Here is a 57,532-nt window from a genome sequence, read left to right as displayed (position 1 = left end):
CAACACGGCCTTCACCGTGACCTACAGCGACTACCTCGCCCAGGTCGGCGTGGGCTCCAAGCCCACCGACTTCCGCAAGAACTGCCAGCTCAGCCTGAACGTGCACGTCCCCCAGGGCTTCACCTACGCCATCGCCAGCGCCGACTACCGCGGCTACGCCCAGCTCCAGGGCGGCGCCTACGGCGTGGAGAAGGCCTCGTACTACTTCCAGGGGTCGCCCGTGACGACCCCGAGCAGCCACACCTTCCGCGGCGCGTACGCCGACAACTGGCAGGCCACCGACGCCGTGCCCATCGCCTCGCTGGTCTGGGCGCCCTGCGGCGAACTGCGCAACTTCAACATCAACACCGAGCTGCGGGTCAACGCCGGCACCTCCGACCCCTCGAAGACCACCAGCTTCATGACCATGGACTCCACCGACGGCAGCATCAACACGATCTACCACCTGGCCTGGAAGGAATGCCCCAGATCCTCCTGAGGGCCCGCCCGGGCGCGGGTCCGACCCCCGCGCCCGGGCACGTGTCCTCGCTCACAGCGACTTTGCGGCGAAAACCACCCGCCCCACCTGCCCCTATCGCTCTGCGTCACCACAAGGTCACCCGTAGGGTATAGACCTGTGGCGGAAACCGAGCGACTGTTGGGGGATTCCGCCCCTCGACCGCCCCAGAGCCCGATGCCTGCTTTCAGCCGCGACACCGTGAGTCCCGAGCCGGTGACCGCCCCTCGGGGACTCGTCGGCCGGCCGGACCGCGCAGCCCCCTGGTGCCTGCACGACCCCGCCGCCTCCTGGCCCGTCCACCGCACCCCGCCCTCCGCGGCCCTCGCCCTGCCCCCCGTCCCCGGCTCCGTGGCGGCCGCCCGCCGCTTCAGCAACCGCCTGCTGGCCGAATGGGGCCTGACCGAGCTGGCCGCCGACGCCGCCCTGCTGCTGTCCGAGCTGGTCACCAACGCCATCGTGCACGTGCCCCCCGGCTGCGGCGACGTCCGGCTGGTCATCGGCCGCACCCCCCGCCACCTGCTCACCCAGGTCACCGACGCCGGCGGCTGCCTGCCGCTGTGCTCCGAGGCCGGCCCCGACAGCGAGGGCGGGCGCGGCATGTGGCTCGTCGAGCAGATCGCCGCCGCGTGGGGCCACCACGCCAGCGCCGGCGGCAAGACCGTGTGGTTCACCCTTCCCCTCCCGGGCGCCGCACCCACCGGCTAGCCGCCCGCGGGCTGCGCGCCGGGCGGTTTCGGAGAGAACATGGAAGGCGTTGCGGCACGACGGCGAGGAAGGAATCCGAAGAGCCGGCCGGGCGCACCGGCACGAGGCCGCCGCACCACCCCGAGCGGGCGGAAGGAAGACCTCGCATGGGCACCACCGACGCATTCCGGCGGGATACGGACCGGGCGGCCAGCCCGTACGAGCCCGGCGGCCTGCTCGACGTGCTCGGCGTGGCCGCGGTCGTCCTCGACCGGGACGGCCGGATCACCCTGTGGAGCCCCCAGGCGGAGGACCTCTTCGGCTGGACGCCGGCCGAGGCGCTGGGGCAGTACGCGGCCCGGCTCATGGTCGACGAGGAGCACGTCGCCGAGGTGCTCGACCTCTTCGTGAAGGTGATGAGCGGCGGCGGCATCTGGGCCGGCACCTTCCCCGTGCGGTGCAAGGACGGCAGCAGACGCCTGCTGGAGTTCCGCAACATGCGCCTGGAGGACAAGGACGGCGGCGTCTACGCCCTGGGCATCGCCACCGACCGGGCCGTCCTGCGCGACGTCGAGCGCGACCTGGCCCTGTCGCTGCGGCTGGTGGACCAGTCCCCGATCGGCCTGGCCGTCCTCGACACCGAGCTGCGCTTCGTCCTGGTCAACCCGGCCCTCGAACAGATGCAGGGCCTGCCCGCCCGGTCGCACATCGGCCGCACCGTGACCGAGGCCATGCCCTTCCTCGACACCAAGGAGGTCGAGGCGAACATGCGCAGGGTCCTGGCGACGGGCACCCCGATGCTCGACATGTTCCACCAGGGGCCCGTGGCCGACCCCGCCCTCGGCATCCGCACCCGCCTGGTCTCCTTCTACCGCCTGGACGACCCCGCGGGCCGCCCGCTGGGCCTCGCGGCCTCCGTCGTCGACGTCACCGACCGCCAGCGGGCGGCCGACGAGGCACGGCGCCGGCTCGCCCTGATCGCCGACGCCTCCGTCCTGATCGGCACCACCTTGGACCTCGACCAGACCGCCCGCGAACTGGCCGAGGTCGTCGTGCCGAGCCTGGCCGACGTGGCCGCCGTCGACGTCCTCGACACCGCCCTGCAGCCGGGCACCGCACACGCCGACGACCCCGGCACGGCCGTCTTCCGGGCCCTGGCCGTCGCCGCCTCCGACGCCGAGGACGCCGTCCGCGCCGCCGACCCGCCGGGGGAGATCGCCCAGTACGACGCCGACCGGCTGGTCACCCGGTGCGTGCGCACCGCCCGGCCCGTGCACCTGCCCCGCGTCACCGCCGAGGACCTGCCCCGCATCGCCCGCGACGAGCAGGCCGCCGAGCTGCTGGGCCGCGCCGGGCTGCACTCGTACATGGCCGTGCCGCTCATCGCCCGCGGCGAGGTGCTCGGCGCCCTGGACCTCAAGCGCACCCGCAACCCCGAGCCCTTCGACGAGGACGACGTGGTGCTCGCCGGCGAGCTCGCCGCCCGGGCGGCGGTGTGCATCGACAACGCCCGCTGGTACCAGCGCGAGCGCGCCACCGCCCTGACCCTCCAGCGCAGCCTGCTGCCCCAGCGGCCGACGGACCTGGTCGGCCTGGAGGTCGCCTACCGCTACCAGCCCGCCGGATCGGCCGGCCAGGTCGGCGGCGACTGGTTCGACGTGATCGCCCAGGGCGGCACCGAGAGCGCCCTGGTCGTCGGCGACGTCATGGGCAGCGGCATCACCGCCGCCGCGGCCATGGGACAGCTGCGCACGGCCGCCCGCACCCTCACCGGGCTGGGCCTGGACCCCGCCCAGGTGCTGCACCACCTCGACCGCACCGCCAGTGGTCTGGACCAGACGATCGCCACCTGCGTCTACGCGGTCTTCAACCTCGGCCGCTCCTGCTTCCGCGTCGCCAACGCCGGCCACCTGCCCCCGGTGATCGTCCACCCCGGCCGGCACCCCGAGCTGCTGGAGCTGCCCACCGGCGCCCCGCTGGGCGTGGGCGGCGTGCCCTTCGAGACCGTCGAGGTCCCCCTCGCCCCCGGCGACCGCCTGGTGCTCTACACCGACGGCCTGGTGGAGACCCGCGACGAGGCCATCGACGACCGCCTGCACGTCCTGGCCGACCTCCTCGCCGACGCCCCCGAGGACCTGGAGGCCACCTGCGACCTGCTGCTCGCCGAGCTCCGCGAGGACGACGCCCAGGACGACGTCGCCCTCCTCGTCGCCCGGGTACGCCCGGCGCAGGGCTGAGCCGCAGGTCCGGGCCGTATAGTGGGAAGCGCCCTTGACCTGCACCAACGCAGGCAGGGAGCCGAGAATCCCGGAGTGCCGATGTACCGCACCATGATGAAGTCCAAGATCCACCGCGCCACGGTGACGCAGGCCGACCTGCACTACGTGGGATCGGTGACCGTCGACGCCGACCTGATGGACGCCGCCGACCTGCTGCCCGGCGAGAAGGTCGACATCGTCGACATCAACAACGGGGCGCGGCTGTCGACCTACGTCATCGCCGGTCCCCGCGGCTCGGGCGTCATCGGCATCAACGGCGCCGCCGCCCGCCTGATCAGCCCCGGCGACCTGGTCATCCTCATCGCCTACGGCACCATGGACGACGCCGAGGCCCGCACCTTCACCCCCCGGGTCGTCTTCGTCGACGAGCACAACGCCGTCGCCGACCTCGGCGGCGACCCCGCCGCCGTGCCCGAGGGCTCCGGGCTGCTGCGCGGCGACCGCGTGGCGGGCTGACCGCCCGCCCCGCCGCCGCGGCCGCCCGTCAGACGGCCACACCCGCCGCCCGGGCGATCGCCCGGGCGGTCAGCGCGCCGGCCGCCAGCACCCGCGGGTCCGTGCTCGGCAGGCAGCGGTCCGTCGCCGGGTCGTACGCGGCCATGACCGGACCGGCGTGGTCGGCGTCCACCTCCTCCAGCGAGGCCGGCCAGCGGCCCGCCGACAGCGCGTCGCGCAGTCGCCGGGAGCAGGCCACGTCCATCAGCGGGTCCGCGGTGCCGTGCACCAGGCTCACCGGCACCGGCAGCGGCAGGCCGGGGCCCTGGCCCGCGAGGTCCGTCAGCGGCGCGACCCCCGTCGTGCGGGCGGGCAGGTCGTAGCGGGAGGCGATGCCCACCACGGCGACCGGCCGCCAGCCGCCGGTCACCTCCGGGCGCAGGGCCAGGCCCAGCGCCGCGGGGGCGCCCGCCGACCAGCCGGCCACCACCATCCGCTCCGGATCCCCGCCGAGCGCCGCCGCGCGGGTCCGGGCGAACTCCAGCGAACCCAGCAGGTGCGCCCGGCCGCCGTCCGGCTCGTCCGAACGCCAGTCGGGCACCAGGACCAGCAGCCCCAGGGCCGCCACCGCCTCGGCCAACGGCCGCAGCAGGTGGCGTTCGTCGGGGGTTATGCCGTGCCAGAGCAGGGCGGTGGGCAGCTTCTCGCCGCCCACCGCGGGCCGGAGGATGTCGACGAGCTTGCCGTTGTCTGCGGTGGCGAACTCGTAGTGCACATCGGAACGTACGGTCACGGCGGCCCTTCCTGCTGATCTGATGGTCGTGAAGGACCGTATCAACCGTCCCCGCTCACACCCTTTGCGCAGGTACGCCCTCGCCGGCCGGCTGCGGCGGGACGCGCGGCAGCGCGGCGAACGCGGTGGCCACCCGCACCAGCCACTCCGTCTCCGCCGCCAGGTCGGTGCGCGCCGCGCGCCCCGCGTCCTCCTCCGCCCGGACGACCCCGGCCGCCCGGCCCTGTGCCCGGCGTTCCAGCGCGCTGCGGGTGCGCACCGCCTCGATGTGGGCGCGCAGCGCCTCACCGCTCAGCCCGGCGGCCCGGCCCTCGCGGTCGGCCCGCTCCTCCTCGTCCGGGCCGGCGAACGCCCGCAGGGCCAGCTGCCCGTCGCGGATCTCGATGACCCGCCGGTAGAGCCGGAACTCCAGCTGCCCGAACGCCAGCCGGTCGGCCAGGGCGCCGCGCGGCGGCGTGAGGGCGATCGTGGGCACGGCCCCGTGGAGCGCGGCCCACAGCGGGTACAGCCGCCGGTGGCGGCGGTAGGCGCGCAGCCAGTTGCCCACCGCGGCCACCCGCGGCCCCCACCCCGGCAGCGTCCAGCCCACCAGGGTCAGCGCCGAACCCACGTCGCCGCACAGCCAGGCGAAGTCCTCCCAGGCACGCAGGTCGAAATGGAAGACCGTGCCCAGGACGTTCCCGGCCCGCACGGCGCCGTAGCCCAGGCAGATGAACGCCCCGGCCGCCGTCACCCGCAGTCCGCGCCGCAGCCAGGTGCGCCCGGCGACCTTCGCGTACCGCCAACAGACCCGGCATACGTTCGCCTCGCCCACCAGATAGACGGCGATGTACAAGGAGAGGTACGCGACGTAATAGGGGTCGTGCACGTAATAGAGCGTGAAGTCCTTCACCCTCTGGTCGGTGGGCGTCAGCAGACAGAACAACGTGATCAGCGCCGCCACCGCGGCCGCGCACGTGCCCAGTTGCCACCGCGCCACCCGCCGCGCCTCCTGCGGCGGACGGGCCCAGTACGTCAGGACCACCTGCTGGCCGAAGACGAGCGAGAGCACACAGGACTGCGCCAGCACGGCCGCCATGTTCGGCACGCCCGTGATCCGGTCGACCTGGACCCACACCGGGGGCAGCGAGACGAAGAAACTCATACCGGACAGCGCGAAAACCGCGCACAGGGCGAGCAGTGCCGGATCCCGCGGATCCTTTCGCAGGGCACGTACTTTATAGAAAAGGCCGCACCAGGCGGCCAGGGCTCCGAGGGAGTGCAGGACGGTGACCATACCGCTCACCCCTCGTCCTGGTGCGTGCCGCGCAGCGAGCGGTCGAGCCGCTCGACGGTGGCGGCCGCCTCGCTGGGCACGCTCCAGTTGCGTTCCAGGGGCTTGCGGTTGGCCTCCTGGAGGATCAGCGACGCGACCATCTCGGCCTCCTGTTCCTCGGCCGAGGTGTAGTACGTGCGCTGCAGGACGCCCTGGACCATGCGGGGATCCAGGTTGGGCAGCAGGAGCCGGGCGGTCTCCGCGCCCATGACGGCGTTCTCCTTGTGCCCGCAGACGACGTGGCCCAGTTCATGGGCGATGATGTGTTCCTGGTGCAGCGGACTGGTATCGCGTTCGTAGAAGATGTAGTCGACATCCGGTGCGGATATCCACAATCCGCAGGGCCCGTCGGCGGGGAGCCGGACGGCCTCCAGGTGAATGGGACGACCATGCCGGTCGGCAACCCGGCGGCACAGTTCCCAGACGTCGAACGGCGATGGAATGTCCAGGCCGCGAACCAGCTCCAGACTTCGCTGGTGCAACCTCTTGAAATTCACGGGATTCCCGTAACTAGGCGCTTCTTTCCGGGGGACTCGTCCGGTTCGTCGGAAGGCCTTCCAACTCGCGGACACGCTCGATCACTTCATTGATCGAGTGCAGGCTCTCGGGGGACAGCCCGGCCGCGCGGAGTGCGACGCGCTGCACCTGGGTGTCCCGCAGAGCCACCAGCAGCCGGAGGTCGGCGTTGACGGCCTCCGTCACCTGGTCGTCGAAGAAATAGGCCGGAGGTACGCCGAAGAATTTCGCCAGTGCCTCGACGTGACGAAGTGTCGGATTGTTGCGCTGCCCCTTGCGCAGCAGCCAGATGTAACTGCCGGAAATGGGCACGCCTCCAGCGGTGATCTCGCGTGCCACTTCTTCCGTGGTGTACGGCTCCCGGCCGGCCGGTACCACCGTCCTGAAGAGGTGGTTGAGCTTGTCGGCCAGGGTGTTCTCCGCGGACTCGGCCGTGGCGTCGGAGTCGTTCATGATCGCACCTCCCTCCCGCGGTCAATCTAGCTTACGGGTGCCGGGAGAGGTCCATACGGCCGTGCGTACCCGTCGCGACGACCCGGTGGGCGCCGCCCGCGCCGGCCCCGTGGAGCCGGCGCCGCCGGTCCGCCGAACAATCCCGGTTGACAGGCCGTGGGCTCGCTGCCTAGCGTCCTGGGTGTCGACGGATCGACTGGTGTTGGACGCGGCTCCCAGGAGCGATCCACGTCAGTTGGACGGAGCGGGCTTCCAGACACCCGCGCCGTCCGAGTGCGCGATCCGCCGGCGGCCGGAGGTCCTGCTGGAGGGGGTGTGCTCATGACGGTCGTGCAGCCGTGGGAGCACCGTGCCACCAGGCGGGCCACCGGCCCCACCGGCCGGCCGCGAGCCGCTCGTCTACGGGGGGATGAGCGGAACGCGGTCAGGCCGGGAGAAGTCGCGGGTCAGCCGTGCCCGCCCCGGCGGCCGGGGCGGACATCCGGCCGGGCGGCCTGCCGCTCACACAGGCGGCCCGGCCACCCGCGGCCACTCGCCGCCGGGAGGCGGCCATGACCGCCGCCGTACGTGCCGCAGCCGTCGACTTCGCCCTGCTGGGCCCGGTCGCCGCCCGCGTCGGCGGACGACCCGTCACCGTCACCGGGCGCAGGCAGCGCGTCGTTTTGGCCCTGCTCGTCCTCGCCCGCGGACGCGTCGTCCCGGTGCGCACCCTGATCGACGCCGTGTGGGGCGACCGGCCGCCGCTGGCCGCGCGCGCCGCCCTCACCCGCTCGGTCCTGGCCCTGCGCAAGGCCTTCCGCGACGCCGGCCACACCGGCCCGCTCATCGTCGCCACCCGGCCCGGCTACCGGCTGCTCCCCGGGCGCAGCGGCATCCACGACGACGTCTGCGCCTTCGAGGCCCTGGTCGCCGCCGCCGAAGAGGCCGCGGCACAGGAGGAGTTCGAGGAGGCCGCCACCTTGTACATCCGCGCGCTCGCCCTGTGGCGCGGACCGGCCCTGGACGGCGTCGGCGGCCCCGCCACGGAGACGGCGGCCGCCGACCTCGCCGCCCGGCGCACCGAGACCTGCCGGGCCCTGCTGGGCGTGGGGGAGAGCCAGTTCGAGGCCGGCTTCGTCGACGAGGCCGAGACCACGTTCCAGGCCGCCCTGTGCGCGGCCGAAGCACTCGAGGACCCGCTGCCGGCGGCCGAGGCCAACCTGGCGCTGGGCCGCCTGTGCGAGACCTTCCACCGCACGGTCCGGGCCGGCCGCCACCTGGCCGCCGCCCAGCGCGCCTTCCGCCGGGCCGGCCTGGAGGCCGCCCTGCCGGCACCGCCGCCCGGCACGCCGCCCCTGCTCGACCTGATCCCCCGCCAGCCCGGCCGCATCCGCGGCTCGGCCCCCGACCGCGGCCGCTAGGCCGTGCCCGGCGGGTCTCCGCCACGCGCCACCACGGCGCCCCGCTAGGGGCGCGGGGAACTGCGCGACAAGCCACGACGTGCCCGCTGACGGGGTGCTTCGGTCGCATGCCGGCTGCAGGCCGCCTGGGGCTGATCGCGCAGTTCCCCGCGCCCCTGGCGGGGCGCCCCGCTCCGGCCCGGTCGGACGACGCGACGCCGCGGCCACCGCTCAGCCCGCCGGGGGCTGCCGATCCAGCTCCCGCGCCGTCGGGTACGACGGCTGCGCACCCGGCCGGGTCACGGCCACCGCCCCCACCCGTACCGCGAACCGGGCCGCCTCCTGCAGCGACGCACCGCCCGCCAGCCGTACCGCGAGCGCCCCGGTGAACGCGTCCCCCGCCCCCGTCGTGTCGACCACCTCGGCCGGTACGCCCGGCACCCGCAGCGTGCGGCCGTCGGACCCCAGCACCAGCGCGCCCTCGGCGCCCAGCGTCACGACCACCGACCGGGCCCCGCGATGCCGCAGCGCCGCGGCCCACTCCTCGGCCGTCTTCCCCGCGCCCTGCGCCAGTTGCCGCGCCTCGTGCTCGTTGACGACCAGCGGATCGGCCACCGCCAGCACCTGCTCGTCGACGGATGCCGGCGCCGGCGAGGGGTTGAACACCACCCGCGCACCTTCCTGCGCCGCCAGCGCGGCCGCGGCCCGCACCGTCCGCTCCGGCACCTCCAGTTGCAGCGAGACCACGGCCGACGCGGCCACCAGGGCGCGGGCCGCCGTCACGTCGGCGGGGGACAGGCGGGCGTTGGCGCCCGGGGAGACCACGATGGCGTTGTCGCCGTCCGGCCCGACGACGATCGTCGCGGTGCCGGTGCGCGCCCCGCGCTCGACCAGGACGTGCTGCACGTCCGTACCGGCCCGGCGCTGGGCGTCCAGCAGCAGCTGCCCGTAGGCGTCGTCGCCGACCCGGGCCAGCAGGGCCGTGCGGGCGCCCAGCCGGGCCGCCGCGGCCGCCTGGTTGGCGCCCTTGCCGCCCGCCGACTCGACGAGGTCGCCGCCGGTGACGGTCTCGCCGGGCCCGGGCCGCCGGTCCACCCGCACCGTCAGGTCGGCGTTGGCGGAGCCCACCACCAGTACGTCGTAACCAGGCACTGTTCCTCCATCCTGCCGCTCCCGGCCGGCCCGATCGACCGGGCCATCGCCAGCCTGCCCGCATCGCCGATGTGGCATTCAGGTGACGGCCGTCACGCACAGGCGTCGGCGTTCCCAGGAGCGTAGCTGTGCGTGAGGAAAACGCAGCTCCGAGTCGCGAACGTGTCCGACCGGGGTCATGCTGAGACGACCGTGGCCGACACCGGCCGGCCCGGCCCCGCCGCCACCCGCCACCGGGCGAAGGGCGAGGGCGAACCGCACCCCGAGACGGGGTCCCGGCCGGCAGGCACTCCTTGACGCACGAGCGAGGGGACGAGTGTGACCATGGCTGACACACCACTGCGACCGCGCGGGCGCCACCGCGACGCCCCCGACACCGACGGTGTCTTCCTGCGCCTGATCACCATGCCTCCCGGTCCCGAACGCGACCGGCTGCGGCACGAGGTGATCGCCGCCTGGCTGCCCATGGCCGAACGCGTCAGCCTGCGCTTCCGCAAGTGCGGCGAGAGCCCCGCGGACCTGCGGCAGGTGGCCGCCCTCGCCCTCGTCCACGCCGTCGACCGCTTCGACCCCCGGCTCGGCTACGCCTTCGAATCCTTCGCCATCCCCACCATCAGCGGCGAGCTCAAACGCCACGTCCGCGACCACGTGTGGGCCCTGCACATCCCGCGCCGCGACCAGGAGCTGCGGGCCGCCGTACGGGCCGCGCGCACCCGTCTCGAACAGGACGGCACCGGCACCGAGATCACCACGGCCCGCCTCGTGACGGAGACCGGCCTCACCGAGGACGAGGTGCGGCGCGGCCTGGACGCCGACGGCGTCCACCACACCCTCTCGCTCGACCACCCCGTCGCCGGCACCGACGAGCTGCCGCTCGCCGACACCCTCGGCCGCGCCGACCGGGCACTGGAACTGGTCATCGACCGCCAGGCCCTCAAACCGCTGCTGGACACGCTCTCCGAGCGCGAGCGCTACGTCCTGTACTGGCGGTTCTTCGGCAACCTCACCCAGAAACAGATCGGCGCCCGCCTGGGCGTCTCCCAGATGCAGATCTCCCGCATTCTCAGCCGCACCTGCGCACGCCTGCGCCGCCAGCTGCTGGCGGCGGCCTGAGCAGCGGACCGTCACGGAAGAGCAGGCACACGATGACCACCTCCCACCACACCCACCTCACCCCCGACCTGCCACCGCTCGTCGACGTCCCCGACCTGCCCGGCGCCTCGTGCGGCGACCGCCGGGGCCCCGGTGACGACGAGGACGGCGAGGGCGGAAACGGCAGTGGCGCCCATCAGGAGGGGGATGGGCGCCACAAGCGCGCGAAGGAGGGGTCCGGCGGCTGACTGCGACCCCGCCCCCGCGCGGTACGCGTCCGGCTGTGACGCGCGCTGGGGGTGTTGCGTCGGCCGACGGTCAGCCGGCGATGCAGGTGTTGCCGAAGGTCGGGTTCAGCAGGCCGATGATGATGTCGATCGAGTTCCCGCAGAGGTTGATGGGAACGTGGACCGGGACCTGGATGACGTTGCCCGAGACGACGCCTGGGGAGCCCACAGCCGCACCCTGCGCGCCGGAGTCGGCGGAGGCGACGCCGGCCACGCCGGTCACGGCGGTGCCGACGGCGGCGGTCAGGACGGCTGCCTTGGCGATACGCGACATGGCTAAACCTTTCTAAGGGGTGTTGAGAGGCAATTGTGGCCGCCGTTTCAGTAGGAGTTGGACGAAAAAGGGACCGACTGCATGCAATTAACCCGGAAAGATCAATAAGTCCGATGTAATGGTCCGGAATCGGGTTTGGACTTGCCGGGCCCTCCTGCGTACAGTTTCCTGGGAGATTTTTCGGACAAGCGGACTGGGAAACGACAGCGGTCATGACCGTCACTGAAGAGAAGAACGACGGTGCGGGCCACCTGTCGGACACGGAACACCCCACCACCCCGGGCATAGACCCCCAGCGCATGGCCGTCTGCCTCGCCGTGCTGGAGGAGCTCGACGCGCTGCCGGTGGACCACCCCGACGCGATCACCGTCCGGCGCGCCACCTCCGGCATCTACCGCACGGTCAAGCAGCGCCGCCGCCAGGAGCGCCGCGCCGCCAAGACCGCCAACGACCGCAAGGTCACCGAGGCCACCGCCACCGGCTCCGCCGCCCGGATCGACGACGAGACCGAGGGCATCCTGCCGTCCTCGATCACCGAGGCCGGCCGGATCGCCGGGATCCTCCAGCGCCCGCGCTCCTGCTACGTCTGCAAGACGCGGTACGTCGAGGTCGACTACTTCTACCACCAGCTCTGCCCGAGCTGCGCGACCGAGAACCGGGCCAAGCGCGACGCCCGCGCCGACCTCGCGGGCAAGCGCGCGCTGCTCACCGGCGGCCGGGCCAAGATCGGCATGTACATCGCCCTGCGGCTGCTGCGTGACGGTGCCCACACCACGATCACCACCCGCTTCCCCAAGGACGCCATCCGCCGCTTCAAGGCGATGGAGGACTCGGCGGACTGGATGCACCGCCTGGAGATCGTCGGCATCGACCTGCGCGACCCGGCCCAGGCCGTCGCGCTCGCCGAGCAGGTCGCCGAGGCCGGCCCGCTGGACATCCTGATCAACAACGCCACCCAGACCGTGCGCCGGCTGCCCAGCGCCTACGCCGCACTGGTCGAGGGCGAGGGCGCCCCGCTGCCCGCCGGCGAGCTGCCCGCCCACCACGTCATCGGCGCGTTCAACTCCGGCGCGGTCGACGGCCTGGCGGCGCTGCCGCTGGGCGCGAGCGGCCTGGACGCCCAGAAGGTCGCCGACCTCGCCCTGGTCGCGGGCAACGCCAGCCTCGAACGCCACCTCGACGGCACCGCCATCGACGCCGGCGGCCTGCTGCCGGACGTCGTCGAGACCAACACCTGGGTGCAGACCATCGACCAGATCTCCCCGGTGGAGCTGCTCGAAACCCAGCTGTGCAACTACACCTCGCCGTTCATCCTGATCAGCGCGCTGCGCCCGGCGATGGCCGAGGCGGCCCGGCGGGCGGCCAGCGGTCGCGCGTACGTCGTCAACGTCTCCGCCATGGAGGGCGTCTTCAGCCGCGGTTACAAGGGCGCGGGGCATCCGAACACCAACGCCGCCAAGGCCGCGATGAACATGGTGACCCGGACCAGCGGCCAGGAGATGTTCGAGACCGACAAGATCCTCATGACCTCGGTCGACACCGGCTGGATCACCGACGAGCGCCCCCACTACGACAAGCTCCGCCTGGCCGCCGAGGGCTTCCACGCCCCCCTCGACCTCATCGACGGCGCGGCCCGCGTCTACGACCCGATCGTGCGCGGCGAGGAGGGCGAGGACCTGTACCGGTGCTTCCTGAAGGACTACCGCAAGTCCAACTGGTAGACCTCACCCCAGGGTTTCGCGCACCCACTCCACCGCCCCCGCCGGGTCGCGGCTGACCGGGATGCCCTCCGGCACCGGCGGGCGGCGGACCATGACGACCGGGATGCCCGCCTCGCGGGCCGCCGTCAGTTTCGGGGCCGTCGCCGTCGCGCCGCTGTCCTTCGTCACCAGGACGTCGATCGCGTGGCGGGCGAGGAGTTCGCGTTCTCCATCGAGGGTGAAGGGGCCCCGGTCCAGGAGGATCTCGGTGCGTGGCGGCATCGGGGGCCCGGGGGCGTCCACGGAGCGGAGGAGGAACCACTTATCCTCAAGGTGCGCGAAGGCGCCCAGGCCCATCCGGCCCGTGGTCAGGAACACCCGCTCGCCCATGGCCTGCAGGGTCCGGGCCGCGTCGGCCAGGGAGGCGACGTCGTGCCAGTCGTCGCCCGGCTGCGCCGTCCAGCCGGGGCGGCGCAGGGCCAGCAGGGGTACGCCGGTTGCGGCGGCGGCCCGGGCCGCGTTGAAACTGATCGTGCCGGCGAAGGGATGGGTGGCGTCGATGAGCGCGGAGACGTGCTGCTCGCGCAGCCAGTGGGCGAGGCCCTCGGGGCCGCCGAAGCCCCCGATCCGTACCTCCCCCGCCGGGAGCCGGGGTGCGGCGACGCGTCCGGCCAGCGAGCTGGTGACGCGCAGGGCGGGGGCGGCGGCGAGTGCGGCCGCCAGGCGGCGGGCCTCGGTGGTGCCGCCCAGGATGAGGATGTGGCGCTCGTCGCCGCTCACGGCGGGGTCGTCCTTCCGTCGGTGTCCACGCGTCGCCCCAGCGTACGTGCGGGGTCGTTCATGAGTGCCCCCGCGTCCGCCGGCGGGCGTTCCGCGCAGTTGCAGCACACCGGTATGCGGCACGGCTGGACGACGGGCGCCTGCGCCACGGCGGCCACCACGGCCGCGTACACCGCGTTGCTGACCGGCGACTTCCCGGACCCGGTGGGCATCACCCTGCCCAAGGGCCAGACGCCGGCCTTCGCGCTGGCTGCCGAGCGGCTGGAGGCGGACGGCCGCAGTGCGATGGCGGGGATAGTCAAGGACGCCGGCGACGACCCGGACGTCACGCACGGCGCGCTGGTGCGTGCCACGGTGCGGCTGCTGCCGCCCGGTTCGGGGGTGGTCTTCCGGGCCGGTCCGGGCGTGGGCACGGTGACCCGGCCGGGGCTGCCGCTGGAGGTCGGCGAGCCGGCCATCAACCCCGTGCCGCGTTCGATGATGCGCGACCACGTCGCCGAGGTGGCGGCGCGGCACGGCGGTACGGGCGACGTGGAGATCGAGGTGTCGGTCGACCACGGCGAGGAGATCGCCCGCTCGACGTGGAACCCCCGCCTGGGCATCCTGGGCGGCATCTCCATCCTGGGCACGACCGGCATCGTCGTCCCGTATTCGTGTTCGGCGTGGATCGACAGCATCCGCCGCGGCGTGGACGTCGCCCGGGCCGCGGGCCGCCGGCACGTGGCGGGATGCACGGGGTCGACGTCGGAGAAGGTCGCGGTGGCGGTGCACGGGCTGCCGGAGGACGCCCTGCTGGACATGGGGGACTTCGCGGGGGCGGTGCTGAAGTACATCCGCCGGCACCCGGTGGACCGGCTGACGATCGCCGGCGGGTTCGCCAAGTTGTCGAAGCTGGCGGCCGGGCACCTGGACCTGCATTCGTCGCGCTCGCAGGTGAACAAGGAGTTCCTGGCGGAACTCGCCCGCCACGGCGGCGCCGACGAGGCGCTGGCCGCGGCGGTGACCGGCGCCAACACGGGCCTGGAGGCCCTGCAGCTGTGCGCGGCGCGGGGCGTGCCGCTGGGCGACCTGGTGGCCGCGGCGGCGCGCGAGGAGGCACTGGGGGTGCTGCGCGGGGCGCCGGTCGCGGTCGACGTCCTGTGCATCGACCGCGCGGGCACGATCGTGGGCCGCGCGGACGCCAGGGGCCCGCGCGACGGCTGAGGACGGGTCAGTTCCGCGTGACCGGTTCCTGGAGTTCGGTCACGCAGCGCGCTGGGTCGGCCGGGTCGTACTCCAGGTACAGCTCGCGCGCGTAGCCCACCGAGCGGTAGCCGTGGGCGTCGATCCAGCGGGCCAGCGTCTGGACGGTGGGCAGGCAGTGGTCCATCAGGCCGTGGTGGACGATCGTGGCCGCCTCGGGCAGGGCCGGCAGGTCGGTGACGGTGAAGCCGTCGCCCCGGGTGCCCGGTGCCACCGGCATCGCGGCGCGCACGATGATCCCCCCGCCGTCGGGTGCGTCCTCGTAGAGGGCGATGCCCGGGCCCGTCGCCGCGATGCCGGCCGCCTCCAGGCGGCGGCACAGCTCGGCGAAGAGCGGCCCGGCCACGGGGGAGATGTCGTGCGGCCCGTAGCTCGCGGCCGGGGCGCTCAGTTCGGCGACCCGTACCGCGGGCACGCTCTTGACGACCACGTCGTCGTGGCTCATGTGACCCTCGCTCTCGATGGTGCGGAGCCTCGCCTCGACCTGGCCGAGCCGGGCCGTGGCCGCGTCGACGGCGGCGGCCAGTTCGGCCCGGCGCAGCCGCAGCATGCCGCGCAGTTCCTCGGCGCCGACTTCCTCGTCGACGATCGTCAGCACCTGCTGCAGGGTGAAACCGAGGTCCTTGAGGGCGATGATGCGGTTGAGGCGGGAAAGCTGGCCTGCCGCGTAGTACCGGTAGCCGCTGTGCGGGTCGGTCCGGGCGGGGCGCAGCAGTCCCAGGGTGTCGTAGTGGCGCAGCATGCGCACGGACACCCGGCCGTGGCGGGCGAAATCTCCGATGGTGAACATGGTGGGACCACTGCACTCCCTGACACGGTGTGAGGGTCAAGCACCGATCAGGGCTGGACGGTACGGCCGCAGGTGTCGCGGTCGCGTTCGGTGGAGTACAGGAAGCTGTCGGGGAACTGCTCGGCCGCCAGGGTGCGCCCCACCAGGATGACCGCCGTGCGCACGACGCCCGCCGCCCGTACCTGGTCGGCGATGCCGGCCAGGGTGCCGCGCAGCACGATCTCGTCCGGGCGGCTGGCCATGGCGACGACGGCGGCGGGGCAGTCGGGCCCGTAGTGCGGCAGCAGCTCGGCGACGACGCGGTCGGCGTGCCGGGCGGCCAGGTGGATCACGAGCAGGGCGCCGCTGCGGGCGAGGGTGGCGAGGTCCTCGCCGGGCGGCATCGGGGTGGCGCGCTGGGCGACGCGGGTGAGGACGACGGTCTGGCCCACGGTGGGTACCGTCAGCTCACGGCCGAGCGCGGCCGCGGCCGCGGCGAAGGCGGGCACGCCGGGCACGATCTCGTACGGGATGCCGGCGGCGTCCAGGCGGCGCATCTGCTCGGCGACGGCGCTGTAGACCGACGGGTCGCCGGAGTGCAGGCGGGCGACGTCCTGCCCGGCCTCGTGCGCCCGGACGAACTCGGCCGTGATGGCGTCCAGGTCGAGGCGGGCGGTGTCGACGAGCCGGGCGTCCGGCGGGCACTCGGCGAGCAGCTCCGGCGGCACGAGGCTGCCGGCGTACAGGCACACCCCGCAGCGGGCGAGCAGCCGGGCGCCGCGCAGTGTGATGAGGTCCGCGGCGCCGGGGCCGGCACCGATGAAGTACACGGTCATGCGGGGGACTCTCCTTCGTTCGGGGCGGACTTGACGACCGCCCACTGGGTGACCGGCATCGCCTGCCGCCAGCCGGTGAACCCGCCGACCCCGACGGCGTGGGCGACGGCCAGGCGGACGAGGTCGCCGCCGTGCCGGCGGTACCAGGCGGCCAGGAGCGCCTCGGACTCCAGGGTGACGGTGTTGGCGACGAGCCGGCCGCCGGCGGGCAGGGCGTCCCAGCACGCCTGGAGCAGCCCGGGCGCGGTCAGGCCACCGCCGATGAAGACGGCGTCGGGCGTGGGCAGCCCGGCGAGCGCGGCGGGGGCGGCGCCGGTGACCACGCGCAGCCCCGGGACGCCGAGCGTGTCGGCGTTGCGGCTGATGCGCTCGGCGCGTACCGGATCGCGCTCGATGCCGACGGCACGGCAGGAGCGGTGGGCGCGCATCCATTCGACGGCGATGGAGCCGGAGCCGCCGCCGACGTCCCACAGCAGTTCGCCGGGGGCGGGGGCGAGGGCGGCGAGCGTGGCGGCCCGTACGTGGCGCTTGGTCAGCTGGCCGTCATGGGCGAAGGCGTCGTCGGGCAGGCCGGGGGTGAGCCCGAGCCGGGGTGCGCCGGGGGCGCGCCGGCACTCGACGGCGACGACGTTGAGGGCGTCACCGGGCGGGTGGGGCCAGTCCTCGGCCGTACCCTCCGTACGGCGTTCGCCGTCGCCGCCCAGTTGTTCGAGAACCGTCAGCCGGCTCGGCCCGAAGCCGCGCTCGCACAGCAGGTGCGCCACCTCGGCCGGCGTGCCGGCGCCGGCACTGAGCAGCAGCAGCCGGCGGCCGTCGTGCAGCGCCGCGGCGAGCGCGGCCAGCGGCCGGCCCACGGCGCTGACGACCTCCGTCTCCTCCAGGGGCCAGCCGAGGCGGGCGCAGGCGTGGGAGACGGAGGAGGGGTGCGGCAGCACGCGCAGCCCCTCGGTGCCGCCGAGCACCTCGGCCAGGGTGCGGCCGATGCCGAAGAACATGGGGTCGCCGCTGGCCAGGACGCAGACCCGGCGGCCCGCGTGCTCGGCCAGCAGCCCCGGGACGGCGGGGCGCAGCGGCGAGGGCCAGGCCACCCGCTCGCCGGTGCACTCGCCGGCCGGCAGCAGGTCGAGCTGTCGCGGACCGCCGATCAGGACCTCCGCCTCGCGCAGCGCCTGCTGCGAGAGGGGGGCCAGGCCCTGCCAGCCGTCCGCGCCGATGCCGACGACCGTCACGGGGGCGGGGGCTTGGCTCACGGCGGCGTACCTCGAAAATCCGGCGGCGATCGGGTGATCGGACGATCAGGGGCACGGGAACTCTACTGACCTGCGGGGACGAGGACGCAAAGGCCCCCCTGCCGGTCGGCGGCAGGGGGGACGCGGGTCGTTCAGGCGGCCGGCTTACTTCGGGCAGAGCACGACGCCCTTGGCGATGCCCGTGAACGCACCGGTGAGCATGCCGATGGCGGCTCCTTCGGGGCCGCCCGTCAGGGCGCCCCTGAGACCTCCGGTGACGATGCTGGTGCCGATTTTCTTGGCCATGCACTTGTCGTGCTCGTCGCTGCCGGCGGAAGCGGGCGCGGCCGTCAAGGACTTCACCGAGGCACCGCTGCCCAGGGAGTACGTCGGGGGCGAGATCGTGCCGGTGACGGTGTCGCCGGTGACGCCTTCGATGGTCTGGGTGACGACGTTGCCGTCCACCGCGAGACTGACCTTGTGGGTCGTGCCGTTGGTGTCCGTGACGGTGCCGGGCCGCACCGTTGCGATCGTGTTGCCATTGGCGTCGCTGATGAGGACACCGCCCTTGTCGGCGCTCAGCCTGGCCCCTTCGGGCACGTCCACGGTGTCCTTCGCGGTCTTCGCGAGAGCGGTGGGCTTGACGTCCGGGCCGCCGGTGACGGTGCCCGGCGGGGTCGCGCTGGTGCGGGCGACGTACATCGTGGAGCCGGCCGCCGAGTTGATGACGGGCACGGTCACGGTCGCATCCGCGGTCCACGGCTGGTTGTCGGTGTCGAAGGTCCAGGTGCCGGTGACCTTCTTGCCGACGGCGGCGAAGTCGACCCATCCGTAGTTCTTGGCCGGGACGTCGATCGCGATGCCGTTCACCGTGGTCTCGTCGGACTGGTAGGTCTGCGTCGCGGTGAGCTGGCTGGAGATCATCGCCTGGACCGGGGTGGAGACGCCGACGGAGGTCGACAGGCCCGCGGAGTACGACTGCTCCCAGCCGGAGTGGTAGATCGTGGTGAAGACCTGCTTCATGGGGCCGCTGGTGTCGTTGAACCAGACCGACGAGGCGGGCTGGCGCGGCAGGACCTCGGGCTGCCCTTCGGACTTCTGCGTCCACGAGCAGGTGGCGGTCTTCTTGGAGCACAGGTCGGCGTAGAAGTCGAGGGCGAGCTGCCGCGCCTCGGCCGCCTTCGACGCGGGGACCGTCCACTCCTGGCTCGCGCTGCCGTTGCAGATGTTGGGCTGGGCGAGGATGCCCCACAGGTGGAGGCCGCCCCGGTTGTCCATGCACCATTCGGTGCCGTTGCGGTCGTCGCGGCGGACGATGCCGAAGGTGTTGGGCTTGCCGTCCACGGGGCGGAAGTTCCACTGCTCGCCGTCCTTGCCGCAGGACTGCTGAACGGCGGGCTGGGTGGCGTAGATGCACTTCCCGGAGGAGGTGCTGGCGATGTTGAACGTGCCGGGGGCGCCGAGCTTGATCAGGCGCCAGTTCCGGTAGTTGGTGCCGTCGGGGGTGACGGAGATCTGGTTTCCGTCGTTGTTGCCCGTCGCGTTGAGGGTGCCGTCGGTATTGGTGAACGTCCAGGCATCGGTGCCCGCGGCCTGCGCCGCGGTGGCGGTGGCGACAACGCCGGAGGTGAGCATGAGCAGGGCGAGGATCGGGGCCGATATGAGGCGTCCGATGCGTCTGAGGCCCTTGGGGTGTCCAGGCATGTGACCTTCCGTGGTGAGTCCGTGAATCGCCGGTCGTCACTCCGGGAGTGTGCACGGGCCGATGAAATCGCGATGAAGCACGGGAAGGGCCGGAGGGGAGGGGGCCATGGGGGAGGGCCGGCAGTCTCTTATTGCATACAATGTGCACTTACATATTCATGGCAGAAGGCGGAGGCGTGGCCGTGAGGCGTTCACCGGTGGTGCTGGGTATCGAGTCGTCCTGCGACGAGACCGGCGCCGGTCTCGTCAGCGACGGGCGGCTGCTGGGCCACGCGGTGGCGTCCAGCATGGACGAGCACGCGCGCTACGGCGGCGTCGTCCCGGAGATCGCCGCGCGGGCGCACGTGCACGCGGCCAACCCCGTCGTCCGGGCCGCCCTCGACGACGCCGGGCTGACCCTGCGCGACATCGACGCCGTCGCCGTGACCACCGGCCCCGGCCTGTCCGGCGCGTTGCAGGTCGGCGTCGCCGCCGCCAAGTCCCTGGCCTACTCGCTCGACGTACCGCTGTACGGCGTGCACCACCTCGCCGGGCACGTCGCCGCCGACACCCTCGAACACGGCCCGCTGCCCAACCCCTGCATGGTGCTGATCGTCTCCGGCGGCCACACCTCCCTGCTCCTCGTACGGGACCTCGCCCGCGACCCGATCGTGCACCTGGGCGACACCCTCGACGACGCGGCCGGCGAGTGCTTCGACAAGGTCGCCCGCGTCTTCGGCCTGCCCTACCCCGGCGGGCCCGCCGTCGACCGGGCGGCCCGCGAGGGCGACCCGGGCGCCGTCGCCTTCCCCCGGCCGCTGACCGGCCCCCGCGACGACCGTTACGGCTTCTCCTTCTCCGGCCTGAAGACCGCCGCCGCGCGCTGGGCCGAGCAGCACCGCGCCGCCGGCCGGCCGCTGCCGGTGGCCGACGGCGCCGCCTCCCTGCAGGAGGCCGTCGCCGACGTCCTCACCCGCAAGGCCGTGCGCGCCTGCACCGACCACGGCGTCGGCACGCTCGTCGTGGTCGGCGGCGTGGCCGCGAACTCCCGGGTGCGGGCCCTGGCCCGGGAACGCTGCGATGCTGCGGGCATCGAGCTGCGCGTGCCGCCGCTGCGCCTGTGCACCGACAACGGCGCGATGATCGCCGCCGTCGGCGACCTGCTGGTGCGTGCGGGGGTCGAGCCCGCGCCGCTCGACGTGTCGATCGACCCGTCCGCGCCCCTGGAGTACGCCACGCTCCACCCCACCGCCGGCGGCGCCCGCGCCGCCTGACACCCGGCCGACGCCCGGCCCGACGCCCGGCCCGACGCCCGGCCCGGCGCGTCGCCCGACGAACCGCCCGACGAACCGCCCCTGTCGAGAGCCCTGGAGGGCACCTTGCGCACCGCCGACATCCGCAGCCGCTTCCTCGACTTCTTCGCCGCGCGCGGCCACACCGTCGTCCCCAGCGCCCCGCTGCCCACGCCCGACCCGACCCTGCTGTTCGTCAACGCGGGCATGGTGCCCTTCAAGCCGTACCTCACCGGTGAGGCGGCGCCGCCGTGGCCGCGCGCGACCAGCGTGCAGAAGTGCGTGCGCACCCTCGACATCGAGGAGGTCGGCAAGACCACGCGGCACGGCTCGTTCTTCCAGATGAACGGCAATTTCTCCTTCGGCGACTACTTCAAGGAGGAGGCCGTCTCCCACGCCTGGGAGCTGTCCACCTCCCCCGTCGCCGACGGCGGCTACGGGCTCGACCCCGAGCGCATCTGGGTCACCGTCCACCACTCCGACGACGAGGCCGCGGCGATCTGGCGGCGCGTGGCGGGGCTGCCCGAGGAGCGCATCGTGCGCCGCGGCGACGAGGACAACTTCTGGTCCATGGGCGTGCCCGGCCCCTGCGGCCCCTGCTCCGAGCTGTACTACGACCGCGGCCCGGCCCACGGGCGCGCGGGCGGCCCGGCGGTCGACGAGGACCGCTACATGGAGTTCTGGAACCTCGTCTTCATGCAGTACGAGCGCGGCGAGGGCCCCGGCAAGACCGGCTACCCGATCCTCGGCGAACTGCCCCGCCGCAACATCGACACCGGCATGGGCCTGGAGCGCATGGCCACCCTGCTCCAGGGCGCCGGCAGCTTCTACGAGATCGACGAGACCCGGCCGGTCCTCGACCGCGCCGCTGCCCTCACCGGCGTGCGCTACGGCGCCGACCACCGGGCCGACGTACGGCTGCGCGTGGTCGCCGACCACGTCCGCACCGCCCTGATGCTGCTCGCCGACGGCACCGCGCCCGGCAACGAGGGCCGCGGCTACGTCCTGCGCCGCATCCTGCGCCGCGCCGTGCGCTCGGTCCGCCTGCTCGGGTACGAGGACCCGGCCCTGCCCGAACTGCTGCCGGCCGCCCGCGACTGCATGGCGGCGAGCTACCCCGAGGTCGCCGAGGACTTCGCCCGCATCTCCCAGCAGGCGTACGCCGAGGAGGACGCCTTCCGCGCCACGCTGCGCCAGGGCACGACCGTGCTGGACACGGCCGTGGCCGAGGTCAAGGCCGCGGGCGGTCACCTGCTGCCCGGCCCCAAGGCGTTCCTCCTGCACGACACCTACGGCTTCCCCATCGACCTCACCCTGGAGATGGCCGAGGAACAGGGCGTCGAGGTCGACCGCGAGGGCTTCACCGCCCTCATGGCCGAGCAGCGCGAGCGCGCCCGCGCCGACGCCCGCGCCCGCAAGTCCGGCGGCGCCCTCGACACCGGCGCCCTGCGCACCGTCCTCGACGCGCACGGGCCGACCGACTGGCGGGCCTACGACACGCTGACGACCGACTCCCGCGTGCTCGCCGTGCTCGGACCCACCGGCCCGCTGCCGTCCCTGGCCACCGGAGGGATCGCCTCCGTCGTCCTGGACCGCACCCCCTTCTATGCCGAGTCCGGCGGCCAGGACAGCGACGCCGGCGCCCTGACCGGGGCATCGGTCGAAGCCGAGGTGCTCGACGTCCAGCGGCCCCTGCCCGGACTGGTGGTGCACCAGGTGCGGGTGACCTCCGGCGAACTCGCGGTGGGCGACACCGTACGGGCCGCCGTCGACCCCGAATGGCGCCTGGGCGCCCGGCAGGCCCACTCCGGCACCCACGTGCTGCACGCCGCGTTGCGCCAGGTCCTCGGCCCCACCGCCCTGCAGTCCGGCTCCTACAACCGACCCGGCTACCTGCGCCTGGACTTCCCCTGGCGCGGCGCCCTCGGCCCCGCCGCCCGCAGCGAGATCGAGGAGGCCGCCAACCGCGCCCTGCGCCGCGACCTGCCGGTCGACGTGCGCTGGATGCCCCTGCCCGAGGCCAAGGAACTCGGCGCCCTCGCCCTCTTCGGCGAGACGTACGGCGAACAGGTGCGGGTCGTGGAGATCGGCGGCGCCTGGTCCCGCGAACTGTGCGGCGGCACCCACGTCGACCACGCCGCGCAGATCGGGCTCCTCGCCCTGACCTCGGAAACCTCCGTCGGCGCCGGCATGCGCCGCCTGGAAGCCGCGGTCGGCTTCGAGGGCTTCGGCTACCTCGCCCGCGAACGCGACCTGGTCACCCGCCTCGCCGAACAGCTCCAGGCCCCCCGCGCCCAGCTGCCCGAGCGCGTGGCCGGCCTGCTGGAGCGGCTCAAGGCCGCCGACCAGCGCGCCGAGGACCTCCGCCGGCGCGCGGCCCTCGCCCGTGCCACGGAACTCGCCGCCGCGGCCACCGACGTGCACGGCACGCTCGTCGTCACCGCCACGACGGACGGCGACGCCCGCGCCCTGGCCCTGGCGGTCCGCGACCGCCTGCCGGCGTCCCGCCCGGGTCTCGCGGCGATCGGCGCAACGCCGGACGGCGGCCGCGCGACCCTGACCATCGCCCTCAACGGCGCGGCAACGGCGGCCGGCCTGTCGGCCGCGACGCTGGTGAAGTCCCTCCTGGCCGGCCGCGGCGGCGGCACGGCGGAGGTGGCCCAGGGAGGCGGCGTACCGGCGGAGGCGCTGGGGACGACGCTGGATGGGGTGATGGGCCTGCTCGGGCAGGAGTGAGGGCGGTACGGTTCGCAGAGCGCCGGAAGGACGGAGAACCACGTGACCGCAGAGCACGTCGAGGAACCAGCCGAACTGATTCCGCGGCCCGAGATGACCTTCCCTGCCCTTCGGGCCGCACTGGCGCGGGTCGCCTCCTCGCGGCTCGCGGAGTTCCAGGCGGACCGTGACTCGGCGTTCACGGCGGCCACGCAGCACGCCTCGTTCACCCCGATCAGGGCCTTCCAGATCAAGTGGGCAACCGAGATCGAGATCGAGCGCCGGCCCGCCCTGGCCGCCCGCTACCGTGCCGCCCTGGATGCGGCGAACACGCTGGACCGTGAGGATCCGCAGTGGCGTGAGGCCATGGACGCGTGCATGGCCGTCCGTGACGAGGCCCGGGCCGCGGTAGCCCATGGCTGACGCCTGGGGATGGGAATACGACCCGGACTCCGAGTACGTCGTCGGCGGCATCGACAACCTTGCCTTCATCGCGAAGGTCGAGGAACGGGCCGACGAGCTCGTGCGCGCCGCCGCGGCGCTCTACCTCGACGGGGCGAAGTACACCGGTGCTTCGCCCCGTATGCAGGAAGAGACCGTCGACGCCCTGGGGATGTTCGTATACCAGGTCATTCCCCGGCATCAGCGCGTCTACATCCGCCAAGTCACGTTTCTCGGCTGCTGAACATCACCCCTCCGGGTACCGGCGCGGCGTCCAGACGATCTCTTCCGTGCCGTCCGCACCGCGCCGTACCCGGCGCGTCTGGGTCGAGCCGACGATCAGGAGCGTGCGCATGTCGACCTCCGCCGGGTCGAGCTCCCCGAGGGAGACGATGCGCACGCGCTCCGTCGGGCCGCCCACGTCGCGGGCCATGACCACCGGGGTGTCGGGCGTGCGGTGTTCCAGGAGCAGGTCGCGGGCCTTGCCCACCTGCCATACGCGGCTGCGCGAGCCGGGGTTGTACAGGGCGAGGACCAGGTCCGCAGCGGCCGCGGCGTGCAGGCGCTGGGCGATGACCTCCCACGGCTTGAGGCGGTCGGAGAGGGAGACGACCGCGTAGTCGTGGCCGAGCGGGGCGCCGGCGCGGGAGGCCGCGGCGTGGGCCGCGGTCATGCCGGGGACGACGCGGACGGGCACATCGCGGTAGGGGCCCTCGCAGGCCACCTCCAGGACGGCCGTCGCCATCGCGAAGACGCCCGGGTCGCCGGAGGAGACCACGGCCACCCGCCGGCCCTGGCGGGCGAGGTCGAGGGCGAACTCGGCGCGCTCGGACTCGACCTTGTTGTCGGAGGCGTGGCGCTGCTGCCCCGGGCGCACCGGCACCCGGTCCACGTACGTGCTGTAGCCGACGATGTCCTGCGCGGCCGCCAGTGCGCCGCGGGCCTCCGGGGTGAGCCACTGCGGGCCCGCCGGGCCGAGGCCGACGACGACCACCTCCCCGCCGTCCGCGACGGGGGGTGCGTCCACGCGGCTCGGCAGCACGGCCACCGAGAAGTACGGCACCGACTCCGGGTCGACGTCGGCCAGGCGGCCGGTGCGCTCGCCCGGCATCGTCGCCCGCTCCACGTACCGGGCCTCCGCCAGCCGGCCCGAGCGCTCGAGTGCGCCGCGCACGGCCGGGAAGGTGCGGCCGAGCTTCATGACGACCGCCGAGTCGGTGGCGGCCAGGCGGGCGGTCAGTTCCTCCTCGGGCAGCGTGCCCGGCAGGATCGTCAGCACTTCCTCGCCCTCCACCAGCGGCTCGCCCAGGCGGGCCGCCGCGGCGCTGACGGAGGTGACGCCCGGCACCACCTCGGTCGGGTAGCGGTCGGCGAGGCGCTTGTGCATGTGCATGTACGAGCTGTAGAAGAGCGGGTCGCCCTCGGCGAGAACGGCCACGGTGCGCCCGGCGTCGAGATGGGCGGCCAGCCGGGCCGCGGCCTCCTCGTAGAACTCCTCCATCGCGCCGCGGTAGCCGCCGGGATGGTCGGTGGTCTCGGTCGTCACCGGGTAGACCAGCGGCTCCTCGATGTGGCCGGGGCGCAGGTGGCGTTCGGCGATGGAGCGGGCGATGCTGCGGCCGTGCCGGGCGCTGTGGTACGCGACCACGTCCGCCTCGGTGATGCACTCGACGGCCCGCAGGGTCATCAGCGAGGGGTCGCCCGGGCCGAGCCCCACCCCGTAGAGCCGGCCGGTCGTGCTGGGCTTCTCGCTCACTCTTCCTCGCTCGCTATCGCGTTGATCGCGGCCGCGGCCATGGCGCTGCCGCCGCGCCGCCCCCGCACCACCAGGTACTCCAGCCCCAGGTCGTTGGCGGCCAGGGCGTCCTTGGACTCGGCCGCGCCGATGAAGCCGACCGGGATGCCCAGCACCGCCGCCGGGCGCGGCGCGCCCTCGGCCACCATCTCCAGCAGCCGGAACAGGGCCGTCGGCGCGTTGCCGACGGCCACCACCGCGCCGCCCAGCTTCTCGCGCCACAGCTCCAGCGCGGCGGCACTGCGCGTGGTGCCCATGCGGGCGGCGAGATCGGGCACGGCCGGGTCGGTCAGGGTGCACAGCACCTCGTTGTCCGCCGGGAGCCGCTTGCGGGTGACGCCGGAGGCGACCATGTTGGCGTCGCACAGGATCGGTGCACCGGCGCACAGTGCCTCGCGCGCCGCCGCCACCACCTGCGGGGAGTAGGAGAGGTCGCGGACGAGATCGGTCATCCCGCAGGCGTGGATCATGCGGACCGCGACCCTGGCGACGTCCGTCGGCAGCCCGCCGAGGTCCGCCTCGGCACGGATGGTGGCGAAGGACTGGCGGTAGATGGACGCGCCGTCCTTGTCGTAGTCGAACACTGTGCCCTCGTTGCCCTCGTTCATGTCGTGGTACGGGCCGCCGCCACCGCGCCGGCCAGTTCTGCCGCCGGCACCGTCACCGGCGGTGCCTCCCGCAGGCCGTCGCGCACGGTGACCTCGTAGGCCCCCTCGCCCGTCGCCAGCACGTCGACCCAGCGGCCGCCGGGGTGCCCGCAGCGCCGTTCGCACCCGGACCAGTACACCGGCAACGCCCCCGAGCCACCAGGGCGTACGGGCGCGAGCGCGGCGGCCGCGTCGGCGCGCACGTCGGCGAGCGCCTTCGCACAGCCCGGGCGGCCCGCGCAGGCCCCCGCGCGGTGCCAGGCGGACGCCGCGGACGTGACCAGCCCGGCCTCCTCGGCCAGGGCGGCCGGCAGCTGCGGATCCGTACCGGGCGCGAGGCCCGGGACGATGACGCCGCGCCAGGGTGTCACACGCAGCCCGCCGTCGCCGTACTGCTCGGCGAGGCCGGCGAGCAGCCGCCACCGGTCGGTGGTCAGCCGGCCCAGCGGGGCGGCCACCGACAGCGCAGGCCGGCCGCCGGGGCCGGGGACCACGCCCGGCTCGGGCGGGGCGCCGGGGGCGACCGCGACGGTGGCGGGGGAGGACGGGATGCCGGCGGCGTCCAGACGCCCGGCCAATTCGTCGGCCGAGGGCCGGTGTTCGGGCGGAAGCTCGCGCAGCCGCCAGGCGCGCGTACCGCTCGCGCGCTGCGCGGCGAGGAAGGCGGCGGCCGCCAGGGCCGCGGCCCGCGGGGCGTCCCGGTCGGCAATGCGCAGGCCGGGGCCGGCGGGGCCGAGGCAGAGCAGGGCACCGCCGGCGCTTGCGATCAACGTCACATCGGGGGAGAGGGCGACGATGTCGCCGCGCCCGTCGTCCAGTCCGAAGAGGAAACGACCGGAGAGGTCGGCAAGGTCCGGTTCGCCCGAGCACAGCAGACGGTCCAGTTCCCGGACCCACTGCCGGACGCGGCCGTCGCCGAGAGGGGAGGCCGCGACGTTGCGGATGCGGTCGTGACGGTCGGACGGCAGCAGGCCCGCGGCGCGCAACCGGGCCGCCAGGCCGGCACCGCAGGCGTCCGAGAGGCCGCGCAACTGGACGTTGCCGCGGGAGGTGAGGTCGAGGTGGCCGTCCCCGAGCGCCTCGGCGGCGTCCGCCAGCGCGGCGGCCTGGTGCGCCGTCAGCAGCCCGCCGGGCAGCCGCACCCGGGCGAGCGCCCCGTCGTCCGCGGCGTGCAGACGCAGGGCGCCGGGACAGGCGTCGGCGCGGTCACGAGCGGGCAGGGCGGGCATGCGGGGAGCATACCGACGGGTTGCGGCCTGCGGGGCTCCGCCCCCGGGCCCCGAACCGCGCTGCGCGCGGCCTCCTCGAAGCCGGACGGGCCGAAACCACCCCGCCTCGCTACTATGGCTGCGCCAGCGACGGCGACAGGGGAGGAAGCCGGTGCGATTCCGGCACGGTCCCGCCACTGTGACCACGGCCGAGTACGACGAGTACTCCGTGGGAAGTCAGGAACTCCCGCCGTCCTCCCACCGCCCGGGGCGCGGACCCCGAGGAAGGCCTGCCGTGATCCTGCTCCTGTCGACGTCCGACACCGACCTGCTCAGTGCCCGTGCCGCCGGCGGCCCGGTCCCCTACCGGCTCGCCAATCCCGCCCGGCTGCCGCTGGACGAGCTGCCCGGCCTCCTGGAGGGCGCCGATCTCGTCGTCGTCCGGCTCCTCGGCGGCATCCGCGCCTGGCAGGAGGGGCTCGACGTGCTGCTGGCCGGGCCGCGGCCGGTCGTCGTGCTCACCGGCGAACAGGCCCCCGACGCACAGCTGATGGAGACCTCCACCGTCCCCGTCGGCATCGCGGCCGAGGCCCACGCCTACCTCGCCCACGGCGGTCCCGCCAACCTGGAACAGCTGGCCCGCTTCCTGTCCGACACCGTGCTGCTGACGGGCCACGGCTTCGAGCCGCCCGCCGCCGCGCCCGCATGGGGCGAGCTGGAGCGCACGCCCAAGCCGGGGGCGGCCGGCCCGCTGGTGGCGGTGCTCTACTACCGCGCCCACCACATGAGCGGCAACACCGCCTTCGTCGAGGCCCTGTGCGGCGCGATCGAGGACGCGGGCGGCCGCGCCAAGCCGCTGTACGTCGCCTCCCTGCGCGCCCCGGAGCCGGAGCTCGTGGACGCGCTGCGCGACGCGGACGCCATCGTCACCACCGTGCTCGCCGCCGGCGGCACGCGGCCCGCGGACGCCTCGGCCGGCGGCGACGACGAGTCGTGGGACGCGGGGGCGCTGGCCGCCCTCGACGTCCCCATCCTGCAGGCGCTGTGCCTGACCGGCCCGCGCAGCGCGTGGGAGGAGAACGACGAGGGCCTCTCCCCGCTGGACGCCGCGACCCAGGTGGCCGTACCGGAGTTCGACGGGCGCATCATCACCGTCCCGTTCTCCTTCAAGGAGGTCGACGAGGACGGCCTGCCGGCCTACGTGCCCGACCTCGAACGCGCCGCCCGCGTCGCCGGGATCGCCGTGCGCCACGCCCGGCTGCGGCACACCCCGCCGGCCGAGAAGCGGCTGGCGCTCGTGCTGTCCGCCTACCCCACCAAGCACTCCCGCATCGGCAACGCCGTGGGTCTGGACACCCCCGCCAGCGCCGTCGCCCTGCTGCGCCGGCTGCGCGAGGAGGGCTACGACTTCGGCGACGAGGCCGTGCCGGGCCTGGAGTCGGGCGACGGCGACGAGCTCATCCGCGCCCTGATCGAGGCCGGCGGCCACGACCAGGAGTGGCTGACCGAGGAGCAGCTCGCCCGCAACCCCGTGCGCATCCCGGCCGCCGACTACCGGCGCTGGTTCGCCGCCCTGCCCGCCGAGCTGCGCGAGGCCGTCGAGGAGCACTGGGGCCCCGCGCCGGGCGAGATGTTCGTCGACCGCAGCCGCAACCCCGAGGGCGACATCGTGCTGGCCGCCCTGCGCCGCGGCAATCTGCTGATCCTCATCCAGCCGCCGCGCGGCTTCGGCGAGAACCCCATCGCCATCTACCACGATCCCGACCTGCCGCCCTCCCACCACTACCTCGCCGCCTACCGGTGGATCGCCGCCTCCCAGGAGGACGGCGGCTTCGGCGCCGACGCCATGATCCACCTGGGCAAGCACGGCAACCTCGAATGGCTGCCCGGCAAGAACGCCGGCCTGTCCGCCGCCTGCGGCCCCGACGCCGCCCTCGGCGACCTGCCGCTGGTCTACCCCTTCCTCGTCAACGACCCCGGCGAGGGCACCCAGGCCAAGCGCCGCGCCCACGCCACCCTCGTCGACCACCTCGTCCCGCCCATGGCCCGCGCCGAGTCCTACGGCGACATCGCGCGCCTGGAGCAGCTGCTCGACGAGTACGCCCAGATCTCCGCCATGGACCCGGCCAAGCTCCCGGCGATCCGCGCCCAGATCTGGACGCTGATCCAGGCCGCCCGCCTCGACCACGACCTCGGCATGGACGAGCGCCCCGACGACGACGGCTTCGACGACTTCCTGCTGCACGTCGACGGCTGGCTGTGCGAGGTCAAGGACGCCCAGATCCGCGACGGCCTGCACGTCCTGGGCGCCGCGCCCACCGGCGAGGCCCGCGTCAACCTCGTCCTGTCCATCCTGCGCGCCCGCCAGATCTGGGGCGGCACGAAGGCCCTGCCGGGCCTGCGCGAGGCACTCGGCCTGGACGAGTCGGCGGCGACCCGCACGACGGCCGACGAGGCGGAGGCCGAGGCCCGCGCCCTGGTGGAGGCCATGGAGGAGGCGGGCTGGGACCCGGCGGCCGTGCCCGCCGGGCACGGCGAACAGGTCGCCGCCGTCCTCGACTTCGCGGCCCGCGAAGTGGCCCCCCGCCTGGCGGGCACCACCGACGAGCTCGACCACGCCGTCCACGCCCTGGCCGGCGGCTTCGTCCCGGCCGGTCCCTCCGGCTCGCCCCTGCGCGGCCTGGTCAACGTGCTGCCCACCGGCCGCAACTTCTACTCCGTCGACCCCAAGGCCGTCCCCTCCCGCCTGGCCTGGGAGACCGGCCAGGCCCTGGCCGACTCCCTGCTGGAGCGCTACCGCTCCGACAACGGCACCTGGCCGCAGTCGGTCGGCCTGTCCCTGTGGGGCACGAGCGCCATGCGCACCGCCGGCGACGACGTCGCCGAGGCCCTCGCCCTGCTGGGCGTACGCCCAGTGTGGGACGAGGCGTCCCGGCGCGTCAGCGGGCTCGAAGCCGTACCGCTGGAGGAGCTGGGCCGCCCCCGCATCGACGTCACCCTGCGCATCAGCGGCTTCTTCCGCGACGCCTTCCCCCACGTCATCGGCCTGCTCGACGACGCCGTACGCCTCGTCGCGTCCCTCGACGAGCCCGCCGAGCACAACCACGTGCGCGCCCACGCCCAGGCCGACCTCGCCGCCCACGGCGACGAACGCCGCGCCACCACCCGCATCTTCGGCTCCCGCCCCGGTACGTACGGCGCCGGCCTGCTCCAGCTCATCGACAGCCGCGACTGGCGCACCGACGCCGACCTCGCCGAGGTCTACACCGTCTGGGGCGGCTACGCCTACGGCCGCGGACTGGAGGGCCGCCCGGCCCGCGAGGAGATGGAGAGCGCCTACAAGCGCATCGCCGTCGCCGCGAAGAACACCGACACGCGCGAGCACGACATCGCGGACTCCGACGACTACTTCCAGTACCACGGCGGCATGGTCGCCACCGTCAAGGCCCTGCGCGGCACCGCGCCCGCCGCCTACATCGGCGACTCCACCCGTCCGGAGACCGTGCGCACCCGCACCCTCGTCGAGGAGACCTCCCGCGTCTTCCGCGCCCGCGTGGTCAACCCCCGCTGGATCGCGGCCATGCGCCGCCACGGCTACAAGGGTGCCTTCGAGCTCGCCGCCACCGTCGACTACCTCTTCGGCTACGACGCCACCACCGGCGTCGTCCCCGACTGGATGTACGACAAGCTGGCCCAGACCTACGTCCTCGACCCCGAGAACCGCTCCTTCCTGGAGGACGCCAACCCCTGGGCCCTGCACGGCATCGCCGAACGCCTCCTGGAGGCCGAGAGCCGCGGCATGTGGGCCAAGCCCGACGCCGAGACGCTCGAAGCCCTGCGCCAGGTCTTCCTGGAGACCGAGGGCAACCTGGAGGGCGGCGCGGACGACGAGTAGCCGATCGGCCCGCGCGTGAGCGTGCTCCGGCCTAGAGTGCTCTCCCATGACCGGGGGATTACTCGGGCCGGGGCACGGTCTCGGCCTCACGCTGCGGCAGATGATCGGCGATCCACTGTGGGGCGCCCTCGTGGCGGAGGGCCGCTCCCGTACCCACCGGGCGGGCGAGGTGCTCCTGCGCCAGGGCGACCCGGGCACCCACGTGCTGGTGCTGTGCAGCGGGGCCGTGAAGGTCTCCCGCGTCGAACGGGACGGCCGAGTGAAGGTCCTGGCCTTCCGGGGCGGGGGTGACGTCGTCGGTGAGGCGGCGGTCGTCGACGAGGACGAGACCAGGCTGGCGTCGGTGGAGACCGTTTCCGCATGCAGGGTGTCCGTGGTGTCCAAACGGGACTTCCTGCTGTTCCGCGATCGGCACGACCTGACCGTCATGCTGCACCGGCACACCAATCAGCGCTGGAGGGAAGCGACGACGGCCGGCGACGGCGATCTGCGGACCCGGCTGGCCTGCGTGCTGCTCGCCCTCGCCCGGGCCGTGGGCCGTACGGACGCCCGCGGCCCGGCCGAAGTGGCCGTCACGCGGCTGGACCTCGCCCGCTACCTGGGCGTCTCACGGAACACGGTCAGCGCCGTGCTGCAGACGATCGGGGAGGCCGTGGTGACCGCGGAACGCAAGAGCATCGCCGTGCACGACCTGGCCGCTCTCGCTGCAGTCGGCGGCCAGCCGAACAGGGGCATCCGCCCATGATGTGACGGCCGTCACGTGCCGGGTGCACTGCGAGTGCACTTCCTTGCCGGCTCCCTCGCGAGCATTGACGGCGTCCGGCCGGCACGCGGCCTCCCGCCCCGTGTCGGCGACGTCCCTTCCCAACGCAGGGAGTTGCCCATGTGCTCCGCCACGATGCCGATGCCGGCCACGGGACCCGAACCGTGGAGCGTCAGCCGGGACCTGCCGCCGTACCGCGGCATCCTCGCCGTGGACGCCAAGGATTTCACCGGCAGGCCCGCCGTCGACCACGTCGAGATCACCTCCCTCATCCCCCAGCTGCTCGAGCACGCCTTCGACCGGGCCGGGCTCCGCACGCTCTGGGAGGAACAGCGGCTCGCCAACAACACCGGTGACGGCTTCGTTCTCGGCTTCGACCCCGTGGCGCTTCCCCGGGTCGTCCACCCCTTCCTGGCCGAGCTCCAGGAGGTGCTGACCGACTACAACATCCACGCGACCGGGACGCGACGGCTGCGCCTGCGGGCCAGCCTGCACGTCGGACCGCTCCCCGACGACGGCGGCCCCGGCGACGGCAACGGCACCCCCCGCAACGACACCCACCGGCTCCTGGACTCCCGGCCCGTGCGGGCCATCCTCGCCGCATCGAGCGAGAGCATCACGCAGGTCGCGGCGATCCTCTCGCAGCGCGTCTTCGAGGACGCCGTCCTCTCCGGCTACACGCGACGGCACCCCGACCACTTCATCGAGGTGGCGGCCAGTGTCGAGGGCAAGACCTTCCAGCAACTGGCCTGGCTGTACGTCCCGGCCCCCTCCGGCAGCCTCTACGACCGGCGGATCCTGGGCGAGGCGGAGGCGGAGGCGGAGACGGAGACGGAGACGGCCGCGCCGAGTGCTGCCGGGACCGAACCGGCCCCGGCGCCCGAGGTCGCGCCGGCGCCGGGGCCCGCCGCGACGACCAACTACGGCTTCCTCTCGCAGGCGAGAACCGTACGCGGCGGGCAGCACCAGCACGTCCACGGCAGCGGCGACGACCAGCGAGGCCGTACCCGGTGAGCGCCGAAGCAGATGCCGCACGGCAGGCCCCGCCGCCCCCGGACTTCGCCGAGGTCTTCGCGGGGCTGGGCGGAGTACCGCCCCTCATCTGGAACGCCGGCTCGATCACCGTCGCCGGCACGGTCCGGGGCGGGCAGCACCTGACCACCGGAGCCGGCGGAGGCGATACCTTGGCCGCCCCTGCGGCAGCGGACGCCGTCGAACGCCGCGAGGGCGACATCGCTGTCGAACAGGTCATGGCGGCCATGACCGGTTTCGCCGAGCCCGGCTGGTTCCCCGGCGCACTGCGGCGACTGGACCACGGGATCGTCTTCCTCACCGGAAGGCCCGGCAGCGGGCGCCGGACCGCCGCACTGAACCTCCTCAGGCGGCACACCAAGACCTTCGCCCTGCGGGCCGTCGACTCCGACACGGATCTGGGCACCTGGACGCCCGAGGGCACCGGGGCCCGCGGCTACCTCGTCGACGGCCTCGTCGAGACACGGCTGCTGTCCCTCAACGAGGTCGGCCTGAGCAACCTGCGCAAGCGCCTGGGCACCGACGCGTGCATGGTCGTCGTCACCGAGGAGACCCCGAGGGTCCTCGCCCACCTCCGGCAGGCCCTGCACATCGAACCCGTGCACGCTGAGCCGCCCGAACCTGCAGCCGTCCTGGAGGTTCGGCTCACCGCCGCCCTTCCCGACCCGGAACGGCGCAGGGCCGCCCTCCTGCGGCTACCGGAGGGCTTTCTCGACGAGATCCTCGGGAACCGCCTGGGCCCCGAGCAGGTGGTGGAGGTCGTCACCGCGATCGCCTCGGTCGCCGACGGGGAGATGAACCCCGAGGAGATCGGCGGCCACTTGAGCACACGAGCAGCCGAGCGGGCACCGCAGTTGCTGCACTCGGCGATGACGGACGCGGACGATCTCGCCCTCCTCCTCGCCACGAGCGTCTTCGAACACTTCGACCGGACCCTGGTCGAGGAGGAGGCCCGGCGCCTGCTGGCCGTGGCCGCGGGGCGGCTCGACGCGATACCGCCGCAGTCCCCGCAAGCGGAAGCCGAGGCCGGTACGCGGGCCCACCCCGGTTTCGCGTTCCTCAGGTCACGAGGCGACCGGTTCCGGGCCATCGAAGCGCGCTGCGGCGAACGTGAGGTCCGAGCGCTGTCCACGCACAGCTACATCACGGAACCCGTCGCCTTTGTCCGGCACCTGCAGGGGCGCGCCGTGCTCGACCACGTCTGGCGCGAGTACCGGGAGGCCGGGGAACTGCTCGTGGAGTGGCTCCAGCAGACCCCTTCCACCCATCACCTGGCCGATCGTGCAGGGTTCATCCTCGGCCAGTTCGCGCAGTGGAGTTCCGGGCAGCGGGTGCTCGCCCCCATCGAGGAGCTCGCCGCCTCCGACAGGCCGGGCGACTGGCGCATGGCGGCACGGGCCTTCGGCGCGGCGTCGACCGATCCCGTCCTGGCCACCGCCGTGAAGCACCGGCTGCGGGGGTGGAGCCGCGCGGCGAGCGTCTCCTACCGCTGCACGGCGGCACTGACCTGTGCCACGGAGTTCGGCCTGGCCCGGCCCGAGACGGCCCTGAGGCTGCTGCGCACCGTGGTGACCGCGCGGGACGACGGCGCCGCCGCGGTCGACTCCGCGGTACGCCGGGCCTTGCTGTCCCTGTTCGCCGAACCGGCCGTACGCCCCGTGGTGGTCACGGCCCTTGTCCACTGGGCCGGCGAGGCGGGGCCTGCGCGGCGTACGGCGTGCGTGGCCGTCGCCGCGTTGCTGAAGGCCGGGGCCACGGACGAGCAGAGCCAGTGGTGGACGGCACACCTGCTCGCCGGGGCCGGCCCGCAGGAGCACGGCTCCGCGGAGCAGCCGGGCGTGACCTTGATCCGCCATGCCCTGACGGAGCAGAACACGTACGACACCGCCCGGGACGCCCTCTTGGAGTGGCAGCGCCGGGCGGCCGGGGAGTCCCGCCGGGCACAGGCCTTCGAGCGGCTCGTCGAGTGGCTGGCGCAGCACCTGCACGGGGGCGTCTTCCGGCTGTTCACCGACCTGGAGCGCCCGGCGCACGCCCCCGGCGCGGAACGAGCGTCCCGTGCCCTGGCCGAGTGGCGCCAGGGCACGCCGCGGAAAGGCCGAGCATGACCACGACCACCTTTTACGCACCACCCCCGCTGCCCGGCGGCGGCCTGTGGGAGAGCCCCAGGAAGGGACCGTTCCGACAACTTGTGCGGTTTCGTGTGTCCCAGCAGCCGGAGACGGCACTCGTCCTCATCGATCGCGACCACCTGGCCGTGTGGGAACCGCGCGGCAGGGCGTCGCTGCGGAAGGCCGCGTTCGGCCGTTACACCGAGGCCCACCTGGTCGACACCGCACGCCGCAGCGCGGTATGGCAGATGAGCGCCGGCCCCCGCCTCGCCCTTGAGGTGACCTGGTGGGCCGAGGACCCGGGGCTCGTCGTCCTCAACAGGCACCGCCTCACCGACCCGTGGGCGTTCGTCAGCACGCACCTGGACGGGCTCGTGGAGGACGCGGTGGCGAGATTCCGCGCCGCCGGCCGGGAACTGGGCGCCCAGGACCTCCTGCCCCACCTCACGCAGCCTCACCAGATTCCCCACGTGGGCCTGGCCTGCTGCGTGGAGACCCTGCCCCCGCAGGTCGACCCGCTCGACCCGGCGATGGCCCCGCCGCCCCGGCTGTGGTCACCGCAACGGCGCGAGGAGTACGAGTTCTACCTGCAGGCGGTGCGGACGGGCCCCGATGCCCTCGCCGCGCTGTGGTTGCTGCACCATCCCGACCAGGTGAGGGACGTCCTGGAATGGGTGACGGCGCATCCGCGGGAGATCGCGGCACCGGCCGACGGGGCCGACCTGACGCGCACTCTCTTCGACGGCCTGCCCGTGGAGATCAAGGAACAACTGGCCAAGGCCAACGCCGAGCGCCTGCAGGCCCTGCTCGAACCCGGCCTGCCGCTGTGAACCGACAGGAGGCTTCCCATGCGCCATCACCGCTCCGACGAGTGCTATTACCGACGCGGCCACTGGGTCCGCAAGCCGGCCCGCCGGCGTGACAGGGGCGTTCCCTGGGCGGTGCTCGCCCTTGCCGCCGTGCTCGGCTGGGGTGCGCTGAACGGCTGTCTGCACGATGAACCGGGCGGCCGACCGGCTCCTACGGCGCCCGCTGCCCCGGCGGCGCCCCGGTGAACCGCCGCCGGCGACGCCGCCTGCCGCCGCCACCGCGCACCTCGGGCGAGGCCGTCGCCGCCCTCGTCGTTCTCGTGGTGGTCCTCCTTGCGTTCCGACGCCTGCTGGCGGCAGCCGGTGCGCACCTGTGGCCGGTTCTCGCCGTGGCCGCTGCCGTCGCGCCGGCCGTGATGGCGATCCGTCCGGCGCGGCTGCGTGCCGCCCGGCGCGAGCAGGCCCGGCGGCTGCAGCACTTGCGGCTGCCGCTGCACGAGCTGGACGCCCTGACGCCCGACCGGTTCGAACTGGCCGTCCGGGACCTGATGGCCCGCGACGGCATCACCGCGCGCCACGTCGGGCGGCGCGGGGACCAGGCGGCCGACGTGATCGGGCGTGACGCGCTGGGCAGGACGGTCGTCGCGCAGTGCAAGCACACCGCCTCCGGGGGCCGGGTGGGCTCCCACGTCATGTACGAGGTCAACGGCACCGCCACCCCGGTCCACGGCGCGGACGTCGCCGTGGTGGTGACCAACGGCGGATTCACCCGCGACGCCCGCATGTGGGGCGACCGTCACGGGGTGCACTGGGTGGACCGCGAGCGGCTGAGGGCCTGGGCGGAAGAGGGCCGAAGTCTGCACCAGGTGCTCGGGCTGGGCCGGTCCGCGGGGCCCCGCGCGTTTTGAGGGTCGGGCTCCGCTTTCCATAGGATCACCTGAATGATCTACAGGAAACGGGTGGCAGCGGGGATTTGTGCCCTGCTGGCCGCCTTTGCCGGGGGTGCGGTGCCCGCGAGCGCCGCCGACGGGCCCTCCAAGGACTCCCCGAAGGTCGAGCTCGTGCTCGACGTCAGTGGCTCGATGAAGGCACAGGACGTGGACGGGCAGTCGCGCATGGCGGCGGCCAAGGAAGCGTTCAACGAGGTCATCGATTCCGTGCCGCAGGGTGTGCGGCTGGGGATCCGGACGCTCGGGGCGACGTACGCCGGGGAGGACAAGGCGATCGGCTGCCGGGACAGCGAGCAGCTGCACCCGGTCGGCGCCGTCAACCGGACCGAGGCCAAGAACTCCGTGGCGCGGCTGCAGCCGACGGGCTGGACGCCCATCGGGTACGCGCTGCGCGGCGCCGACAAGGACCTGGACGTCGGGGGCGGCACCCGGCGCATCGTCCTCATCACCGACGGCGAGGACTCCTGCGGGCAGCCCGACCCGTGCGACGTGGCCCGTGAACTGGCCGCCAAGGGCACCCACCTGACCGTCGACACGCTCGGCCTCGCCGCCGACGACAAGACGCGCGAGCAGCTCAGCTGCATCGCCGAGGCCACCGGCGGCACGTACACCACCGTGCACCACCGCAAGGAGCTCTCCGGCCGCATCAAGCAGCTCGTCAAGCGGGCCGACACCCCCGTCCAGACGCCCCGGGCCACCCAGGGCGGTGCCTCCTGCGCCACCGCGCCCGAGATCGGCGCGGGCATCTGGACGGACCGCGAGCGGTTCGGCGAGCACCGCTGGTACCGCGTGAAGGTCAAGCCCGGCCAGGAGCTGCGGGCCTCCGTCAGCGTGGCCGCCGACCGGGCCGTCGAGCGCGACTACGGCGTGCTGCTGCGGGCCGTGAGCGAGGGCGGACAGGAGCTCGTACGGGGCTCGGACGCCGGCAACGGCCGCACCGACGTGATGTCCGCCGGTCTGCGCCGCCCCTTCTACCGGGCCTCGGAGGACGACAAGGACCCGCGCACGGTGTGCCTGGAGGTCTCCCAGTCCTTCGCCGCGCCGCCCTCGGTCAAGCGTGAGCCGGGGCTGCCGGTCGAGCTGGCCGTCGACGTCGTCGAGGGCCCGGACGACCCCTCGGACCTCGCCGCCTTCGGCCTCGGCCGCGGCTGGGTGCTGCTGCTCGTCCTCGGTGGTGCGGGCCTGGCGGCCGGTCTGCTGTGGGGTTGGCTGGCGCGCTGGCGCGTGGCCGTGTGGAGGGAGAACTGATGTACGTCAAGCGGCTCCTGGCGGCCACGGTCGCCGCCGGTGCGGTGCTGCTGGGCCTCGGCCCCGCCGCCACCGCCGACGAGGGCAGGCCGGCGCCCGGCGAGGCCGGTACGGCCTTCCGCACCGCCGTCGCCGTCGAGCAGGGCCAGCGGGCCACTGCCGACGCCTCCACCGGTGACTACCTCTACTGGCAGTTCCCGGCGGGCGCCGGGCAGCAGCCCACGGTCAAGGCCACCGTGGACCTGCCCGAGTCGGCCACCCGCAACGGCACGTCCACCTGGCAGCTGGACGTCTTCGACGGGCTGCGCCGCCGGCAGGCGTGCGCGTCCGGCGCACCCACGCAGCGAGCGGCGCGCGAGGACGCCTCCGTCACGCTCACCTGCACGCTGCGCACGGTACGGCCGTGGGCCGAGCGGTGGGCCAACGACCCGCTGCCCGGCGCGTACTACGTGCGCCTGACCGTCACCGACGCAGCCGACCGCGACATGGGCCTGCCCGTGCACGCGCAGATGCAGGTCACGGCGGACGACGCCGGCGGGGCGCGCGCCGAGGGCGGCTCGCTCGGCGCGCCGCTGCACGCGGCCGCCGTCACCGAGCCCGAGGACGGCTGGAACGGCAGCTGGTGGTCGGGCCGCTGGGGCTGGACCCTCGGCGGCGCCGTGCTGTGCGCCCTGGCCGCCATCGGCGGCTACACCCTCACCCGTCACCCGCGGCGCAGGTGAGATCGGTGGCGGCGCCCCGGCCCCGGGGCGCCGCCACCGGCACGCCGGGCATCAGGACCGCGCGCTCTCCTCGTCGTCGACGGCCCGCAGATACAGCTCCAGCAGGTCCTCGGTGAAGTACGAGCTGTAGGAGATGTCCGGGGTGTCCCCACCGGTGTGGTAGCCGCCGATGACCCCCACGACCGCGTACCCGGTGGCCCACCGCACCAGGAACGGACCGCCCGAGGTACCGCCCACGTAGCCCGCACAGGCGATCTCCAGGAAGTCACCGGGCGCGGCCGGATCGGTGCTGGTGTAGCGGTGCGTGGAGGACGTGCAGTCCAGCGGCTTGGGGTATTTCGCGTCGCTGCTGCCCGGATAGCCGATCAGACGGACGGTCCGGTGGTCGTACCCCGGCCGGATCGCCAGGTCGAAGGCGCCCACCGCCTCCTGCACGTCCGTGCCGTCCGCGCGCGGCCCCATCCGCACGATCGTGAAGTCCCAGCGGGCGCCGCCGTTCGTGCCCAGGTCGTAGTAACGCTGGTCGATGTGGATGTCCTCGACCGGGAAGACGCCGTGCGGCTTGAGACCGTCGTGGTACTGCGGCACGAACGACAGCCGCTTCTTCGGATCCGGCGAGCGCAGACAGTGCGCGGCACTGACGGCCAGGTCGCGATGCGGACTGCGCACGACCGTACCGCCGCAGAAGCGGCCGGTGTTCTGCCCGTCGGTCCAGAAGAACGTGCCCACCTGCGGCAGCCCGTCGAAGGGATGACTGGGCGGTACGGGATCCCCCGGAACGGCCCCGGCGCGCCTGCCGGCGGCCTCGGCCGGCAGCGCCGCCTTCATGCGCTGCGGGGTCCAGTACGCGTCCGCCGTGGCGGCGGACGCGCGCGGGCCGCCGGCCGCCGCAGCGGCGGGGGCGTGCACGACGGCGGTCGCCGCCGTCAGCAGCAGACCGGCGAGGACGGCAGTGAGACGTCCGCGTATGACGAGAGGTCTGTGGCGCATGGACGGTTCCTTCCTGCAGGCACGGACGGAGCGAGCGTGTCATCCTGCCGCCGCCGGGACGGCAGTGGTGAGTCGTCGACGCGACAGGATTCATCACAACGACGCACAGCACTGTCAGTGGCGGCCGGTAGCCTGTGGGACACCGAAGACGGCCCATGGGGTGGGGAGTACGTGATGGTCGATCCGATGTCGCTCGAAGCAGTCACGACCGCGGTCACCGCCGCCGCCGGAGCGGCCGGCACGGAGGCCGGGCGCCGGATCTGGGGATCCCTGGCCGACCTCGCCCGGCGCACCTTCGGCCGCGGCCGCGAGGACGGCACCACGGCCACCGAGCCGGTGCCCCTGCCGCTGGACCCGGCCAGCCCGCAGGAGACGCAGGCACTGGCCGCCATGCTCTTCGGGCGGATGCTCCACGACGAGACCATGACCACCGAGTTCCGCCAGTGGCTGGAGAGCGCCCGCGCCGCGGAGATCTCGGTGGCCGGCGACACGGTCACCGTCACCAACACGGTCTCGGGCAACGCGCGGGTGCGCACCCTGTACCAGGGACAGAACATCAACGTGACGGGCACGCCGTGACCCCGCCCGCTTCGCGGGGGCCGCACGACTCCGAGGAGCCGGCACCGCAGGTGCACAACGACTTCTCCGGCACCGCCGATCAGGCGTTCCAGGCCGGAAGGGACATCACGATCAACAACTACCTGGTGCGGGAGCGGGAGCGGCCGCCGGAGGCGACCTACCAGCCGCCCGCCGCTCCCCTTGTCTTCGTCAACCGGACCCGGGAGCTGGGGTCCGTACGCGGACAGTTGACCCGGGGCGGTACGTCCATGCTCGTCCTCAGCGGCATGCCGGGCGTCGGCACGACGAGTACGGCGCTGCGCTCGGCCGAGGAAATGGGGGACTTATATCCCGGCGGCGTGCTGTACGTGGACTTCGCCGAGCTCGGCGGGGCGTCGGGCGGTGGCGCGGACGTACGGGGCGCACAGTCCCATGTCCTGCGCAGCGCCTTCGGCGTGGCGGAGCGGTACCTGTCGGTGCCGGGGGCCGAACTGGCGGCCCTCTACCGTGACAAGACGCGCACGCGCGGGCCGATCCTGCTCGTGCTCGACAACGTCACCCATCCCGCACAGGCCAGCGCACTGATCCCCGCTGCGGCCGGGAGCGCAGTCGTCGTCACCAGCCATCGACGTCTTGAGGAACTCGTGATGGACGGCGCCCACCTCATGCCGCTGGAACCGCTCGACGCCCCGCACGCGTTGGAGCTCCTGGCCGCGCTCTGCGGCCCCCGACGCGTGGCGTCCGAAGCAGACGCAGCGGCCCGGCTGGTCGAGCGTTGCGAGGGGCTGCCGCTGGCCCTGGCCGTTGTCGGTGCACGGCTTGCCGGCCGGCCCCGGCTCGGCCTCGCCGTCGTCCTGGAGGAGCTGGAGGCCGAGAGCGACAGGCTGGCCGCGCTCTCCGACGGCTCCGCCGACCCGCGCCGCAGCCTCTCCGCCGCGCTCGGCGTCGCCTGCCGGCATCTGCCGCCCGCCGCGCTGCGGTTGTACCGGCTGCTGGGGCTGCTGCCCGCGTCCACGTTCCACCTCGATGCCGCCGTCGCCCTGGACGGCAGCGACAGGGTTGTCGCCGGGTCATTGCTGGAGGAGCTGCGGGCGGCCAGCCTCCTCGACGAGGAGATCGTGGCCGGGCGGCCGACCGGGCGCTATGGCATGCACGACCTCGTCCGCCTGCACGCCCGCGCCCTCGCGGAGGCCGACGACGACGAGGCACGGCACGCCGCGCTGTGCCGGTTGGTCGACCACTACACCGTCCGTACCGCCTTCGCCGACCGGGCGGTGATGCCGGCCGACCGGCTGCGCATCACGGATCACGCGGTGCTGCTCGCCGGGCACGAGGACCCCTTCCCGGGGCCGGACGCCCGTGACCGGGCGCTGGACTGGCTGGAGGCCGAACGCGCGGGCGCCCTCGGCGTGCTGCGCACCGCCGTCGCCCACGGCCTGGACCGGCAGGCGGCCGAGCTGGCCGAGGGCCTGACCGCCCTGTACCTCAACCACCGGCACCTGACGGACTGGATCGAGTCCGGCAGGCTCGGCGCGGACGCCGCGGCCCGGCTGGGGCACCGGGCCCTGGAGGCGCGGCTGCGCAGCCTGCTGTCCCGGCCGCTGATGGACATCGGCCGGTCCGGGGAGGCGCGCAAGGAGCTCGACCGGGCGCTGGAGCTCGCGGACGGCACGCCCGATCCCGTCCTGCGCGCGTCGGTGCGCGAGTTCTCCGCCCGCTACTGGGACGCGTGCGAGCCGGCCACCGCCCTCGCCCAGTACGAGGAGGCCCTCGCGCTCAACGCCGAGGCCGGGCAGTGGCGTGGTGTCGCGCTCGTCCTGTACTTCATGGGCTGCACGCAGGACGCGACGGGCGAGCACGGCCGGGCCCTGGCGACGCTGGCCGACGCCCACGACCGGCTCGCGGCGATCGGCGACCGCCGGATGGCGGGCCGGGCCCTGGCCGCGCTGGGGGTGGCGCATGCGCACGCCGGCAACACACGGATCGCGGTGCGCATCCTGATGCGCGCGGCGTGGGCGCTGCGCAGGCAGCGCGCCCGGCCCTACGAGGCGCAGGTCCGCGAGGACCTCGCCGGCCTCGCGCTGCGGGAGGGCAGCCCTGCCTCGGCGCGCCGGCAGTTGACCCGTGCCCTGGAGCTGCACGTCCGGGACGGCAGCCCCCGGGAGGCCGAACTGCGCGAACGCCTCGAAGCGCTGGGGGAGGAGGGCTGACCGCGTAGGCCACCGGGCCGTGGACGTCCGCCGTCGCGCCGGGCGTCACCCGTTCTGCGACCGCCATTGCGCCGCCCTGGCCCTGGCCTCCTCTGGTGTCAGCCCGGCGACCCGCGCCAGCGGGACGTCCTTCAGCGGGCAGTCGGCATAGTGGTCGGTCCTTTCGCTCGGAGCGGCGTCGCACTCGGGGCACTGTCGAGGAGGCATGGCGCTCCTTGTCCCTATGCCGAGTCGTGGTCGTCCTGCCAATGCCGAATCTTCTCGCCCATGTATGGCACGACCGAGGTGAGCAGCGCAACGACGCCCAGGGCGGCCATGGTTCCTGCGGCGAACCACCGCCAGGCGGGCGCCGCCGCGTCGGCGGGCGGGGCAAGGGCGAGGCTGCTGCCCGTCGCCAGGCACAGGAGTCCCGATGCGTAACAGAAGTTTGCTACTCCGACGAGACTGAACCACTTGGCGTAGTGCTGGTGCTGATCCTGGATCAGCTCGTCCTGCTGCTCGGCGGTCATCGCGGACAGCGGGCCCCACCAGTCCTCGACATCGGCGCGCGAGTACAGGTACTGGCGGGAGACGACTCCCCACACCACCGCCATGATCATGAAGAGCGCGGTCAGGGCGAGGGCCAGCAGCGTGGGGTCCGGCCAGCGAAACTTGTCGCGGTCCGTGATGACGAGCCCCGCCAGCGTGATGCTCGCGCCGCCCAGGAGGGGCGCCGCGGTCGTGTACTGCCCCTCGCGTGCGGCCGGCCAGCCCAGTGGCGCGGGCTTGCGCCAGGAACGACTCACCCTGCCCCCTCGAAGGATGCGGTCGGCGGTCGTCACGCCCCGCCCCCACCCCGACGAAACACCAGGAAAAGGTACAGTGCGGCAGCCCGAGCGGGAATGCCCCGAACAGGCCGGAAGGGTCTCGATGGGTCTCGGCGCCCTTCAGCGCACCGGCCGGGGGCGCCGCAGCGACAGCGCCACGTCCTCGTCCCGCAGGCCCGCCCGCAGCCGTACGGTGCCCGCCGGTGGGCGGCCGGCGCGCACGAGCGCGTACACGACCGCCGCATGCAACCCCGTGTCGGCGGGCGGGCGGCCGGTGACGGACGTCTCCACGACGCGGCCGTCCCGCAATACGCTCACGCAGCGCCCGGGGGCCGGCGCCGTGGCCAGGCGGGCGCCGGGCCATGCGGCCAGCGTGTCGAGGGCCCAGCGCACGGCCTGCGCCACCGAGTCGTGGCAGGTGCCGGAGGTGAGGGCGGAGGCGCTGCCGAGCAGGCGCAGGTCCCGTTCGGTCTCGTCGCAGGAGAGGTGGAGCCAGCGCCCGCCGCCCTCCTCGGGCCGGGCACCGCTTGCCGGCAGACGGCGTACGGTCACCTCCTCGCCGGTGACGGTCGTGGTCACCCAGGCCGCGGTGACGGTGCCCCCCTCGGGCCGGGGCGCCGGGCAGGCGTACAGGGGCGGCGGGGAGCCGTCCGGTTCGGGGAGCGCCATCAGCTCGTACAGGTAGGAGCGCAATCGCAGCAGCGCGGAGCCGGGTGCGGTGAAGGCGGCGGCGGCCACCTTGGTGACGCGTTCCTCGTCGTGCTCGTCGACGGCCCGCTCCACCTGGTCCGCGAGCGGCTCGTGGGGCTGCAGGTGCGTTACGACGCGGCCGAGTTCGGCCATCGGCGTGCCCGGCACCGCCTCCTCGCCGAACGCGGCCAGGAGCAGCGGCCGGCCCAGCGCCGCGGCGTACAGGGTGACCGAGCCGTGGTCGCCCACGACCACGTCGGCGGCGACGAGCGCCGCCGGCCAGCCGCGCTCCGGGGGTACGAGCAGCAGCCCGCCGTCCAGGGCCGCCGCCTCGACGGCACGTACCTGCCAAGGGCCGTGGGCGGACCAGACGTTGGGGTGCAGCACGGCGGCGACGCGGTACTCGTCGAGCGGCAGCGCGGCCGCCAGCCGCGCCGGCAGCTGCGGATCGCGGCCGAGCAGGGACTGCGGGCCCCAGGTCGAGGTGACCAGCACCAGCCGCCGGCCGTCGCCGGCGCCCAGCGCCGCGCGGTAACGGGCGCGCAGGGGACGCGAGGCGAGGAGCCCGTCGTGGTACGGGTCGCCGATCAGGCGGGCGCGGGCGGCCGGGCCGGGGTGGTGCTCGGCGAGCTGGGCGATCTGGTCGGGGTGCGAGACGGCGTGCCGGGCGCGCGGGTCGTCCATGACCCCGGACAGCCGCCGTCCGCTGCCGCGCGCGTCGGGGACGAGCTTGTGGAAGCCGATGCCGTGCGGCAGGACGAGTACGGGGCAGTGCGCGTCGAGGCCGGTGGTGTCGATGTTCTCGCTGGCGGAGACGACGAGGTGCGGACGGACGCGGGAGAGCTGGTCCCAGGGCATGAGCCGGACGCCGGCGGCGTGGAGGAGGTCGTGGACGCCGTCGCCGAAGGCGGACGTGGGGTCGAAGGCGAAGACGACGTCGACGCGGGGGTCGCCGCGCACGAGATCGGGCAGGACGTCGAGGAGGCGGACGGCGGAGGTGACGGTGCGGGCCACGGCGACGAGGAGGCGTTCACCGGGGAACGTACGCCACCGCCAGGCGTCGTCCCCGACGGGGACGCGCAGATCACCAGGCTTCCGGCTTCCGGCTTCCGGCTTCCAGCTTCCAGCTTCCAGCTTCCAGCTTCCAGCTTCCAGCTTCCAGCTTCCAGCTCTATGGTGCCTTCCCTACCGTCCCTCACTCCGCCCCCGCAACTCGTTCCGCGGCAATTCACCCGCCGCCCCGCAGCACGCCCCCACCGTATGCGACACCGTGCGACGCCAGGGGCCCCCGCCGTCGCGCTCCAGAGCCACCGGCTCCGCATAAACCTCTGGTTAAGTCCTTCACCCGCTTGTAACCGGGCATGGACTAGTGCTCGTCCGCTCCGCGTGACAGGATGCCCTCGCGGCCGACGGCACGGACTTAACTGGCCGTGAAGGGCCATGAAGCCGTGTGACACAGCGCGCTCGAAGGAACGGGGCAGATGGCTAACGGGGGGGACGGGCAGGCACGGGAGGCGAGCAGTCCGCTCGCACAACGGCTCACCTACCTGTTCGAATCGATGCATCCGCCGGGTGCGCCGTACACCAACGGCCACGTGGCGGAGGAGATCAGCCGCGGGGAGGAGTACGGCGGGGTCACGCTGACCGAGCAGTACTTGTCGATGCTGCGCAACGGCAAGCGCGTCAATCCCAGCCCGGACGTGCTGCGGGCGCTGGCGAAATTCTTCGCCGTGCCCGTGGGTTACCTGATGGGCGACCTGTCGGACTCCCAGGCCGAACGGGTGGAGGAGGAGGTCCGCTTCCTCGCGGCCATGAGGGATCAGCGCGTCCGGGCGATCGCCCTGCGGTCGGTGGGCCTCCCACCGGAGGTGCAGGACAGCCTGACCACCATCATCTGCCAGTTCCGGCAGCAGATGAACCTTCCGACCGACCCGCCCTGCGCGGGGGGTGAGGAGCGCCCGTGACCGTCACCGCGGAGGAGGGCCTCTTCACCAACTGGCGGCGTACCGAGGACGAGGACGGTGCAAGCATGCGGGTGGGGCGGATTCGCCGGCGCTGCAAGCAGCTCATCCAGGAGCTCGCCCTGCCCGCCTCGGCCGACCTGCAGGGCATGTGCGACGCCGTCGCGCTACACGTGGGCAGGCCGATCAACCTGGTGCCGATGAGCCTGGACGGCGTCGTCTCCGGCATGACCGCCACCACGGACGACGCCTACTGGGTCGTCTACGAGCAGAAGACCTCGCCCTGGCACCAGGTGCACATCGTGCTGCACGAGATCGGCCACCTGCTGCTCGGGCACGACCAGGACCCCGCCGTGACCGAGGACGCCCTGAAGGTGTGGACGCCCTCGGTGGACGTGGCCACCGCCATGCGCCGCATGGGCCTGACCATGGGTCTGGCCCGCCACCACTGCTACGACAACCTCACCGAGCGCGAGACCGAGATCCTCGGAACCCTTCTGATGGCGCGCGTGGTGCCCCCGCCGCCCGGCCAGGACGTCGTCCTGGAGGGCCGGGCGGCGGAGCTCGCCGCGTCCCTGGGGCCGGCCCTGCAGCACGTGCGCCGGCAGTTGCGCGACGGCGGGGGCGCCGGTGTTTGACGCCATCTACCTGACCTTCTCCGTCGTCACCTGGGCCATCGTCGGCTACAAGGCCCGCGCCTGGCTGCGCGACCGGGGCAACGTCGACCTCGGGCTGACCGCGCTGATGACCTCCGGCGTGCCGGTCGTCTTCCTCTTCTCCGCACCCACCGTCTACCGCGCCTTCGACCGGCTGACGGGCGTGGCGAACCTGGCGATGGTCGTGCTGTACTCCGCGGTCGTGCTCTTCGCCTCGGGCGCCACGGTGCTGCTGCTGCGCTGGACCAGCCGCGGCGACGCCGCGGCCCGGGCCCGCGCGGCCACCCGCTCCCGGTACGCGGTGGCGGCCGTGGCCGTCGCCTGGACGGCGGCGATCGTCTGCTTCGCCGTCGGGCGCCCCGACGCGGTGGAGCACCCCAGGGACTTCAGCACCGCGTACGCCGACGCGCCGGGCGTGGTCGCCTTCCTGGCGCTGTACCTGGCCATCTTCGGCACCAGCCTGGCGGGGCTGGGCACCCTGTGCCCCCGCTACGCCGCCCAACTGGGCCGCTCCTGGCTCTCCAAGGGGCTGCGCACGCTGTCGGCCGGCTGCTGGCTGGGCCTTGCGTACTGCGCCTGCAAACTGGCCGGCTTCGCGCTGACCTGGGCCGGCCGGGACGCGTACTGGCTCTCCAACGGGGTGGCCCCGATGAGCGCTTCGGTGGCCGCGCTGCTCGTCCTGCTCGGCTTCTCGCTGCCGGCCGTCGGTCCGCGGGCGGCCGCCTGGCGGCGGCTGCGCCGGCTGGAGCCGCTGTGGCGCGAGGTGACGGCCCACGCCCCCGAGGTGACGATCGAGGAGTCCGGCTGGGCCCGCTGGACGGCCCGCTGGCCCTTCGCCGACCTGGAGTGGCGGGCCAACCGGCAGATGGCGGAGATCCGTGACATCCAGCGCGGGGTGCGCCGCCACGTCGAGCCGCTCACCGTCGAACTGGCCCGGGAGCGGGCCCGGTCGGCCGGTCTGGACGGGCACGGGCTCGCGGCCGTGGTGGAGGCCGCGGCCCTGCGCCGGGGCCTGGGCAACCAGGCCGTGGGACACGTGGCGGTGCCGCACGCCGACAACGTGGTGGTCACCGTCAGCTCCGACCCCGCGGAGGAGCACGAACACCTGGCCCGCGTCGCGGACGTGTACCACACGCCGCTGGTCGACGCGGTGCTCGCCGAACTACGGGAGATCAGTGCCGCGCGCCGCGGTTGACGGCGCGCGGCCCGTGGACGGGGCGGCCATGGACGGGGGTCACGGCCGCTCCGCCTCACAGGCCGGTGCCGGGTCCGTGCGGATCGCCGATCCGCACGGACCCGGCACGGCCGGTGGGCGTCCTGCCCTTCCCCGGCCCGCGAGGGGCCACCGCCCCGGGCCCTTACAGTCGGGTGTCATGCAGCCCACCGACGAGTCCACCGTCACGTCCGCCGTCACGTCCACTGCCGCGTCCGCCGGCGTATCCGCCGCCGAGTCGACCGTGCCGTCCGTCGACGTCGCGGCCCTGCTGGCCGACCCCCACGGGACGTACGCCGCGCTCCGCGAGGCGGCGCCCGTGCACCGCATGACCGGGCCCGACGGGCGGCCGGCCTGGCTGGTGACCCGCTACGACGACGTGCGCCGGGCGCTCGCGGACCCCCGGCTCTCCCTGGACCGGCGCAACGCGCTGCCCGGCACCTACAGCGGTCTGTCCCTGCCCCCGGCGCTGGACGCCAATCTGCTCAACATGGACCCGCCGGACCACACCAGGCTGCGCCGCCTGGTGGTCAAGGCGTTCACGCCCGCCCGGGTGGAGGCGCTGCGCGCCCCCGTGCGCCGGCTGGCCGGCGACCTGCTGGACGCCGTCGCGGCGGACGGCCGCACGGACCTGATGGCGACGTACGCCGGCCCGCTGCCCATCGCCGTCATCTGCGACCTGATCGGGGTGCCGCAGCGCGACCGGCGGGACTTCCGCGAGTGGACCGACGCCCTGATCGCCCCCGACCCGGCGCAGCCGCAGCGGGCGAAGGAGGCGGTGGCGAGCCTGATGCGCTTCGTGGCCGCGCTGATCGAGGGCAAGCGGGCCGAGCCGGGCGACGACCTGCTCTCCGACCTGATCGCGGTGCGCGACGGCGGGGACGTCCTGTCGCCGGACGAGCTGACCTCGCTGGTCTTCCTCCTGCTCTTCGCCGGTTACGAGAACACCGTCCACCTCATCGCCAACGCGGTGCTCGCGCTGCTCGAGCACCCCGTACTGCTGCGGGCGGTGCGATCGGATCCGGACGTCCTCGCGACGGCCGTGGAGGAGTTCATGCGCTGGGACGGGCCGGTTCCGCTGGCCATCCGGCGCTTTCCGCTCCAGGACGTCACCTTCGGCACGGTGGTGGTGCCGAAGGGGGAGACCGTCCTGCTCTCCTTGGCCTCGGCCAACCGCGACGGCCGGCAGTTCCCCGACCCCGACCGCCTTGACCTGCGACGGGAGCATGCGGGGCAGCTCGGGCTGGGGCACGGGATCCATCACTGCCTGGGGGCCGCGCTGGCCCGGATGGAGGCGGAGACGGCCCTCGCGGTGCTGTTCGAGCGGCTGGAGGATCTGGAACTCGACCTTCCGGAAAACCCGCCGGTCCGCCGCGAGAGCCTCAGGGCGCGTGGCCTGAAATCGCTCCCCGTGCGCTGGTCGACGCAGAAACGAACAGGTTTTTGATGCATGGCCCATCCTTGATGAGGTAGAACTGTTCTCGAGCCCGCCCGGTGTGCATCCCCCGTCGCACCGGGCGGGCCTTCGTCGTCCTTGCTGCGGGCCCGAGCGGGCGCCCGCCGGATCAGCCGCTGCCGGGCGGGAACTTCAGCAGGGCCACGGCCGCCAGCATCTGGATGCTCACCGCCGCCACCGCCTTGCGGGTCGGCAGATGGTGCTGGCCGCGGATCAGTAGGACGGCGAGCGCGCTGCCGAAGGCCGCCGTCACCGAGGCCGCGGCCCGCACCGGGACGGAGCCGGCCGGCAGCCAGGTGTCGAGCGCGAGCCGGGGCAGGTCGCTCGCCCAGAACAGGACGACGAACAGGCTCGTCGTGGGCCCGAACCGCCCGTTGCCGCCCAGGCGGCGGGCGATGGCGTGGGTGGCCGCGCCCAGCAGGAAGCTGGCCAGCATCATGACCACCGAGCCGATGGCCAGCGCCTCCAGCGCCAGCACCGGGCTCACCCCCCACTGCCCCCAGAAGGAGTCCACGGCCAGCGTGCCCATCGCCCCGCACAGCAGCGACAGGAAGGCGGCCGCTCCCCACACGCTCCGGTCCCGGCACTCGTCGAGGACCTCGACGGGCCGGTACCAGAGCCCGAATATCAGGCGGTGCCACAGCAGCCTGCGCGGCGTTGCGGCGGGGTCGGACGGGTGCGGGGCTGTGGTCACGGGCATGGGTGCCGTTTTATCACCGTTCGGCCGGCCCCCACGAAAGCACGGGCGCCCGCAGGGGCCCGGCCGGGACGCCGGGCCGACGCCTCGTCAGGCGGGCGCGGTGGTCACGGATCCCTCCTCGCCCTCGGCCTCGCCGCCGGTGCCCGCGGCCCGCCGCGGGAGGTACTCCTCATTGATCTCGCGCGGCCCGAACGGCCACTGCCGCTCGTACGCCGCCCACAGCACGAAGGCCACGCAGCCCGCCCCGACCCAGGCCAGCGACCACTCGATCGGATGCCGCCCCGGCGAACTGCGGTCCGCGAAGCCGTAGATGACGAGCCAGCCCGCCAGCGCCACCAGACCCGGCAGCGGGTAGAGCCACATGCGGTACGGGCGCGGCAGGTCCGGTTGGCGGCGCCGCAGCACGGTCGCGGCGATCACCTGGGAGAGCGCCTGGAGGATCACCATCACGGCCATCAGCAGCTGGATGATCGTGGCGAGGTCGGTATGGCGGCCGATCAGGAAGCCCACGGCGCTGACGACCCCCATCGTCGCCAGGGACAGCCCCGGGAAGCGGTGGCGGGGGTGCAGGGCGCCGAAGCGGCGGAAGAAGACCTTCTCCCGCGCCGCGTCGTAGGGGATGCGCGAGCCGCCCAGGAGGCCGGTGAAGACCGACGCGAAGGCCGTGACGAGGATCAGCACGGTGACGACGTCGGCCGCCGCCTTGCCCCAGGTCTTCTCCATGACGGCCGAGGCGACCGAGGAGGAGGCGGTGGAGGTGGGGTCGAGCATCTCCCGCCAGTCGATGACGCCCAGGGTGCCGATCTGCAGCAGGAGGTAGATGGCCATGATGCCCAGGATCGAGTGCACGATGGCTCTGGGCATGGTGCGCCCGGGGTCCTTGATCTCGGCGCCCATGTAGGCGACGGTGCTGTAGCCGCCGTAGTCGTAGATGCCGATGGTCAGGCCCGCGGCGAAGCCCAGCCAGAACTGATGGCTCGTCATGTCGAAGGCGCCGGCCGGGTAGGTGAAGGCCCGCTCCGGGCTGAAGTGGGTGAAGGCGGCGACGATGACCAGGGACACCGAGGCGATCATCACGCCCCACAGGACGGCCGTGATGCGCGCGATGGACTCCACCCGCCGCCACAGCAGCGCGACGACCAGCGCCACCATGGCCAGGCCCGTCACGTCGCCCTGCGTCTGCGTCATGCCGGGCCACAGATAGCCCAGGTACTGCACGAACCCGATCACGCCGGTGGCCATGGCGAGCGGGATGAAGAGCATCGCCGTCCACACGAACAGGAACGGCATCAGCTTGCCGGTGCGGTACTGGAACGCCTGCCGCAGATAGACGTAACTGCCGCCCGCGCCGGGCATCGCCGCGCCCAGCTCGGCCCACACCAGCCCGTCCGCCAGCGCCAGCACCGCCCCCGCGACGAAGCCGATGACGGCGTGCGGGCCGCCGAACGAGGCGACCATGAGGGGAATGGTGACGAAGGGGCCTATCCCGCACATCTGGCTCATGTTGATGGCCGTGGCCTGGAACAGCCCGATGCGGCGCACGAACACCGTCCGTTGCCCGGGCACCTCGGGGGCGCCGCCGCCCGGGTCCCGCCCCGTCCCCGCTGCCGAATCTGCCATGGCGGTCAGCCCCTTCCGGTCGTTGCCTGCACTCGTAGCACCGGGCCCGGGGCGGCGTCCATCACCCGCGCGGTAGCGGAGGGATGGCCTCCGGCAGATGTCCGGCAGATGAGGTACGGCCGGGGCGGCCATGAGGCCCGTCGGGAGGTTAGGGTGTCCTGGCCGTGGTGTTCGGGAAGACCGGTGCCGGCCCTTCGGGGCCCATTCCGGAGCGGCCCTCGCCACTGTGATCGGGGAGTGACCGTCCCCACTTCGTACGCCGGACCGTCCGGCGCGCGGAAGCCACTGGGCCGCATCCGGCGGCCTGGGAAGGCGGGGCGGTCGCGCGTGCACCCGTCAGCCAGGAGACCGGCCACGGCATCTCGAAGTGATCCACGAGGTGCTGGAGCGTTCAACCCGAGATGTCCACCAACACATCCCTTCCCGTCCACATACCCACCGGCCCGCCGGCCTTCCGCTGGCGCCGCGAGGACACCGTGCGCACCGCCGGCCTGCTGGCCGTCATCGCCGCCCTCCACGTCGTCGCCTTCGGCGTGCTCTACCTGCTCGTCGTGCCGCAGCACTACACCGTCGACTCCAAGGTCTACGGCGTCGGCCTCGGCATCACCGCCTACACCCTCGGCATGCGGCACGCCTTCGACGCCGACCACATCGCCGCCATCGACAACACCACCCGCAAGCTCATGGCCGACGGCAAGCGCCCGGTCTCGGTCGGCTTCTGGTTCGCCCTCGGCCACTCCAGCGTCGTCGTGGTGCTGACCCTGCTGGTGGCCGGCGGCACGCAGCTGGCCGGCACCCTGATGAACGAGGACTCCACCACCCACCAGGTGCTCGGCATCGTCGGCACGTCGATATCCGGCGGCTTCCTCTACCTCATCGCCATCCTCAACCTCGTCGCCCTCGCCGGCATCCTGCGCGTCTTCCGCGCCATGCGCGAGGGCCGCTACGACGAGGGCGAGCTGGAGAAGCAGCTGGACTCGCGCGGCTTCATGAACCGGCTGCTGGGCCGCTTCACCCGCTCGGTCAGCCGCCCCGGCCAGATGTACCCCCTCGGCTTCCTCTTCGGCCTCGGCTTCGACACCGCCACCGAGGTCACGCTGATGGTGATGGCGGGCAGCGGCGCCGCGGCCGGACTGCCCTGGTACGCGATCCTGTGCCTGCCGCTGCTGTTCGCGGCCGGCATGAGCCTCTTCGACACCCTCGACGGCACGTTCATGAACTTCGCCTACCAGTGGGCGTTCTCCAACCCGGTGCGCAAGGTCTACTACAACCTCACCATCACCGGCCTGTCCATCGCCGTCGCGTTCCTCATCGGCACCATCGAGCTGGTCGGCGTCCTGCACGAGAAGCTCGGCCTGGACGATCCCGTCAGCGGCTGGATCGCCGGGCTGAACCTCGACAACGTCGGCTTCGTCATCGTCGGGCTGTTCGTCGTCGTATGGGCGGCGGCACTGGCCTACTGGCGCCTGGCGCGGGTCGAACAGCGCTGGACCGCCCGCACGGCGACGGCCGCCGGCACGGACGGGACCGCCGGCACGGACACGGCCGCCGTCACGGACGGGGACAGTCCCGCCGCGCGCACGCCTTCCGGGCTCTGACGACCGGCGGGCCGCTGCCCGCCGGTTCCTCGCCGACCACCACCAGCGCCGGCCCGCCGCACGTCCGGCAGGTACGGGACGAAGGGTCCCGCTCCCGCTCGATCGCCGCGGCGATCCGGCGCAGGGGGTCGGCGCCGAGGGCCGCTCGCGCCTCGGCATCGGTGTCGGACATGGGCCATCCCGTCGAAAGGTCGTCGTCGACGTTCGCTGTGACAGCGGTTGCCTGGGGCATCCTGGCGCAGGATGCCCGGCCGCGTCAGCGTGTCGGTAGCGGTTCACCCTCCCGGGACGGCCCGGGAGCGGCGCCTAGACTCGCTCGCGTGCACGACCGCCATGATCCCCACGACCCGTACGTCCGCGTCCGCGGCGCCGCCGAACACAACCTCAAGCACGTCGACGTCGACATCCCCCGCGACGCCCTCGTCGTCTTCACCGGCGTCTCCGGCTCCGGGAAGTCCTCCCTCGCCTTCGGCACGCTCTACGCCGAGGCCCAGCGCCGCTACTTCGAGTCCGTCGCCCCCTACGCGCGCCGGCTCATCCACCAGGTCGGCGCCCCCAGGGTCGAGGAGATCACCGGACTGCCGCCCGCCGTCGCCCTCGAACAGCGCCGCTCCGGCCCCACCTCGCGCTCCTCCGTGGGCACGGTCACCACCCTGTCCAACTCGCTGCGCATGCTCTTCTCCCGCGCCGGCACCTACCCCGAGGGCGCGCCCCGCCTGGACTCCGACGCCTTCTCGCCCAACACCGCGGCCGGCGCCTGCCCCGAGTGCCAGGGCCTGGGCCGCGTCCACCGGGTCACCGAGGAGTCGCTGGTGCCCGACCCCACCCTCACCATCCGCGAGGGCGCCGTCGCCGCCTGGCCGGGCGCCTGGCAGGGCAAGAACCTGCGCGACATCCTCGACGCCCTCGGCTACGACGTCGACCGGCCCTGGCGCGAGCTGCCGCAGGCCGACCGCGACTGGATCCTGTTCACCGACGAGCAGCCGGTGGTCACCGTCCACCCCGTGCGCGAGGCCGACCGCATCCAACGCCCCTACAAGGGCACCTACATGAGCGCCCGCCGCTACGTGCTGCACACCTTCGCCGACTCCAAGAGCGCCGCACTGCGCGCGCGGGCCGAGCGCCATCTGGTCAGCGCGAACTGCCCGGTGTGCGCGGGGCGCCGGCTGCGGCCCGAGGCGCTGGCCGTCACCTTCGCCGGCCACGACATCGCCACCCTCGCCGCCCTGCCGCTGACCGCGCTGGCCGAGGTGCTGCGCCCGGCGTGCACGGGCGAATCGGCCGCCGCTGCGCTCGCCGGCGACCTCCTCGCCCGCATCGGGATCCTCACCGACCTGGGCCTGGGCTACCTGGCCACCGACCGCCCCACCCCCACCCTCTCCGCGGGCGAGCTGCAGCGGCTGCGGCTGGCCACCCAGCTGCGCTCGGGCCTCTTCGGCGTGGTGTACGTCCTCGACGAGCCGTCCGCCGGGCTGCACCCGGCGGACGGCGAGGCGCTGCTGGCGATGCTGGAGCGGCTCAAGGCCGCGGGCAACTCGCTGTTCGTGGTCGAGCACCGCATGGACGTGGTGCGCCGCGCCGACTGGATCGTCGACGTCGGCCCCCGGGCCGGCGAGCACGGCGGGCAGGTGCTCCACAGCGGCCCCGTCGAAGCCCTCGCCGACGTCGAGGCGTCGGCCACGCGCCGCTACCTCTTCCCCGACGGGCAGCAACCACCCGCGCGCAGCCCCCGCACCCCCTCGGGCCTGCTGCGGCTGCGCGGCGTGAACCGGCACAACCTGCGCCACGTGGACGCCTCCTTCCCCCTCGGCGTCTTCACGGCCGTCACCGGCGTCTCGGGCTCGGGGAAGTCCACACTGGTCGGCCAGGTCCTCGCCGAGACCGTCGCCGCCCACCTCGACGGGGGAGAACCCCTCGGCGACGCCGAGGGCCTGGACGCCCTCGACCGGCTGGTGACGGTCGACCAGAGGCCCATCGGCCGCACCCCGCGCTCCAACCTCGCCACCTACACCGGCCTCTTCGACGCCGTGCGCAAGCTCTTCGCGGCCACCGACGAGGCCCGCGCCCGCGGCTACGGCGCCGGCCGGTTCTCCTTCAACGTCGCCGGCGGGCGCTGCGAGGAGTGCCAGGGCGAGGGCTTCGTCGCCGTCGAGCTGCTCTTCCTGCCCGGCACGTACGCCCCCTGCACCGCCTGCGGCGGGGCGCGCTACAACCCCGCGACACTGGACGTCACGTACCGCGGCGCGAGCATCGCCGACGTGCTGGCCATGACCGTGGACGCGGCCGCGGACTTCCTCGCCGACGTGCCCGCGGCACTACGGGCCCTGCGCACCCTCCAGGAGGTGGGTCTGGGCTACCTGCGCCTGGGCCAGCCGGCGACCGAGCTCTCCGGCGGCGAGGCCCAGCGCATCAAGCTCGCCGCCGAGCTCCAGCGCAGCCACCGCGGCCACACCCTGTACGTCCTCGACGAGCCCACGACCGGGCTGCACCCGGCCGACACGGAGGTGCTGCTGCGCCAGCTGCACGGCCTGGTCGACGCGGGCAACACGGTCGTGGTCGTCGAGCACGACATGACCGTGGCCGCGGGCGCCGACCACGTCCTCGACCTCGGCCCGGGCGGCGGCACCGAGGGCGGCCGCATCGTCGCATCCGGCCCGCCCCACGAGGTGGCCCGGACGCCCGGCAGCGCCACCGCACCGTACCTGGCCCGGGCGCTGGGGCTGTGAGCGGCCTGGACGGGGTGGCCGTCGTCCGCTTACGTTCGTGAGCGCACCGCATGGACGGATGTGCGGGCGGCAGGCGACCGTTCGGGGGGATGCGCCATGGTCCGGGCCCTGATCATCGGCGGCGGCATCGCCGGACCCGTCACCGCCATGGCCCTGCAGCGGGCCGGCGTCGAGGCGGCCGTCCACGAGGCGTACCCCGCCGGCGCCGACGACGTCGGCGCCTTCCTCGTGCTGTTCGCCAATGGGCTGGCGGCCCTGGCCGCCATCGACGCGGACGCACTCGTGCGCCGGCACTCCTTCCCCGCCCGCACCGCCGAGTTCCTCGGCGCCGACGGCGCCGCGCTCGGCAGCCGCCCGCTCGCCGGGGCGAACGGCGGGGCGGCGCCGCGCACGCTGTCCCGCTCCGTGCTGCACCGCGTGCTGCGGGAGGAGGCCGCGCGGCGTGGCATCCCCGTCCACCACGGCAAGCGCCTGGTGGACCGGCGCATCGGGCCGGGCGGCACCGTCACCGCCCTGTTCGCCGACGGCACGCGCGCCGAGGGCGATGTGCTCGTCGGCGCCGACGGCATCCACTCGCGCACCCGCACCCTTCTCGACCCGGCCGCCCCCGAGCCCCGCGCCACCGGCCAGACGACCGTCTGCGGCCGCCTGCGCGACGCCGCCCACGCCGTGCCGCCGGCCACGTACCGGATGATGTACGGCACCCGCGGGTTCTTCGGCTGCACCACGGCACCCGACGGCACCACGTACTGGTTCGCCAACGTCCCCGGCGCCCCCGCGCCCGGCGCCGGCCCGGCCCACTGGCGGCGCCTGGTGGCGGAGGCGTTCGCCGGCGACGGCACGCCCGCCGCCGCGATGGCCGCCGCCACCGGCGACGACATCGTCGGCACCAGCGCCCACGACCTGCAGCGCACCCCCGTCTGGCACGATCGGCACACGGTCCTGGTCGGCGACGCCGCCCATGCCACCGCCCCCAACGCCGCCCAGGGCGCCTCCCTGGCCATCGAGGACGGGGTCGTCCTCGCCCAGTGCCTGCGCGACCTGGCCGGCGTGCCGCGCGCCTTCGCGGCGTACGAGCGGCTGCGCCGCGCTCGCGCCGAGCGCGTCGTGGCCCTCAGCGCCGCCCTGGCCGCCCGGCTGGCCGGGGCCGCGGACGAGAACACCCCGCAGCGCGGCGACGACGGCGCCGCCGACTGGCTCACCGGCTACCGCATCGACTGGGACGCCCGCGTGGGCTGAGGTTGCCGCCGGGCGCCACTGCGGCAGACTGGAGCCATGCCGGAGCTGCCGGAGGTCGAAGCCCTCGCCGGGTTCCTCGCCGAG

The 57,532-nt window shown here is 73.9% G+C and carries 50 protein-coding genes and 2 riboswitches (2 of these 52 only partly in view); of the genes, 31 read left to right on the top strand and 19 right to left on the bottom strand.

Translation table 11 applies throughout. The annotated features are described in order from the left end of the window. The 4 genes from AC27L3_RS03430 to panD form a co-directional block, all read left to right on the top strand. Positions 1-478: the 3' portion of a DUF4360 domain-containing protein gene (locus tag AC27L3_RS03430; RefSeq protein ID WP_487232492.1), read on the top strand. The gene continues 179 nt to the left of window position 1, outside the view; only the last 478 of its 657 coding nucleotides appear in the window; the start codon falls outside the window, past its left edge; the stop codon is at positions 476-478. Positions 479-712: 234 nt separating this feature from the next. Next, positions 713-1,204: an ATP-binding protein gene (locus AC27L3_RS03425; protein WP_487232491.1), complete on the top strand. Its 492-nt coding sequence runs from the start codon at positions 713-715 to the stop codon at positions 1,202-1,204. 146 nt (positions 1,205-1,350) lie between these two features. Next, the gene (locus AC27L3_RS03420; RefSeq protein WP_487232490.1) at positions 1,351-3,420 is read left to right on the top strand and encodes a SpoIIE family protein phosphatase; all 2,070 of its coding nucleotides are present in this window, start codon (positions 1,351-1,353) and stop codon (positions 3,418-3,420) included. 81 nt (positions 3,421-3,501) lie between these two features. Further along, positions 3,502-3,918 (top strand): aspartate 1-decarboxylase, encoded by a 417-nt coding sequence (panD, locus tag AC27L3_RS03415; RefSeq protein ID WP_344436263.1) that lies wholly within the window; start codon positions 3,502-3,504, stop codon positions 3,916-3,918. A 28-nt stretch (positions 3,919-3,946) separates the two neighbouring features. Here panD and AC27L3_RS03410 read toward each other — a convergent pair whose 3' ends face one another. From AC27L3_RS03410 to AC27L3_RS03395, 4 genes are read right to left on the bottom strand one after another with little or no spacing between them, the layout of a single operon-like run. Continuing rightward, positions 3,947-4,690, bottom strand: a complete 744-nt coding sequence (locus AC27L3_RS03410; protein ID WP_487232489.1) for an alpha/beta hydrolase family protein — start codon at positions 4,688-4,690, stop codon at positions 3,947-3,949. A 55-nt stretch (positions 4,691-4,745) separates the two neighbouring features. Next, on the bottom strand, positions 4,746-5,966 hold the full coding sequence (locus AC27L3_RS03405; RefSeq protein ID WP_487232799.1) for an MAB_1171c family putative transporter: 1,221 nt from the start codon (positions 5,964-5,966) through the stop codon (positions 4,746-4,748). A 5-nt stretch (positions 5,967-5,971) separates the two neighbouring features. Then, entirely contained in the window at positions 5,972-6,487 is a 516-nt protein-coding gene (locus AC27L3_RS03400) for a M48 family metalloprotease (protein WP_344436267.1), read from the bottom strand. A 28-nt stretch (positions 6,488-6,515) separates the two neighbouring features. Continuing rightward, a complete protein-coding gene (locus AC27L3_RS03395; protein WP_344436268.1) occupies positions 6,516-6,974 on the bottom strand; it encodes a helix-turn-helix domain-containing protein in 459 nt (152 codons plus the stop codon). Between the two features lie 551 nt (positions 6,975-7,525). On the opposite strand from AC27L3_RS03395, the gene AC27L3_RS03390 reads away from it, so the two are divergent. Further along, complete coding sequence (locus tag AC27L3_RS03390) at positions 7,526-8,374, top strand: AfsR/SARP family transcriptional regulator (protein WP_487232488.1); 849 nt, start codon at positions 7,526-7,528, stop codon at positions 8,372-8,374. A gap of 210 nt (positions 8,375-8,584) precedes the next feature. On the opposite strand, the gene rbsK is transcribed toward AC27L3_RS03390, so the two are convergent. Beyond that, positions 8,585-9,505: a ribokinase gene (gene rbsK / locus AC27L3_RS03385; protein WP_487232487.1), complete on the bottom strand. Its 921-nt coding sequence runs from the start codon at positions 9,503-9,505 to the stop codon at positions 8,585-8,587. Between the two features lie 324 nt (positions 9,506-9,829). Between rbsK and AC27L3_RS03380 the strand changes: the two genes are divergently transcribed. Both AC27L3_RS03380 and AC27L3_RS03375 read left to right on the top strand, forming a co-directional pair. Continuing rightward, the gene (locus tag AC27L3_RS03380; protein ID WP_487232486.1) at positions 9,830-10,618 is read left to right on the top strand and encodes a sigma-70 family RNA polymerase sigma factor; all 789 of its coding nucleotides are present in this window, start codon (positions 9,830-9,832) and stop codon (positions 10,616-10,618) included. A gap of 32 nt (positions 10,619-10,650) precedes the next feature. Then, entirely contained in the window at positions 10,651-10,845 is a 195-nt protein-coding gene (locus AC27L3_RS03375) for a hypothetical protein (protein ID WP_487232485.1), read from the top strand. Positions 10,846-10,915: 70 nt separating this feature from the next. Here AC27L3_RS03375 and AC27L3_RS03370 read toward each other — a convergent pair whose 3' ends face one another. Continuing rightward, a complete protein-coding gene (locus tag AC27L3_RS03370) occupies positions 10,916-11,158 on the bottom strand; it encodes a chaplin (RefSeq protein WP_487232484.1) in 243 nt (80 codons plus the stop codon). Positions 11,159-11,370: 212 nt separating this feature from the next. Here AC27L3_RS03370 and AC27L3_RS03365 point away from each other — a divergent pair, with 212 nt between their 5' ends. Beyond that, positions 11,371-12,879 carry an SDR family NAD(P)-dependent oxidoreductase gene (locus AC27L3_RS03365; RefSeq protein WP_487232483.1) on the top strand — a complete coding sequence of 503 codons (1,509 nt, stop codon included), beginning with the start codon at positions 11,371-11,373 and terminating at the stop codon, positions 12,877-12,879. 3 nt (positions 12,880-12,882) lie between these two features. Here AC27L3_RS03365 and AC27L3_RS03360 read toward each other — a convergent pair whose 3' ends face one another. Then, entirely contained in the window at positions 12,883-13,638 is a 756-nt protein-coding gene (locus tag AC27L3_RS03360; RefSeq protein ID WP_487232482.1) for a cobalt-precorrin-6A reductase, read from the bottom strand. A 60-nt stretch (positions 13,639-13,698) separates the two neighbouring features. Here AC27L3_RS03360 and AC27L3_RS03355 point away from each other — a divergent pair, with 60 nt between their 5' ends. Next, a complete protein-coding gene (locus AC27L3_RS03355) occupies positions 13,699-14,841 on the top strand; it encodes a cobalt-precorrin-5B (C(1))-methyltransferase (protein ID WP_487232481.1) in 1,143 nt (380 codons plus the stop codon). A 7-nt stretch (positions 14,842-14,848) separates the two neighbouring features. On the opposite strand, the gene AC27L3_RS03350 is transcribed toward AC27L3_RS03355, so the two are convergent. From AC27L3_RS03350 to AC27L3_RS03335, 4 genes are all read right to left on the bottom strand, one after another. After that, positions 14,849-15,670 (bottom strand): MerR family transcriptional regulator, encoded by an 822-nt coding sequence (locus tag AC27L3_RS03350; RefSeq protein WP_487232480.1) that lies wholly within the window; start codon positions 15,668-15,670, stop codon positions 14,849-14,851. A gap of 47 nt (positions 15,671-15,717) precedes the next feature. Continuing rightward, positions 15,718-16,485, bottom strand: a complete 768-nt coding sequence (gene cobM, locus AC27L3_RS03345; RefSeq protein WP_487232479.1) for a precorrin-4 C(11)-methyltransferase — start codon at positions 16,483-16,485, stop codon at positions 15,718-15,720. Next, positions 16,482-17,735 carry a precorrin-6y C5,15-methyltransferase (decarboxylating) subunit CbiE gene (cbiE, locus tag AC27L3_RS03340; RefSeq protein WP_487232478.1) on the bottom strand — a complete coding sequence of 418 codons (1,254 nt, stop codon included), beginning with the start codon at positions 17,733-17,735 and terminating at the stop codon, positions 16,482-16,484. Before cbiE ends, cobM begins: the two co-directional genes overlap by 4 nt. Before the next feature lie 144 nt (positions 17,736-17,879). Further along, positions 17,880-19,418 (bottom strand): RICIN domain-containing protein, encoded by a 1,539-nt coding sequence (locus AC27L3_RS03335; RefSeq protein WP_487232477.1) that lies wholly within the window; start codon positions 19,416-19,418, stop codon positions 17,880-17,882. Between the two features lie 197 nt (positions 19,419-19,615). On the opposite strand from AC27L3_RS03335, the gene tsaD reads away from it, so the two are divergent. From tsaD to AC27L3_RS03315, 4 genes are all read left to right on the top strand, one after another. Then, on the top strand, positions 19,616-20,671 hold the full coding sequence (gene tsaD, locus AC27L3_RS03330; protein ID WP_487232798.1) for a tRNA (adenosine(37)-N6)-threonylcarbamoyltransferase complex transferase subunit TsaD: 1,056 nt from the start codon (positions 19,616-19,618) through the stop codon (positions 20,669-20,671). A 105-nt stretch (positions 20,672-20,776) separates the two neighbouring features. After that, positions 20,777-23,425 (top strand): alanine--tRNA ligase, encoded by a 2,649-nt coding sequence (alaS, locus tag AC27L3_RS03325; RefSeq protein WP_487232476.1) that lies wholly within the window; start codon positions 20,777-20,779, stop codon positions 23,423-23,425. A gap of 42 nt (positions 23,426-23,467) precedes the next feature. Next, a complete protein-coding gene (locus AC27L3_RS03320; protein ID WP_487232475.1) occupies positions 23,468-23,827 on the top strand; it encodes a hypothetical protein in 360 nt (119 codons plus the stop codon). Continuing rightward, positions 23,820-24,089 carry a hypothetical protein gene (locus AC27L3_RS03315; RefSeq protein WP_487232474.1) on the top strand — a complete coding sequence of 90 codons (270 nt, stop codon included), beginning with the start codon at positions 23,820-23,822 and terminating at the stop codon, positions 24,087-24,089. Before AC27L3_RS03320 ends, AC27L3_RS03315 begins: the two co-directional genes overlap by 8 nt. Before the next feature lie 3 nt (positions 24,090-24,092). Here AC27L3_RS03315 and AC27L3_RS03310 read toward each other — a convergent pair whose 3' ends face one another. From AC27L3_RS03310 to AC27L3_RS03300, 3 genes are read right to left on the bottom strand one after another with little or no spacing between them, the layout of a single operon-like run. After that, positions 24,093-25,601 carry a precorrin-2 C(20)-methyltransferase gene (locus tag AC27L3_RS03310; protein ID WP_487232473.1) on the bottom strand — a complete coding sequence of 503 codons (1,509 nt, stop codon included), beginning with the start codon at positions 25,599-25,601 and terminating at the stop codon, positions 24,093-24,095. Beyond that, positions 25,598-26,248 carry a precorrin-8X methylmutase gene (locus AC27L3_RS03305; RefSeq protein ID WP_487232472.1) on the bottom strand — a complete coding sequence of 217 codons (651 nt, stop codon included), beginning with the start codon at positions 26,246-26,248 and terminating at the stop codon, positions 25,598-25,600. The genes AC27L3_RS03310 and AC27L3_RS03305 overlap by 4 nt, the downstream gene beginning before the upstream one ends. Continuing rightward, a complete protein-coding gene (locus AC27L3_RS03300; RefSeq protein ID WP_487232471.1) occupies positions 26,245-27,516 on the bottom strand; it encodes a cobalamin biosynthesis protein CobG in 1,272 nt (423 codons plus the stop codon). The genes AC27L3_RS03305 and AC27L3_RS03300 overlap by 4 nt, the downstream gene beginning before the upstream one ends. 107 nt (positions 27,517-27,623) lie before the next feature. Further along, positions 27,624-27,755: riboswitch (cobalamin riboswitch) on the top strand. Between the two features lie 35 nt (positions 27,756-27,790). Here AC27L3_RS03300 and cobN point away from each other — a divergent pair. The 8 genes from cobN to AC27L3_RS03260 all read left to right on the top strand — a co-directional run bounded on the left by cobN (position 27,791) and on the right by AC27L3_RS03260 (position 39,025). After that, positions 27,791-31,390 (top strand): cobaltochelatase subunit CobN, encoded by a 3,600-nt coding sequence (cobN, locus tag AC27L3_RS03295; protein WP_487232470.1) that lies wholly within the window; start codon positions 27,791-27,793, stop codon positions 31,388-31,390. 46 nt (positions 31,391-31,436) lie between these two features. After that, positions 31,437-32,135 carry a Crp/Fnr family transcriptional regulator gene (locus AC27L3_RS03290; protein WP_487232469.1) on the top strand — a complete coding sequence of 233 codons (699 nt, stop codon included), beginning with the start codon at positions 31,437-31,439 and terminating at the stop codon, positions 32,133-32,135. 138 nt (positions 32,136-32,273) lie between these two features. Further along, positions 32,274-33,167: a hypothetical protein gene (locus tag AC27L3_RS03285; protein WP_487232468.1), complete on the top strand. Its 894-nt coding sequence runs from the start codon at positions 32,274-32,276 to the stop codon at positions 33,165-33,167. Beyond that, positions 33,164-35,293, top strand: coding sequence for a hypothetical protein (locus AC27L3_RS03280; protein WP_487232467.1), 2,130 nt, complete (start codon positions 33,164-33,166; stop codon positions 35,291-35,293). The genes AC27L3_RS03285 and AC27L3_RS03280 overlap by 4 nt, the downstream gene beginning before the upstream one ends. Before the next feature lie 95 nt (positions 35,294-35,388). Beyond that, entirely contained in the window at positions 35,389-36,126 is a 738-nt protein-coding gene (locus tag AC27L3_RS03275) for a hypothetical protein (RefSeq protein ID WP_487232466.1), read from the top strand. A gap of 221 nt (positions 36,127-36,347) precedes the next feature. Further along, positions 36,348-37,013 (top strand): restriction endonuclease, encoded by a 666-nt coding sequence (locus tag AC27L3_RS03270; RefSeq protein WP_487232465.1) that lies wholly within the window; start codon positions 36,348-36,350, stop codon positions 37,011-37,013. A gap of 33 nt (positions 37,014-37,046) precedes the next feature. Then, on the top strand, positions 37,047-38,303 hold the full coding sequence (locus AC27L3_RS03265; protein ID WP_487232464.1) for a VWA domain-containing protein: 1,257 nt from the start codon (positions 37,047-37,049) through the stop codon (positions 38,301-38,303). Further along, complete coding sequence (locus tag AC27L3_RS03260) at positions 38,303-39,025, top strand: hypothetical protein (RefSeq protein ID WP_487232463.1); 723 nt, start codon at positions 38,303-38,305, stop codon at positions 39,023-39,025. The genes AC27L3_RS03265 and AC27L3_RS03260 overlap by 1 nt, the downstream gene beginning before the upstream one ends. Before the next feature lie 51 nt (positions 39,026-39,076). Here the strand turns inward: AC27L3_RS03260 and AC27L3_RS03255 are convergent, their stop codons facing one another. After that, the gene (locus tag AC27L3_RS03255; protein ID WP_487232462.1) at positions 39,077-40,015 is read right to left on the bottom strand and encodes a trypsin-like serine peptidase; all 939 of its coding nucleotides are present in this window, start codon (positions 40,013-40,015) and stop codon (positions 39,077-39,079) included. A gap of 186 nt (positions 40,016-40,201) precedes the next feature. Between AC27L3_RS03255 and AC27L3_RS03250 the strand changes: the two genes are divergently transcribed. Together AC27L3_RS03250 and AC27L3_RS03245 are read left to right on the top strand one after the other, a co-directional pair. Then, a complete protein-coding gene (locus AC27L3_RS03250) occupies positions 40,202-40,594 on the top strand; it encodes a hypothetical protein (RefSeq protein ID WP_487232461.1) in 393 nt (130 codons plus the stop codon). After that, entirely contained in the window at positions 40,591-42,783 is a 2,193-nt protein-coding gene (locus AC27L3_RS03245) for a hypothetical protein (protein ID WP_487232460.1), read from the top strand. Before AC27L3_RS03250 ends, AC27L3_RS03245 begins: the two co-directional genes overlap by 4 nt. Before the next feature lie 221 nt (positions 42,784-43,004). Here the strand turns inward: AC27L3_RS03245 and AC27L3_RS03240 are convergent, their stop codons facing one another. Next, the gene (locus tag AC27L3_RS03240; RefSeq protein ID WP_487232459.1) at positions 43,005-43,568 is read right to left on the bottom strand and encodes a hypothetical protein; all 564 of its coding nucleotides are present in this window, start codon (positions 43,566-43,568) and stop codon (positions 43,005-43,007) included. A 141-nt stretch (positions 43,569-43,709) separates the two neighbouring features. Beyond that, complete coding sequence (locus AC27L3_RS03235; protein ID WP_487232458.1) at positions 43,710-45,293, bottom strand: hypothetical protein; 1,584 nt, start codon at positions 45,291-45,293, stop codon at positions 43,710-43,712. A gap of 467 nt (positions 45,294-45,760) precedes the next feature. Between AC27L3_RS03235 and AC27L3_RS03230 the strand changes: the two genes are divergently transcribed. From AC27L3_RS03230 to AC27L3_RS03215, 4 genes are all read left to right on the top strand, one after another. Next, positions 45,761-46,243: a helix-turn-helix domain-containing protein gene (locus AC27L3_RS03230; RefSeq protein WP_487232457.1), complete on the top strand. Its 483-nt coding sequence runs from the start codon at positions 45,761-45,763 to the stop codon at positions 46,241-46,243. Beyond that, positions 46,240-46,878, top strand: a complete 639-nt coding sequence (locus AC27L3_RS03225; RefSeq protein ID WP_487232456.1) for a hypothetical protein — start codon at positions 46,240-46,242, stop codon at positions 46,876-46,878. The genes AC27L3_RS03230 and AC27L3_RS03225 overlap by 4 nt, the downstream gene beginning before the upstream one ends. Continuing rightward, on the top strand, positions 46,871-48,091 hold the full coding sequence (locus AC27L3_RS03220; protein ID WP_487232455.1) for an MAB_1171c family putative transporter: 1,221 nt from the start codon (positions 46,871-46,873) through the stop codon (positions 48,089-48,091). Before AC27L3_RS03225 ends, AC27L3_RS03220 begins: the two co-directional genes overlap by 8 nt. Positions 48,092-48,269: 178 nt before the next feature. Continuing rightward, on the top strand, positions 48,270-49,556 hold the full coding sequence (locus AC27L3_RS03215) for a cytochrome P450 family protein (protein WP_487232454.1): 1,287 nt from the start codon (positions 48,270-48,272) through the stop codon (positions 49,554-49,556). A 118-nt stretch (positions 49,557-49,674) separates the two neighbouring features. Here the strand turns inward: AC27L3_RS03215 and AC27L3_RS03210 are convergent, their stop codons facing one another. Both AC27L3_RS03210 and AC27L3_RS03205 read right to left on the bottom strand, forming a co-directional pair. Then, on the bottom strand, positions 49,675-50,265 hold the full coding sequence (locus tag AC27L3_RS03210; RefSeq protein ID WP_487232453.1) for a YIP1 family protein: 591 nt from the start codon (positions 50,263-50,265) through the stop codon (positions 49,675-49,677). An 87-nt stretch (positions 50,266-50,352) separates the two neighbouring features. Further along, positions 50,353-51,885: an APC family permease gene (locus tag AC27L3_RS03205; RefSeq protein WP_487232452.1), complete on the bottom strand. Its 1,533-nt coding sequence runs from the start codon at positions 51,883-51,885 to the stop codon at positions 50,353-50,355. Positions 51,886-52,033: 148 nt separating this feature from the next. After that, positions 52,034-52,256, top strand: a riboswitch (cobalamin riboswitch). A gap of 30 nt (positions 52,257-52,286) precedes the next feature. Between AC27L3_RS03205 and nicT the strand changes: the two genes are divergently transcribed. From nicT to AC27L3_RS03185, 4 genes are all read left to right on the top strand, one after another. Further along, positions 52,287-53,483 carry a Nickel transporter NicT gene (nicT, locus tag AC27L3_RS03200; protein WP_487232451.1) on the top strand — a complete coding sequence of 399 codons (1,197 nt, stop codon included), beginning with the start codon at positions 52,287-52,289 and terminating at the stop codon, positions 53,481-53,483. A gap of 320 nt (positions 53,484-53,803) precedes the next feature. After that, complete coding sequence (gene uvrA, locus AC27L3_RS03195) at positions 53,804-56,209, top strand: excinuclease ABC subunit UvrA (protein ID WP_487232450.1); 2,406 nt, start codon at positions 53,804-53,806, stop codon at positions 56,207-56,209. 96 nt (positions 56,210-56,305) lie between these two features. Further along, positions 56,306-57,448: an FAD-dependent monooxygenase gene (locus AC27L3_RS03190; RefSeq protein ID WP_487232449.1), complete on the top strand. Its 1,143-nt coding sequence runs from the start codon at positions 56,306-56,308 to the stop codon at positions 57,446-57,448. A 36-nt stretch (positions 57,449-57,484) separates the two neighbouring features. Continuing rightward, on the top strand, positions 57,485-57,532 hold the beginning of the coding sequence (locus AC27L3_RS03185) for an Fpg/Nei family DNA glycosylase (protein WP_487232448.1). It continues 816 nt past the right edge of the window; the window shows 48 of its 864 coding nt (coding positions 1-48); it begins with the start codon at positions 57,485-57,487; its stop codon lies off the right edge, out of view.

The organism is Streptomyces sp. PKA51, from assembly GCF_057552455.1.
The sequence above is the reverse complement of the archived record's forward strand: the minus strand, read 5'-3'. Positions and strand labels throughout refer to the sequence as shown.

Excerpts from the sequence above, each read along its gene's own strand:
- AC27L3_RS03420 (WP_487232490.1), top strand. The coding sequence starts at position 1,351 with ATGGGCACCACCGACGCATTCCGGCGGGATACGGACCGGGCGGCCAGC.
- panD (WP_344436263.1), top strand. The coding sequence starts at position 3,502 with ATGTACCGCACCATGATGAAGTCCAAGATCCACCGCGCCACGGTGACG.
- AC27L3_RS03405 (WP_487232799.1), bottom strand. The coding sequence starts at position 5,966 with ATGGTCACCGTCCTGCACTCCCTCGGAGCCCTGGCCGCCTGGTGCGGC.
- AC27L3_RS03395 (WP_344436268.1), bottom strand. The coding sequence starts at position 6,974 with ATGAACGACTCCGACGCCACGGCCGAGTCCGCGGAGAACACCCTGGCC.
- AC27L3_RS03390 (WP_487232488.1), top strand. The coding sequence starts at position 7,526 with ATGACCGCCGCCGTACGTGCCGCAGCCGTCGACTTCGCCCTGCTGGGC.
- AC27L3_RS03380 (WP_487232486.1), top strand. The coding sequence starts at position 9,830 with ATGGCTGACACACCACTGCGACCGCGCGGGCGCCACCGCGACGCCCCC.
- AC27L3_RS03375 (WP_487232485.1), top strand. The coding sequence starts at position 10,651 with ATGACCACCTCCCACCACACCCACCTCACCCCCGACCTGCCACCGCTC.
- AC27L3_RS03370 (WP_487232484.1), bottom strand. The coding sequence starts at position 11,158 with ATGTCGCGTATCGCCAAGGCAGCCGTCCTGACCGCCGCCGTCGGCACC.
- AC27L3_RS03365 (WP_487232483.1), top strand. The coding sequence starts at position 11,371 with ATGACCGTCACTGAAGAGAAGAACGACGGTGCGGGCCACCTGTCGGAC.
- AC27L3_RS03355 (WP_487232481.1), top strand. The coding sequence starts at position 13,699 with ATGAGTGCCCCCGCGTCCGCCGGCGGGCGTTCCGCGCAGTTGCAGCAC.
- AC27L3_RS03350 (WP_487232480.1), bottom strand. The coding sequence starts at position 15,670 with ATGTTCACCATCGGAGATTTCGCCCGCCACGGCCGGGTGTCCGTGCGC.
- cobM (WP_487232479.1), bottom strand. The coding sequence starts at position 16,485 with ATGACCGTGTACTTCATCGGTGCCGGCCCCGGCGCCGCGGACCTCATC.
- AC27L3_RS03335 (WP_487232477.1), bottom strand. The coding sequence starts at position 19,418 with ATGCCTGGACACCCCAAGGGCCTCAGACGCATCGGACGCCTCATATCG.
- AC27L3_RS03315 (WP_487232474.1), top strand. The coding sequence starts at position 23,820 with ATGGCTGACGCCTGGGGATGGGAATACGACCCGGACTCCGAGTACGTC.
- AC27L3_RS03305 (WP_487232472.1), bottom strand. The coding sequence starts at position 26,248 with ATGAACGAGGGCAACGAGGGCACAGTGTTCGACTACGACAAGGACGGC.
- AC27L3_RS03300 (WP_487232471.1), bottom strand. The coding sequence starts at position 27,516 with ATGCCCGCCCTGCCCGCTCGTGACCGCGCCGACGCCTGTCCCGGCGCC.
- AC27L3_RS03290 (WP_487232469.1), top strand. The coding sequence starts at position 31,437 with ATGACCGGGGGATTACTCGGGCCGGGGCACGGTCTCGGCCTCACGCTG.
- AC27L3_RS03285 (WP_487232468.1), top strand. The coding sequence starts at position 32,274 with ATGTGCTCCGCCACGATGCCGATGCCGGCCACGGGACCCGAACCGTGG.
- AC27L3_RS03265 (WP_487232464.1), top strand. The coding sequence starts at position 37,047 with ATGATCTACAGGAAACGGGTGGCAGCGGGGATTTGTGCCCTGCTGGCC.
- AC27L3_RS03260 (WP_487232463.1), top strand. The coding sequence starts at position 38,303 with ATGTACGTCAAGCGGCTCCTGGCGGCCACGGTCGCCGCCGGTGCGGTG.
- AC27L3_RS03255 (WP_487232462.1), bottom strand. The coding sequence starts at position 40,015 with ATGCGCCACAGACCTCTCGTCATACGCGGACGTCTCACTGCCGTCCTC.
- AC27L3_RS03250 (WP_487232461.1), top strand. The coding sequence starts at position 40,202 with ATGTCGCTCGAAGCAGTCACGACCGCGGTCACCGCCGCCGCCGGAGCG.
- AC27L3_RS03230 (WP_487232457.1), top strand. The coding sequence starts at position 45,761 with ATGGCTAACGGGGGGGACGGGCAGGCACGGGAGGCGAGCAGTCCGCTC.
- AC27L3_RS03215 (WP_487232454.1), top strand. The coding sequence starts at position 48,270 with ATGCAGCCCACCGACGAGTCCACCGTCACGTCCGCCGTCACGTCCACT.
- AC27L3_RS03210 (WP_487232453.1), bottom strand. The coding sequence starts at position 50,265 with ATGCCCGTGACCACAGCCCCGCACCCGTCCGACCCCGCCGCAACGCCG.
- AC27L3_RS03205 (WP_487232452.1), bottom strand. The coding sequence starts at position 51,885 with ATGGCAGATTCGGCAGCGGGGACGGGGCGGGACCCGGGCGGCGGCGCC.
- nicT (WP_487232451.1), top strand. The coding sequence starts at position 52,287 with ATGTCCACCAACACATCCCTTCCCGTCCACATACCCACCGGCCCGCCG.
- AC27L3_RS03190 (WP_487232449.1), top strand. The coding sequence starts at position 56,306 with ATGGTCCGGGCCCTGATCATCGGCGGCGGCATCGCCGGACCCGTCACC.